Raw genomic sequence first — 57671 nt, forward strand, 5'->3', positions numbered from 1 at the left:
GTTCACCGCCACACAGGCGGCTTAGAAAAACAGAACTGCCTTTCTCCGGGCGCTTTCGGAGTTCACCGCCACACAGGCGGCTTAGAAATCCATGGTTTTTGTCTGCATTTGTTGCGACAAGTTCACCGCCACACAGGCGGCTTAGAAAGATAAAAATTAGGCCCGCAACAAATGGCCCCTGTTCACCGCCACACAGGCGGCTTAGAAAATTCGGAGAGCAGCAGCCATCCGGCCTGTTCAGTTCACCGCCACACAGGCGGCTTAGAAACTTACGTTGCCTTTCACATATCCTTTGCTGGGGTTCACCGCCACACAGGCGGCTTAGAAAGGATTAAATGCAGATACGCCACCGATAAAATTGTTCACCGCCACACAGGCGGCTTAGAAATACCATTATTCTGTAAGTCTCTGATACATCCTGTTCACCGCCACACAGGCGGCTTAGAAAAGCAGTGTAAATGAGTCTTTAAAGGTTACAGGGTTCACCGCCACACAGGCGGCTTAGAAATGTGTAAGTCTCCTTGTAAGGTTCTCTTATAGGTTCACCGCCACACAGGCGGCTTAGAAAATCCATCTCTCCGATTTCTTCATACCAATCTAGTTCACCGCCACACAGGCGGCTTAGAAACGCATCAACAAAAATGTCAGGGGTTTTAGCGCGTTCACCGCCACACAGGCGGCTTAGAAAGATAATCACCACCATTTGGGAAATGTCTTTCAGTTCACCGCCACACAGGCGGCTTAGAAAGCCGAATCTGGCGACCACACCCGAACCGCTGCGTTCACCGCCACACAGGCGGCTTAGAAATCCATCACTGACACATCAACCGCCGAATCTGGGTTCACCGCCACACAGGCGGCTTAGAAATTCACCCGCCTTGATACCGTCTCCAGCCTTGAGTTCACCGCCACACAGGCGGCTTAGAAATACACCGCTGCGCTCAGCCCTGAACCCGACGCGTTCACCGCCACACAGGCGGCTTAGAAAAGCCACGGCAGCAGATGCGCGGGGCAGGTGGCGTTCACCGCCACACAGGCGGCTTAGAAAACTACGCTATAAATCTCATTGGAGTTTTTCATGTTCACCGCCACACAGGCGGCTTAGAAAAATTCAATAATTTTATCTAGTTTCATGCCTCCGTTCACCGCCACACAGGCGGCTTAGAAAGGTGCCTTCGATTAGCGGCCATGCTTTGCCTTGTTCACCGCCACACAGGCGGCTTAGAAACGGCACCTGGTCGGATGTTGCAGGCCGTTTAAGTTCACCGCCACACAGGCGGCTTAGAAAAGTGCTGCGGTGGCAGCATCGGTGGCGGTGGCGTTCACCGCCACACAGGCGGCTTAGAAAGCAATGATATTGCATTTCAGGCGATAAATAACGTTCACCGCCACACAGGCGGCTTAGAAAGTCGCGTGCTCGATGATTAAATTAATATTTGAGTTCACCGCCACACAGGCGGCTTAGAAAAGCCCCACCGGCAGCAAAAATATAATTATTGTGTTCACCGCCACACAGGCGGCTTAGAAAATTGCTCGCGCGTTGGCTAACATACGCTGGGCGTTCACCGCCACACAGGCGGCTTAGAAAAGCAGCAGCGAGTTTAAAAAACGTCTGATGGGGTTCACCGCCACACAGGCGGCTTAGAAACGTTCGCTGACTTTTACACCGGGGAAATCAGCGTTCACCGCCACACAGGCGGCTTAGAAAGACCATACCACGGGCTGGGTTTACCTTGAGTAGTTCACCGCCACACAGGCGGCTTAGAAATGATACGGTCGCTGGAAGTGACTCACGGAGATGTTCACCGCCACACAGGCGGCTTAGAAATGTCCATGGCGGCATCGTTGCGGCCCCGAGGCGTTCACCGCCACACAGGCGGCTTAGAAATGTTGGCCCCTGATATGCTCTAACAATTGGGGGTTCACCGCCACACAGGCGGCTTAGAAATGATACGGTCGCTGGAAGTGACTCACGGAGATGTTCACCGCCACACAGGCGGCTTAGAAATGTCCATGGCGGCATCGTTGCGGCCCCGAGGCGTTCACCGCCACACAGGCGGCTTAGAAATGTTGGCCCCTGATATGCTCTAACAATTGGGGGTTCACCGCCACACAGGCGGCTTAGAAATTTAACCTGCAGGCATAGGGCGACCGTTTACCGTTCACCGCCACACAGGCGGCTTAGAAAGTGCGCGTCGTACAGCTCAACAGCCGCCGCGCGTTCACCGCCACACAGGCGGCTTAGAAATGTTTTATACAGCGCCTCCGATTTTGTGACTTGTTCACCGCCACACAGGCGGCTTAGAAAAAGCGTTCCAGCGCCTCGATGACTTTAATTCCGTTCACCGCCACACAGGCGGCTTAGAAGCGACAGCCTGTCGCCCTAAAGGTTGACCTACAGTTCAGCGGTGTAGTGCCATTGGTGCATGACGCTTCGCTTATGACACCTTACGATTGTGGTCTATAGGAAAGGACTGTATCAGGTTTAATTGCTGTTTGAAGCTTCGCTTATGACACCTTACGATTGTGGTCTATAGGCAAGGACTGTATGAGGTTTAATTGCTGTTTGAAGCTTCGTTTATGACATCTTACGACTGTGGTCTATAAGCAATGACTGTATCGGGTTCAACTGCTGTTTGAGGCTTTGCTTATGCTCTTTGCGATTAGGGAATAACTCGGAGGGGGGGAGGGTGTCATAAGATGCGAGGTACGAGCAGCGTCACGCACCATCTGTTTTTGCAGTGAGGTTTGGTTTAAAGCGGTAGGGCATGATGGACGTGCCCGTTATAAGGGATTCGCCCATCATTTTGTGCGAGGATTAGCCGATGGTGATTGGCGGTAGTTCTGGTGCTTTTAGTTCTGCTTTTTCTGTTGGAGCCATAACGGTTGCGGTGCCGACGACGACTTTTTCATCATTTTGGTTGGTCACTAGGGTGTCGATGATGACGCGGTTTTTGCTCAGTTTCTCTGTTACGGTTAGGGTTACGGTTAGGGTGTCAGAGAGTTTAACTGGGCGGCGGAAGCTTAACTCTTGGCCTAGGTAGATGGTGCCTGGCCCAGGTAAAACCGTTGCCAGTGCTGCGGAAATTAGAGAGCCTGACCACATGCCGTGGGCGATTTGTTCACCAAACATGGTGGTTTTGGCAAATTCTGGATCAAGGTGTACGGGATTAACATCACCTGAAACCGCAGCAAATAGTACCAGTTCCTTCTCTGTTAGAGCACGTTCCAATGTAGCGGTATCGCCAACCTGAATGTCATCATAGATTTTGTTAATCAGTACGGTCATTTCTTATCTCCAGATAAAACACTTAACGTTAAGTAAAATATTTCTAATATCAGATTATTACAACGGATGTTACGTGATAATGACGCTGCTTGTAATCGCCTAATATTTAACGGTACAAGCTTAGCCCTGATTGTTGTGCGTCGCAATAAAATGGCTGACTAATGGGTTTACTAAGTCTGAGTGGGTGATTGGCCCCATGTGGCCGCAGGGTAAGGCGTGATGTTCCGCCTGCGGAAATTGCTGTTGTAGAACCCGCATCACCGCATGGGTGGTGGCTGGGCTTTCGGCGCCTTCAAGTAGTAAAACGGGGCATTGGATTGATGCGAGGTTTTTCGGCGGGCAATCTTCGTTTAGCAAGGCGGCAAAATCATAGGCGACTTTGATGATGCCGTGGCAAAACAGTGCCTGCATCTTTTCATTTAAGCGTTCAAATGTGCCGTCACCGTTCCAGTAATCAATAAAGCTGGCGGCGGCTTTCGCGGGTTGCTCTGCATCAAGGTAATGATCAATTTGGGCGCTTAGTATCATAATAGCTTGGCGCTGGGGGTGTTCAGGGTCAAGCAGGTGAAATGCAACGGGTTCGAATAACGTTAGGCTGAGTATTTTCTCAGGCTGAGTGCGTGCTAGGCGAATGGCGGTGGCGGCACCGTAGGAGTGCCCCACAAGATGGAACGCCTGCTCAGGTAGCTGATCCGCGAGATGATCCACTTCAAAGCTGAGTTGATGGTCGGCTCGTGGGTTTGTTGGTCTATTTTTTTTGCCATAGCCGAGCAGGTCTGGCGCTAAACTTTGGCCTTTTAATAACGGCTGTAGAGCCTGCCATTGTAGGCCGCTGCTCATTGAGCTGTGCAATAAAACGGTGGCAGCTTTTGCGTGTTGTTTTTGTTCGTTTTGCGGTTTCAAAAGCGTAGATCCTCTTTGGAATGGATAGGTGAGCTTAAGGGCATACTGATAGGTTTTAAACGTAAAACGGAAATGTGTGTCATGAAACGCAGTATTAAGCAATAAAAATGGCCTTAAATCAGTGGTTTTTTACTAAATACTAAGAGTTATGACTAATGAGTCGCAAATTATTAGCAAAATCAGCTATTGACTCCACTAAAGTCTGATTCTTTTGCTATGCAGCGTAATGCTTAATCCCACTATAGCTAAATTATTATCGATAGAATGGATGGCGGTATAGGCTTTCTTGAAGATTTTCTCGACTAGCGGTGCTGAATATCCGTGATTGAAAACAACTAAAAACTCTAAGAACGCTCAGAACAATAACAGGGCTTGGAAAAAAGGTATCTCCAATGCAACAGAATATATATGACATGGGGCTAGAACAAACCCCCGCAAACTATGAAGCATTGTCTCCGTTAAGTTATTTGAAGCGTGCGGCTTCTATTTATCCGAATTATACCGCCCAAATTCATCACGGAGAGATTATTACTTGGAAAGAGACGTATACGCGAGCGGTACGTCTTGCGTCTGCACTGAACAAAGCGGGGATTAAAAAAGGTGATACCGTTGCGTTCATGTCACCTAATATTCCTGCGCTTTTTGAAGCGCATTTTGGCGTGCCTATGTCGGGTGCTGTACTTAACGCCATGAATACGCGTTTAGATGCGGAAGCTATCTCTTTTATTTTGCAGCACGCAGAGGCAAAAATTGTCTTTGTTGATCGTGAGTTTTCAGAAGTGATTACCCGTGCGATAAAAATGTTGCAAAACAAGCCGCGTATTATCGATATTGATGATCCTTACTATGAAGGCGGTTCTTTAATTGGTGATACCAATTATGAAGATTTTATCGCGGAGGGCGATGAAGACTTCTCTTGGGAGATGCCTGCAAATGAGTGGGATGCGATCACTCTAAATTACACGTCGGGTACAACCGGTAATCCAAAAGGTGTGGTTTATCATCACCGTGGTGCTTACCTAAATGCGGCCAGTAATGTGATCTCTTGGGATATGGGGCATCACCCTGTGTACCTATGGACATTGCCGATGTTCCATTGCAATGGCTGGTGTTTCCCGTGGAGTGTGGCAGCGGCCAGTGGTGTTAGCGTAAGTTTACGCCATGTTCGTGTTGAGCCTATCTATGAAGCGATTAAAGAGTTTGGTGTTAACCACTTCTGCGGTGCTCCTATCGTTCTGAATATGCTGAATAATGCTGGCGAAGAGATGAAAGCCGGTATTAATCATGAAGTTAAAGTGATGACGGCGGGCGCAGCGCCACCGGCTTCTGTGATTGAAGGCATGGAAGCGATGGGCTTTAAAGTGACCCACGTTTATGGCCTAACTGAAACCTACGGCCCTTGTGTGCTATGTGAATGGCATAGTGAATGGGATGAGCTGCCAGCGGGTGAGCGTGCTAAGTTAAAAGCTCGCCAGGGTGTTCGTGCTCCGATGCAGGAAGGTCTAATGGTGGGGCATCCTGAAACGATGGAGCCTGTACCACAAGATGGCAAAACCATGGGTGAGATCTTTATTCGCGGAAATCTTGTGATGAAAGGTTATCTGAAGAACCCGAACACCACGGATGAGTCTTTCCAAGGTGGCTGGTTCCATTCTGGTGATTTGGCTGTATGGCACGAAGATGGCTATATCGAGATTAAAGATCGCTCGAAAGATGTGATTATCTCCGGTGGTGAAAATATCTCCTCTATTGAAGTGGAAGATATTCTGTATCGTCACCCTAAAATTATGGAAGCGGCAGTGGTTGCCAGACCGGATGAGAAATGGGGCGAAACACCCTGTGCCTTTGTGACGGTTAATCCGGGCGAAGAGATGACAGAAGAAGATGTTATCCAGTTCTGCCGTGATGGCATGGCGCACTTTAAAACCCCTAAAACCGTTGTTTTTGGTGATCTGCCAAAAACCTCTACCGGCAAGATTCAGAAGTTTATGCTTCGTGATCGTGCCAAAGAACTTTGAGGCTTATCTGTCTCAAGGTTTAGGTAAGCATGATATAACATATTGATCTGCTTGCCTTTTCTGTCTGACTATTATGTCCGTTTTGGGCAATCTGGGGAGCGAATTTTCGCTCCCTTTTTTATTGGCAAATTTTCGGGTTTATTCGCAGCTTTTATTCAATCGCTTTAGGGCTATATTTAAATGAGGTAATGGAGCTTATAAGAGATAGCGAGGTCTATAAAAGCAAGGGGCTTACTTATATTGCTAATAGCGCAGTCAAAGGGGAAAAAGCGAGCTAAAAGATTAACGTGATGTTTGTATGAATAATAAAACAAACGTGCGTTTCAATCGTTTGTTTTACTTTTGCCGGCGTCTAGTTTATGTTGTGAATAATAATAAAGCGGGCTAACGCCTGTAAAAAATAACAACCCTGTTTAGCTCCCTTGCGAAGTGAGCCAATAAAAATAATGAGACGGGAGAAAGCTATGATCAGTCCGTTCTTCAAAGAACGTTACCCTGAAGGTATATCCACAGAGATAGACCTATCAGCGTACTCTTCTATTTTAGAAGTACTTGACGAAGCCTGTAAGCGTTTTGCGGGTCGTCCAGCCTTTTCAAATATGGGCAAAACTATTACTTTTGGTGAGCTAGATCTGCTCGCGCGTGATTTTGCAGCTTATCTGCAAAACCAGCTTGGCTTGAAGCCCGGTGAGCGTATTGCGATTCAGCTGCCGAACACTCTGCAGTATCCAATTGCACTGTTTGGTGCTTTAAGGGCGGGTTTGGTGGTGGTTAACACCAATCCACTGTATACCGAACGTGAAATGCGCCATCAATTTCAAGACTCTGAAGTTAAAGCCCTTGTCGTATTAGCGAATATGGCCCATTTAGCAGAAAAAGTACTGCCCGATACGGGGATTGAGCATGTAATTGTGACTGAGCTGGGTGATATGCACGGTTTGGTGAAGCGAACACTGATCAACAGTGTCGTGCGCTATGTTAAAAAAATGGTGCCAGCCTATAGTCTTCCCCGTGCCATTGCCTATCGTGATGTTTTAAGTGAAGGTAAAAGTTTACCTTTGCAAAAGCATCAAGCTAAAGCTGAAGACCTTGCGGTATTGCAGTATACCGGTGGTACCACCGGTGTGGCTAAAGGCGCGATGCTAAGCCATAAAAACTTGGTGGCCAATATGCTGCAGGCTCGCATCATTTTGAATACCATTTTGGAAGAGGGGCAAGAAACCATTATTTTGCCTTTGCCGATGTACCATATTTACAGCTTCACCGTTAGTTTAGTGCTAATGGAGTCCGGTAATCATTCGGTGCTTATTACCAACCCACGGGATCTACCAGGCTTTGTTAAAGAGCTAGCCAAAACCGAGTTTACTGGTTTTGTGGGCTTAAATACGCTGTTTGTAGCCTTGGCGAATCGTGATGATTTCAAGCAGTTGGATTTTTCTAAGCTCAAGCTGACTATTTCTGGTGGTATGGCGTTAACCCATGCTGCGGAGGAAGAATGGCATGAGGTTACGGGTTGTCATATTAATGAAGGTTACGGTATGACGGAAACGTCGCCGATTGTAACGTTTAATATTCCCTGTAAATCTCAATTAGGCTCCATTGGTTTGCCAGTTCCATCGACAGATCTAAAAACGATCGATGAAAACGGTAACGATTTGCCCCACGGTGAAGTCGGCGAGCTGTGTGCTAAAGGCCCGCAAGTGATGATGGGCTATTGGAAAAATGAAGCGGCCACCCGTGAAATGATCGATAGCGATGATTGGCTGCACACTGGGGATATCGGGCTTATTCAGGAAGATGGCTTTGTCCGTATTGTTGACCGTAAAAAAGATATGATTAATGTCTCAGGCTTTAATGTGTACCCCAATGAAGTGGAAGATGTGATTGTGTCGCATACCGGTATCATTGAAGCGGCGGCTATTGGTGTGCCTGATGATAAAACCGGCGAAGCGATTAAAGTTTTCTTGGTGCGTCGTGATGAAAACCTAACAGTAAAAGAAGTGCAGGAATACTGCCGTAGCCATCTAACCGGCTATAAAGTACCTAAACAGGTTGAGTTTCGTGATGAACTGCCAAAAACTAACGTCGGTAAAGTGTTGCGCCGACAACTTCGGGATGAAGAGTTAGGGAAAATCCAGCAACGAGCCAATGCCGTTGTCTAATACAGGGTGATATAAAAAAGTTTTTAAAATCAAATTCTTATAGATAAAGAAAAGAGGCTTCGGCCTCTTTTTTTATGCCCTTACCCGACAGATATTGGAAATCCTCTGCGTTTTGATTGCAAACAGGTTAAAATGCCGCCCTTTGGCTGTTTTACCCTTTCATGCATGTCGCTTATCGGTCAGAGGTTCTATCTTTCATGGTTTCAGACAACACCCCCAATACCGACGTTTTAGTTCAGTCTTATAGCCCTGAACAGATCAAGGCGTTGTTGGATAAAACCCTGCTGAAAGACCGCTTTCGCCTGCAACAAGGTTTGCGGCAGTTGGCAAGAAAGCCTGATGCCGACAAAGAACAAAAGCTGGTACAGCAGATCGCCCGTTCGGTGGAAAAAGCAGATCAACGCATCAAGCTGATCCCTAAAGTGGTATACCCTGAGAATCTGCCGGTTAGTCAGAAAAAGGCGGATATTGCCGAGGCGATAAAAAATAACCAAGTGGTGGTTATTGCCGGTGAAACCGGTTCTGGTAAAACCACTCAGATCCCTAAAATTTGCTTAGAGCTAGGTCTAGGTGCCCGTGGGTTAATTGGCCATACTCAGCCCCGTCGTTTAGCCGCTAGAACCGTAGCCGACCGTGTGGCGGAAGAATTAAACGTCCCCCTTGGTGAGCAAGTGGGTTATCAGGTGCGTTTTACGGATCAAGTCACCGAGAACACCCTTGTTAAGCTTATGACGGACGGTATTTTACTGGCGGAGACCCAGAATGACCGTTTTCTAAACCGTTATGAAGTGATCATTATTGATGAGGCCCACGAGCGCAGTCTTAATATTGATTTCCTCTTAGGCTTTTTAAGGCAGCTATTACCCAAACGACCTGATTTAAAGCTGATTATCACCTCGGCAACCATTGATGTTGACCGTTTTTCTAAGCACTTTAACAATGCCCCCGTGATTGAAGTCTCAGGCCGTACCTTTCCGGCGGATGTGATCTACCGGCCCTTGATGGAGCTGGAAGATGACGATGATCGGGATTTTGATCAGTATTTGCATCAGGGTATATTAGAAGCGGTTGAAGAGATTGAGCAGATAGAGCGCGAGCGCAAATGGGCCACCGGCCCACGGGATATTTTGATCTTTTTACCCGGCGAGCGTGAGATTCGTGAAACGGCTGAAGTGCTGCGTAAAGCAAATTTACGGGGCACTGATATTTTGCCACTTTATGCCCGACTGAGTGCGAAGGAGCAAAACCGAGTTTTTCAGACACATTCAGGCCGCCGTATTGTACTGTCAACCAACGTGGCAGAAACCTCGCTAACGGTGCCCGGTATCCGTTATGTGATTGACCCCGGTACCGCTCGTATCAGTCGCTACAGTTACCGATCTAAAGTCCAGCGTCTTCCTGTGGAAGCTATTTCTCAAGCCAGTGCTAACCAACGTAAAGGTCGTTGTGGGCGTATTGCTGAAGGTTGTTGTATTCGACTGTACAGCGAAGAAGATTTCCAAGGCCGTCCAGAATTTACCGACCCTGAGATTCGTCGTACCAACTTAGCCTCGGTGATCTTGCAGATGTTGAATCTGCGCCTAGGCAAGATCGAATCCTTCCCTTTTGTCGATCAACCGGATAACCGATTTGTACGGGATGGCTTTCGTTTACTTCATGAATTAGGCGCGGTGGATAATCAAGAGCGGCTAACCAAAGTCGGTCGGCAGCTGGCGCGATTACCGATTGATCCTCGTATTGGCCGTATGGTGCTTTCCGGCGCAGAACACGGTGCATTAAATGAGCTGCTGATTATCGCCAGTGCCCTGAGCGCGCAAGATCCGAGAGAGCGTCCCCACGATAAGCAACAGGCTGCAGATGAGAAGCATCGCCAGTGGAAAGATGATAACTCTGACTTTTTAGCCTACGTGAACCTCTGGAATGGCTACGAAGAACAGCGACAAGAGCTGAGCAACAGTCAATTCCGGCGCTGGTGCCAAAAGAACTTTCTTAATTACTTGAGAATGCGTGAATGGCGTGATGTTCACCATCAACTCAAGCTGATGAGCAAAGAGCTGAAACTAGAACTTAATAGCAAACCAGCCGGTACGGCTAACCTGCATAAATCCCTGCTACCGGGCTTATTAAGCCATCTGGGGATGAAGCTGGAAGATCGAGAGTACCTCGGTGCCCGTAACCGAAAATTCCATATTTTCCCAGGTTCTGCGCTATTTAAGAAAAGCCCAAAATGGATTATGGCCGCCGAATTGGTTGAAACCAGCCGTCTTTATGCGCGCCAAGTGGCTAAGATTGAGCCTGAGTGGGTGGAGCGTTACGCCAAACACCTCACCAAGCGCAGCTATAGCGAACCCCACTGGGAGAAAAAACGTGCCCAAGTGGTTGCCGATGAGAAAGTGACGCTGTACGGACTGCCGGTGGTGCCAAATCGACGGGTACACTACGGCCCGATTGACCCTGTTATTTCCCGTGAAATTTTTATCCGTAATGGTCTGGTTGAAGGCGAGTACGACAGCAAAGCGCCATTTTTCGATTATAACCAACAGGCCATTGCGGAGGTTGAACAGCTAGAATCTAAGGTACGTCGTCGAGATATTCTCGTTGATGATGAAACCTTATTTCGTTTCTATGAAGAGCGTATACCAGAAGGGATTTATAACGGGGCCAGTTTTGAGAAGTGGCGTAAAACCTCAGAGAAAGACAATCCTAAGATTCTGTTCTTTGATCCTAATGCGCTAAAGCAGCGTGATCCTGATGAGCTTGAACTGGAAACGCAATACCCTGACCAGTTGGGCCTGCAAGGTATGAAGTTGGCACTGGATTATCAATTTGATCCAGGGAAAAAGCATGACGGCCTTAACCTTAAAGTACCCGTAGCGGGTTTACAGCAGGTGAGCGAACACCGCCTTGAATGGCTGGTGCCTGGTATGTTACGGGATAAGTGCATCGCCTTAATTAAAAATCTACCCAAGCAAGTCCGAAAAAACTTTGTACCGATTCCTGATTATGTCGATCAGATTTTACCGTTTTTGGAACCCTGTGATGAGCCACTAACGGAACATCTGGGCGAACGTTTACGTCGTAAGACGGGGCAGCGTATTGCACCGGAATTATGGCAAACCGAGACACTGGAAGCCCACCATCGAATGTTAATACAGGTAGTGGATGCTAAAGGTAACATTATTGGCGAATCCCGTGATTTAGCCGAGTTGTTAGAGATGTTCTCAGGACACTCTGTCGAGCAAGTGCGTATCAGCGGTGATGATCATTTTAAACAGCAAGGATTAACAGCTTGGCCTGACAGATTGGCCTTGCCCAATGTGCTTGAGCAAGAACAGCAAGGCATTGTGCTAAAAGCTTATCCCGCACTAGTTGATAAAAACAGTAGCGTTGATGTCAGCCTGTTCGATCTACAGGGGCAGGCGGATGCGGAGCACTGGCCTGGGGTTCGTCGGTTGTTGATGCTGGCGCTACCGCAACAGGTCAAATGGATTGAAAAGTCTTTACCGCAGTTGAATCAAACGGCGCTGTTGTTCAATAGTCTCGGGAAAAAAGAGCAGTTTGTGCAAGACCTACAGTTGGCCGTTTTTGATCGTGTCTTTAAAACTCCAACGCCCCCAAGAAATACCGAAGATTTTAATGCACTGCTTAATAACAACAAAGCGCGTATCGGCAAAGAAGCTGAGGCGTTATTAAAAGATTGTCATGAAATACTTAAATTAAACCATGAGATTCATAAGCGCTTAAAGGGTAAAATTCCTCTGGCACTGGCGTTTATTTATAGTGATATCCGTTTTCAATTGGAGCACTTGGTGTACCCCGGATTCTTACACCAGACTGGCCCTGAATGGTTAGAGGCTGTGCCTCGCTATTTGCAGGGTATTTTGATTCGTTTAGACAAGGCCGCCACCAATCGTGGAAGGGATCAGCTTTGGAGCCAAGAGCTTAATCAGTTGTGGGAAAAATACCACGCCAAAGCAGAACAGCTTAAGCAACGTGAAGGCAGTGGCCAGCGCTTATTACCTTTCAGATGGATGTTGGAAGAGTATCGAGTATCGCTGTTTGCACAGCAATTAGGAACCGCATTGCCTGTATCGGCAAAACGGCTTAATAAACTATGGAGTGAGTTAACCTGATGGCTATCGACCGTCAAATTATCGAAGAGCGCATCTCTTTACCGGTTACACCAATGATGACTGCTGGGTTGCATCGCTTTACCTTACGAAGTGGTGAGACAAAGGGCACGGTGCTGATGCTGCATGGGTTAATGCAAGGCAGTGATGTGTTTTTTGATCAGGTTCGAGGTGGTGGCTTAGCCTATTATCTGGCAGAGAGAGGTTACGATGTTTTTGTCTGCCAAATACGTGGGCGGGATGCAACGGGCGAACAACTAAAGCTAGAGCCGTTTGGTTTGCAGCAAGTATTAGAAGAAGATCTTCCTTTGATTTGGAGTTCTATAAAAAAGCGCTGCCGTCATCAAGATTTTTACCTTGTGGGCTATCAGTTTGGCAGTTTGCTTTGGAGCGCGATGATGGCGCGCCAGCCTGAATACTTGGAGCAAGTGAAAGGCCTGATTCATTTTTGTCCGCAGCGAGCTTTAATTGCTGGTGGCCGACGTAAGAATTTTTGGTATGAATTTCTAGAGCGCAGCATGATGCCAAAGCTGGGTAAACTATTGGGTTTTGTACCATCTCGACGCTTTAACTTAGGGGCCTCGAATGAATCTGTGCCACTTTTTAATGATGCATTACAGTGGCGAACCAATGAGTGGAAAGATCAATGGGATGGCTTTGATTACCTTGCCGCAATGGAACATATCGCTTTGCCGCCTAGCCTATATTTTGTCACGTTAAAGCAGGCATGGCGCGGTTTAGAACATGACTGTCGTGCCTTTATGTTTGAACTGGGTCATCACAACGGTCGTATGATTAAGCTAGGGGCCAAAGTGGGGAATAAAGCAAACTACTCCCGCAATGAGCTGTGTACACATCTTAAGGCTGAAGAGGATTATTTTCCGCTGATTCTTGATTGGCTGCATGAAATTCAGCTTGAGCAGAATGAAGCGCTACCCGTATAGGGCAGCTGAGCTTCAGGTTATTACCGCGCGTGCCGTTGCTGTTGATATCGTTCTATTTATTATTGCTACTAGGGTGTTAAAGCTTGAAAAAAGTTGTGCTATTGATCGTTCTATTGCTGCCATTTTTGCCATTAAAGGTGGTTGCATCTGATGATAATAAAGACCCGTGGGAAGGTTTGAACCGAAATATTCATGGGTTTAATGATGTTATGGACACCTATCTTGCTCGGCCTGTGGCTAAAGCATATCGTGCGGTATTACCACGTTTTGTCCGTACTGGCGTGGGTAACTTTTTTAGCAACTTGGGCGAAGTGCCCACTACTATCAATGATTTATTGCAGGCAAAGCCGGGGGATGCGTTAACATCCTCAGGGCGCTTTGTTATCAATTCAACAGTAGGTGTTTTAGGCTTATTTGATGTAGCTAGCTGGGCAGGTATCAAAGAGCACCGTGAAGACTTAGGGCAAACGCTAGCCGTATGGGGGGTTAGTAGTGGCCCTTATCTTGTGATTCCGTTTTTAGGCCCTAGTACGTTACGGGATTCCCTTAGTATCTATCCTAATTATCAATTTAGCCTAGTTAATTATGCGCCAATCACCACTGAAGAAAGTTACGGTATCTTGGCGTTAGATCTTATTCATCGACGGCATAACTTGTTAAGCCAAGAAGCCTTGATACAAGGTGATAAATATATTTTCTATCGCGATGTTTATCTGCAAAATCGTCAATATGAGATTAACGATGGTGTTGTTGAAGATAGCTTTGATGCAGGATTTGGTGATGATTTCGACGATCTAGATTTTGATGATGATTTTTAGATAAAAAAGTTTAGATAAACTGCACTTTTTCTTTTTCTGCATTTTCGTTACTAAGCGAACATGCTAACTCTCCGCGCAGATCAGTTCTGTGATTTTTAATCCTATCTCATGGCGCATCACCGTACTTTTTGAATTCAAAATATTTTCAGTATCGGGCAAGGATGATAATGAATCGTCAGGCAAGGGCTCAGCTGGCATAACTCGTGTGACTTCGGCTATCGCCTGAAAAGGCTCCATCCCTAAATGCTCGGTGAGCCGAAGCTTTATTTGAGCACCCAGTTCAACCTTATGGTTTAGTACAACTTTTGCACCAGTAGTACTAAGATTAATACACAGCCCGTGCAAGACCTCTTGAGATGAAAGCACAACAAGTTGGCAAGATAAACTGAGCCGAGTTCGAGGGAAGGCCCGATTTTCGCCGCTGGGTAAAAAGAATTCCATAGCCTGCACCTTAAATTAAATAGCCTGTCTCTAGAATTAAAAAGTATAATGAATGTTGCATTAGCTTGCTATCCTATCCTATAAGTGAATTATAGGCTGGTACTCACTATTTATTATCGCCTGAGGTTGATTTATTTCACTGTTGATAGGGTTTACACTGTCAAGCTTAGGCATTTTCTAAATGCTGGATATTTCTAGGTGCTATTTCATCTAGGTGCTATTTTACTTTTACTTTCTAAGTGTTCTATCCAGATGGTTTTAAGCACTCTATGCTAGATAATCAGGTATCGCTCACAGGGATTTGGTGTGGCTCACAGGAAGAGGACAAACAGCGTATATGCTTACAATATTGATGGACTCTGTCTATATTTCCGGCTCGCAGCCTTCAGTGGCGCTGTCCTCTGAACTGTGTAAGACGCTAGAAATAGACCCTTTACCCGCAACGTATCCTGTTGCATATCTTCCAAAAGAAACCGAACTCGTTATCTATGAACTGACGCATCTTGATGATCTATTTCGACTCGAAAGCTGGTTAGTTGAACCAAGAAATTATGCGCTTGTGGTCGTTGTCAGCATAGCCCTATCGGAGCTTTTGATCAAAGCGATGGAGGCTGGAGCCGATGATTATATTGTCGACCCTAATCAAAATATTCAACTGGCCGACTTAGTCTTGCGTAGGGCGATTACCCGTAAGCAGGCGTTAGTACAAAGCGTATTGAACACGCTTGAACTAGAACAGCGTAATGTAGCGCTTGGGGCTCGCCTAGAGCTACTTAAACAAGACCAGAAGGCTGGACGTTATGTTCAGCAAAAAATACTGCCAGAAACCCCTTGGGTTTATAACAATCAAGTGCTGACGCATTACATCTGTCCCTCGCTCTATTTAAGCGGTGATGTGGTCGATTATTTTCCCGTGAGTGACGACCAAGTCATGTTTTATTTGGCCGATGTATCCGGTCATGGCGCATCCTCTGCTTTTATTACTATTTTGCTTAAAGTTTATATTCGACGTTATGCAAAAAAGGCCTTGGAACGGAATAGCGCAATTAATCCTGCGGATGTTTTATCCTATATAAACAATGAGTTACTGGAAACAGGTTTAGGTAAGCACCTCACTATTTTTCTAGGCTTGCTGGACACGAAAAACAATAAGCTACGCTATTGTAATGGTGCACATTTTCCTTATCCTGTGTTGTTCGATGAGCAGGATGGTGCCCGCTATTTAGAAGGAAAAAGTATGCCTGTTGGACTTTTTTCTGATGCGGCTTACGAGGAGTTTGAGTTATTGTTGCACCCGCGATACCATCTGACCCTCTTTTCGGATGGTATATTTGAAGTGATCAATGAAACCTCTCTCGCAGATAAAGAGAAACGTTTGCTTGAAATAGCAGTTCAATTTGCAGGACAGCATGATGCTATGGTCGAGTACTTTACCCAGTTAGGCATGCATGATGCGCCTGACGATGTCAGCCTATTGGCGGTATCAGGTTCTTAATATGCAAGAAGGTAAAATCCTGATTGCGGAAAACCGAGGCGTGTACGTCCTGAAATTTATTGGGGATGTGCGTTTAACTCTGTGTTCCACAATTGATGCGTTACTGAAAAAAATATTCGGTGGCGAAGACTTTAAGTCTGTTGTAATTGATCTTACTGAAACAGAAGGTATCGACAGTACCGCGCTTGGTTTTCTAGCTAAAATTGCGGTGAATACCCAAGAAGTTTCATCTCGAAAGCCAACGATTGTAAGCACTCGTGAAGACATTACGCGTGTGCTTTCTAGTATGGGATTCGAACATTATTTTTGCCTTCGAGACTGGCCTTTGGCTCTAGATTACTCCCTAGAAGAAGCGCCTGTGCTGGATGATGAGTGCGCTGATAGCATTCGACAGAAAGTCATTGATGCTCACCGAACCTTGATGGGGTTGAATCCGCAGAACCAAGAGGAATTTGAACCGGTTGTATTCGCTCTTGAAAACTGTACGTTATCTCGCGAGGTTAAAGGCGTGCATTAAAAGCGCATAACGACCCATTGAAAACCCTGAATAGATTATTTTATTCAGGGTTTTTGGGTTTCAGAGGCGAGGCTTTGGATAAATAAAGCTCGGCTTATCTTGTTTTTAAACGAAATGAGGCGCAAGCAGTGCTTCTAGTTTAGCCTGATCCGCAGCAAACAATCGGATACCTTCTGAGATCTTCTCAGAGGCCATCGCATCTTGGTTCATCTGCCAGCGAAAGGCCGTTTCAGATAAAGGTGCTGGACGTGGCATTAAAGGCTTATTGGCCGTTAGCTGACGGCTCAATGTCCCGTTGTCATCAGCCAACTGCTGAATAAGCGCTGGGCTGATGGTTAAACGGTCACATCCCGCTAGATGCTCAATCTCGCCTGTATTACGAAAGCTAGCCCCCATCACAATGGTGTCGTAGCCGTGCTGTTTGTAATAGCTGTAAATACTCTGTACTGAGATTACTCCAGGGTCATTTGCCCCAGTAAAATCCTGTTCAGGGTAAGCGGCTTTGTGCCAGTCTAAAATCCGGCCTACAAAAGGCGAGACCAGCGTTATTTTTGATTCCGCACAGGCAATGGCTTGGGCTTGGGAAAAAAGTAGCGTCAGGTTGCATGTGATGCCTTCCTGTTCAAGTAGCTCTGCGGCTTTAATACCTTCCCAGGTTGATGCGATTTTAATCAATACACGGTCACGACCGACCCCCAGTTCTTTATAAAGGTTGATCAGGCGGCGAGCTTTTTCTACTGTTGCTCGGGTATCAAAGGACAGGCGCGCACTAACCTCTGTCGAGATATAGCCGGGGATCAACTGACTTATTTTTGCACCAATCGCCACAGCGATACGGTCAACGGCATAGTCTTTCTGACATTCAAAATCTGAGCTTTCTTGTTGCGCTTTTTGAACCGCTTGTTGAATAAGCTCTTGGTACTCAGGTTTATCGGCAACTTTTAGCACTAACGAAGGGTTCGTGGTGGCATCCTGAGGCTTTAGTTGTGATATGGCATCAATATCGCCGGTGTCAGCAACGACAACCGTCATCTGACGCAGTTGTTCTAGCTTGCTATTGTTAGCCATAGAGAAATTTCCTACAGTTCATTAACTTATTGGTTTACTAAGGTTTTAAAGGCAAATCAATAGAATCACAATAGCACTATGGTGGGGCAAGAGTGGATAAAAGGCGAGGAAGGTCGCATTATGCGACCTAGTTCTCTTAATTGAATGAGGTGTTTTCTATCCGCCTGTTTGGCGTATTGGATCTATGGCGGTGTTTCCATCGACAAAGCCGCCTCTAAAATAGCCTGTTCAGAAACCAATGCCATAGCTTGCTCTAGTACTTCTGCACCAGCGCCATTTTTATACGCATTCTCACTAATGTGACGACGGAATTTACGGCCACCTGGACAAGCCTGAAAAATACCCAATAGATGGCGAGTGATATGACCTAAATAGCAGCCTTTGGATAACTCCTGCTCAATATAAGGCAGCATTTGGCGCAAAGCCTCGTGACGGCTAATAATGGGCGATGACTTACCAAAGATTTTCTGATCCACCTCGGCCAACAGGTACGGATTTTGGTAGGCTTCTCGGCCAATCATAACGCCATCGACATGCTCTAGATGGGCGTTCATTTGGTCAAAGGTTGAGATACCACCGTTAATCACAATTTCCAGCTCTGGGTAGGCCTGTTTTATGCGATAAACCAAATCGTAATCTAGCGGTGGCACTTCACGATTCTCTTTAGGGCTTAAGCCCTTAAGCCATGCTTTACGCGCGTGTAACGTAAAGCTTTTGCAGCCCGCCGCCGCAACTGTTTCAATAAAAGCGGGTAACGTTTCCTCTGGGTTTTGATCATCAATACCGATCCGGCACTTAACGGTTACCTCTACCGCTGTTGCCGCTTGCATCGCGGATACGCACTCCGCTACCAGCTCTTTATGGGCCATCAGGCACGCGCCCATCAGGTTGTTTTGTACCCGATCACTGGGACAACCCACATTAAGGTTGATCTCATCGTAACCAAAATCCGTAGCAATACCGCTGCACTTCGCTAGTTGCTCTGGATCACTTCCCCCTAATTGCAGCGCCAACGGATGCTCTTCATCGTTGTAGGCTAAAAAGCGATCAGGGTCTTTACCAAAAAGAATCGCCCCAGTGGTGACCATCTCGGTATAGAGTAGGGCCTCCTTAGAAAGTAGACGGGCAAAATAACGAAAGGCTGGCGTAGTCCATTCCATCATCGGAGCAACGGAAAAGCGTCTATCCACCGCAGGGCGCGTAGTTTCTGGGTTTGATCTGTTTTTTTGCGGGTTTTGCATAGGTCTATTTATACCAATATTTATCGGTTTTCTCTGGTTTTACCAATGAAGTGGTGCAAGTTATGGTACATAAAAGTGGTGTACCACGGTTCACGGATAATCAGCGAAGGCTTGTACCACATGGCAAGGGTACAATCTCGAAAACTACGTGATGGATCAACACGCTACATTGTACCTTAAATCAACGCCTGCTGGGGTAGGCTGCTCTCGGGAACAAACGGTTACGGCGATGGGCCGTCATCCTTTTTTAAAGCCCCGCTAACGCTACGGACCAACGACAGCGCGCGGGGAAGTTAGCTCTGAAAAGGTGTAGCAAAGCCACCCCGGATACATTCTGAATAACATGCTATCCGTCTCACCCGAGGCGGGGTTTTTTATTGCCTAAAAACTCAATGACGGTTTGCGATCACCGCTGGTAGCCAGTCGGCTAAGCTCTATGGTCTTCTTTCTGCCTATCAGCAACTACACTGACTTGTGATGCGTCTTGGCGCTTGTCGTGCCAATTGCCATCATCGCTGTGAGAAACGTTATGATCGAAATGAACTCAGCTGTTAATTTAGCTGCTAGCTGCGCATTTTCGATAATTCTTGGTCCGCCCGGCTTCTACGAGTTGCATCCGCTACTTCATTGCTAACAACGGTCTGGCCTACAGGGGCCAATGAAACGACGGCCAGTTTGATATGTTGAATAGCGAACGGAATACCAATAATGGTGAGCGCGCAGGCCACTGCAGATAAAATATGACCGATGGCTAGCCAGATCCCTGCCACTAGAATCCAAATAATATTGCCGATCAATCCCAGAGTACCCGTGCCTATATCAGACTTGCCCAATAGCTCTTTGCGGCTGATGGTTTGTTTACCGAAGGGGAAGAATGAAAACTGGCCAATAACGAAGCAGGATCGCCCCCAAGGAATCCCCACTATTGTACAGAAAGCAATAATGCCAAACCCCCACCAGATCAGTCCCATGATAAAACCGCCCAGTAAAAACCAGATAATATTTCCTATTAATCGCATAGCGCACTCCTTGAATGTAGAGGCGTAATATACCAGAAGGGAATCTGAGTGGGCGGGATATTGATCGGTTAAATCGACCCTAAACTTGCATTGGACAGAATCTTTACGATAAATATACATAAATGATAGTAATTCCTATTTGCATAAGTAATGGTTTCTCAATATCATTCAAGGGTTGGTACTTTAAACTCAGCGTACATACGGATCTGTCTATGTCTCTTTCCAGATATCTTCTCAGTATTGTCGTCCAGCCTGTTTTGTTGGCGACAGTCGTTTTCTTCTCTCTGTTATTTAGCTTGCCCAAAGCTTATGCCTCTGAAGGATTGAATAAAAACCTTCAGACCGTCGAGCAGGCTCATCGGGCTGGCGCTAAGACCCAGCGGCAAGTTGATGACCTATCGGTGGATAGCCGGTTACTTTACGGCGAATACCAGCAGGTGCTACGTCATGCAGAAACAACTGAGGCCTATAATCGTCAATTAAGTCGTTTGATTTTTAGCCAAGAGACAGAGCTGGGCAGTTTAGATGGACAGATTCAATCCCTAGAAAATACAGATCGATCCCTACTACCTATGCTGGTTCGTATGGTTGATCGTTTGAATCAATTTGTGGGTCAAGACCAACCGTTTCTGCTGGATGAGCGTCAAAAAAGAGTCAGTCGTTTGCAGGGTTTGTTGGATCGTGCAGATGTGAGTTTAGCTGAAAAGTATCGTCAGATTTTACAGGCCTATCAAATTGAAGTGGATTATGGCCGTAGCCTTGAAGCTTACGAAGGTGAAGTGACGACTCTGGAGGGAAAACGGCAGGTCACTTTTTTACGACTGGGTCGCGTTGCGCTGTATTACCAATCGGCGAATGGGCAGGCCGGAGGTCTTTGGCAGCCTCAAAGCCAAAGCTGGTTGACATTAACCGCAGAAGACAATCGTGTTCTGAAAAATGCGATCCAGATGGCTCGTCAGCAAGTAGTGCCAGAGCTTTTGGACTTGCCGTTACCCATGCCTGAATCATCATCTTCATTAGAGGCTGACGCTTAATTATGTCTGTTTTAAATCGTATATCTATGGCTTTATTGCTGGTTCCTATTTTAGCGCTACCGTTGACGGCGAAGGCTGATACAGCGGCCTCCAGTGTAGCGGCGTCATCTCAGCAAGATCAACAGTTGCAGCAGGCTAAACACCAGCAACAGGAAAAACAGCTACGGCAGGAAAAACAACTGCAACAAGAGATTCGTCAATTTGTTAATGAAGACCGCGCAGAACAGCGGGCGCGTTTGCAGGCTTTTCTGCAGGATAAAAATCAGCAGGAAAGTTTATTAGCTACTGCAAAGCAACGCTTGGCTAAAGCCGATGCCGAGCAGGCACGCTTGAAGGCGCTGTTTGATAACAATGAAGAGCAGCTTGCGGAACTGGAAACCTTACTAAAACAGCGTACGGGGCAACTAGGGGAAGTTTTTGGGGTTGCCAAGGAGCAGTCTGCAGAGCTTAAACAGCAACTGCAAGCCTCATTGGTTAGCGCGCAATATCCGCAGCGGGCCGAGTCACTTAACTTTGCCAGTGAAAAATCGGTACCCACAATGGCGCAGCTGGAAACCCTATGGTTTCAGTTACAACATGAGATCACTCATTCAGGAAAAATCAGTCGTTTTCAAGCGGATGTGGCGGATACCGATGGACGTATTCAACGCCAGCCAGTGTTACGTGTCGGTACGTTTAACAGTATTACAGAGAAGGGCGAATTCTTAAGTTGGCAGCCCGACCGCCAGCAGCTTAGTGTGCTGGCTGGTCAGCCCGCTGATAAGTTCCAGTCTCAGGCTGCGGGGTTCTTTGAAGGCCAAGAGCAGCATCTTTTAGTGGATGTTAGCGCAGGGCAGCTATTGGGTTTGATCGGCCAAAAACCGACGTTAATGGATCAGGTGCGCCAAGGTGGCTCCGTTGGTTATATCATTCTTGCGCTGGGTGTTTTGGGCTTAGCGACAGCGATTTATAAACTGATTCGATTGAATATGATTCGTCATAAAATTAAGCAACAGCTTAAGTCTGATCAACCAAAAACCGACAATCCTCTAGGCCGTGTGCTACTGGCTTGTTTACAGCCGATAGAACAGGCTCGGGCGAAACAGCAAACACCAGATTTGGAGCAGTTAAACAGCCATCTGGATGAGGCTTTGCTGAAAGAACTGCCAGCGTTAGAGTCTGGGCAATCACTGCTAAAACTGCTGGCTGCTTCTGCGCCTCTGCTTGGCTTACTGGGGACTGTAACGGGCATGATCGGTACATTTCAGAGCATTACCCTGTTCGGCACCAGTGACCCTAAATTGATGGCCGGAGGTATCTCCCAAGCTTTGATTACGACGGTGTTTGGTTTAGTCGTAGCGATTCCTATGTTGTTCAGCCACGGGCTATTAAGCAGCCAAAGCCGAAGCCTATTGCTGATTCTGCAAGAGAAAAGCTTAGCTCAGCTTAATCAGTTAACACCGTGGTTATTATCGTCTAACGCCCATGCTGCTGATGTTGCCTCACCGAAGGCAGAGTCAAGTTCGCCGCAGGCTCTGTCAACAAAAGAGGCCGCCGATGCCTTGGCTTGATGATGTGCTCTTTTATCTGCCAGAAGCGTTTCAGGGCTATCAGCTGACACTGGATCAGTTTTTATCCGCAGGTGGTTGGGTGATGCAGATTATCGCCTTGCTTTGCCTGTTGCTGTTTAGCTTGCTGGTGGAACGTTACTGGTATCGCTATCGGGTGTATCGGCAAGATCGGCAGGCGGTGGTTGAAGCGCTTAAACAGCAGCTTCAGGTACAGCCAAGATTAGAGCCAAGGTTAGACAAACATCCGGTGCTAAAAAGTTTGCTCTGTGATTTACAGCTATCCCTGAATCAGCGTTTGTCCTTGATTCGTAGCCTTATCAGTCTGTGCCCTTTATTGGGTTTGCTTGGTACGGTCTCCGGCATGATTCAAGTCTTTGATGTTTTGGCTATCAGTGGCACAGGTAATCCTCGGTTAATGGCTGCGGGTATTGCCAGTGCGACTCTGCCGACTTTAGCCGGAATGGCGGTCTCTGTGATGGGGTTGTTGCTTTACAGCAGCCTAAAAAACTGGAGTGATCGCCAAAGCGAGCAACTTAATAGCACCATTCGTCACCAATTTGATGTCATGGATACCCCCTTATGAGCCGTCTATCCCTTACTCGATCGCAGGATGATGCCGCCATTGATATGACCCCAATGTTAGATGTGGTCTTTATCATGCTGATCTTTTTTATTGTTTCGACCTCTTTTGTGCGAGAGGCCGGTATTGATGTCAATCGTCCTTCAGCTAAAACGAGCGAAGGCCAAACCCAAAGCGCGGTGATGGTGGCGTTATCTCCTGATGGAGAGGTATGGTTGGATCGTAAAGCCACGGATATGCGCATGGTACGGCCTACGCTTGAGCGCTTACGCAGCGAGCAGCCGGGCTTAAGTGTGGTCGTTCAGGCGGATACGAAAAGCACGACCGGTGATCTGGTGCGCTTAATTGATCAGCTGCGTTTGGCTGGCGTGCAATATACGGTGGCAACCCGCGATGCCCCATAACGTTCAAAACTTTAGCTTAGGCAAAGGTCGACGCTTGAGAGCTTTTGCCGTTGTGCCGATTGGCGTGCTGCTCACATTAGTGTTTTTTGTTTTGCTGGCGCAGATGGTGCAAATGGATCAAATGCGGGAGCTGCCAGAGGATAACAGCAGCGCTCTTAGTCTATTTATGCTGCAGGATGAAACCGAGCTGGAGCTAAGGTCCCGTGCGCGACCAGAGCCACCGGAACCACCAGAGCCTCAGCCTGAAATGCCGACGATGAGTCAGCCTGTATCCAATCCAGAAGCGATGACGGCTATGGCAACACCTGATGTAGCCTTGCCGGATGTGGCATTAGAAAGCTCATTCCAACTGGATGTGGATATTAGCCAGTTTCAGCCCGGTGATACTGGGTTGGAGATCGCCGAAAACCCTATGCCCTTGAGCCGAGTTAACCCTCGTTATCCTCGAAAAGCGATTCGACGAGGACTGGAGGGCGAAGTGCTTTTAGAGTTTACGGTGGATGCTAACGGTGATGTGGTTACGGATTCAATCAAGATTATCAGCGCCACACCAGAAGGTGTCTTTGATCGTGCCAGCGTTAGAGCTTTAGCTCGATGGCGTTTTCAGCCCCGTAAACAAGGGGGCAAAGCCTTACCTTTTAGAGCAAGACAAACATTGGTCTTTAAGCTGTCAAATTAGAGGATGGATCTTATGAATTTTTTTCAGGCTATGGGGCAATGCCGCCTAACGTCCCGCTATCACTCAGGCATTATGCTTTTGCTGGTGCTTAGCGCAGGGTTAGCGCTTAATACCGCCCATGCTGACAGTTTAACGCCCTTAGAATTTAAGCAACTGCAAGAGGTACAGGCCCTGCAAACAGAGGCTCGTTGGCTTGAAGCTAAAGAGCTGCTGCAAGAGCAACTAAAAGAAAAACCTAGCGCTCTAATGCAAGCTATGCTGTGGCGATCTTTAGCCCAAACAGAGCTGCAGCAAGGGGATTATCCTAAAGCATTGCTTGCTATTAAAAAGGCTTGGCAGCTACAGCAACTTCCAGAGCAAGATCAATTAAATCTGCAAGGGCTTATGGCTCAGCTTATGCTACAGGAAGACCAGTTAGAAGAGGGTATACCGCTCTTTATCGACTGGTTGGCTAAAACTCCTGAAGAACAGCATCAACCGCGCTATTACCTCACTCTAGCTCAAGCCTATAGCCAGCAAGAAGCTTGGGCTAAAGCGTTGCCTTATGCCAAAGAAGCCATCAAGCGCCATGAATCAGCCCCTGTGCCTTGGCTGCATCTTTTAGTTGCGCTGCATAGTCGGTTGGAGCAGTGGCCGCAAGCGGTTAACATTCAAAAACATATCTTGATCCAAGAACCTAGAGAGATGCGTCATTGGCGACAACTGGCCATGTTACAGTATCGCCTGCCTATAACGGCTAAAAATGATACGGTGAATGCTGAAAGTGTTGCTAGCTTGCGTATCGCTTGGGAGCAGGGATTATTTGATACCGCCAGCGATTATCAGCTGCTTAGCCAATGGCTAAACGCCAACGGCCAACCATTGAAAGCGGCTCAGGTATTGGTTGATGCTCAGCAGCAGCCAACATTTGCCCAGTTACCAGAAGACCAACAGTTGATAATGAAGGAGCAACTTTCTGGCTTATGGCTACGGGCTAAATCATGGGATAAAGCAGAACAAAGCCTACAGCAAATCGCCACCCATTATGCTCGACTAGAAAAAGCAGGCCAGCCAGACCTTGCCGAACGCAGTGCGAACCTATACAAACAGATCGCACGCCTGCAGATGCAGCAGAAGAACTGGCAGGCAGCTGAGAAAACCCTCAACATCTTACTGGCAGAGTTCCCCGCTGATCCTGCGGAAGTCTTGCTCTTACAAGGTATTGTTCTACTGCAACAACAGCAAGTAGAGGCCGCCGAAGGTAAATTCCAAATGGCGGAACAGAAAGTTGACCTTGCCGCAGATAGCTATGTCGGCAAAAACGTCGGCAAAAACGCCCGCCAGTGGTTAAGGTATATCGAACAGATTCGGAGTTAGGGGTAGGCGTAGCACACTACTTGCTGGCTTTTTTGATACGCCCGAGCACTATCGCTCGGGCTTTTTCATGGCTTACGCCAAGGCTTCTGGCGAATTGTTTCTCAGCCAAAATAACGTCTTGTTTCAGTGGAACTTGACTGCTTACATCTTGCATATCTGATTCTGGGTAGGTTGGGTTGAACAGCTCTCATCCAGGCTTACAGAAGAGGAGGAAATCAGGCCATCGCCAGATTGTAGGGTGATACCTGCAAAGAGCCCTGATGTTGTCTTGCCTGCCAGAGATCGTAGGCATTTTGTAGTCTTAGCCAGTGGTCTGCCGAGGGCTTACCGAATACCAGTTCTAGTCTTAATGCCATCTCAGGGGTGATCGCCCCTTTGCCATTCAGCACTTTCGACAGTGTTTTCCGGCTGACATCCAGATGCTCGGCAACATCTGTGATGGTCAGTTCCAGCGTTTCAATCACCAGCTCCTTGAGTATTTCACCGGGGTGGGCGGGATTGTGCATGCTCATCAGTGATAATCCTCGTAATTTACAATTTCAACATCGCGGCCAATAAAGTGATAAGTAATACGTCAGTTGCCGCTGACGCGCACCGACCAGCTCTTTTCGATGTCTCTCATGAAAGTTATGAGCTTGTGAGAACTGATGTTTATCGGCAGAGAGGTCAGATTCACTTAATAGAAATGGAAAATAGCGTCCCTTGCTATCCTGAGACAGAAAAAAACAATTAATGCTTCTCGGGCTACCACGCGGAGCGTGGGAGCCAGTCTGTTGTTTCTCAGCCAGAGAGCATAGGAGTCAGTCTGTTGTTTCTCAGCCAGAGGGCGTGGGAGCCAGTCTGCTTCCCGAAGATTGAACACCTTCAACCCTCCGGAAACACCACCACTTCATCCCCTTCCTGCCAGGGTTCAAATTTAGTCATGGCCTGTAGAAATACTGGGTGTTCTAGCCAGTTCTTTAGCCATTGTTGCAACTTTGGATAGGGAAGTGCGTAAAACGTCTGGCGGTCGACGTGGGCGAATTGGCGCACAAAGGGCATGATGCCGATATCGGCGATGCTGATTTTGTTTCCTAGCAAGTAGGGGGTGTCCGCCAGTCGTTCTTCTAGCATTTGTAAGAATACCTCGCCGTTTTGGCGGTATTCCTGCTGGCTCATCTCAGGATGGAGATCGGCGTATTTATAGCGGTCTAACCAGTGTTTGAACTCGTTATCGTTCCGGTCGATTAATCGTCCTGCCTGTGCGGTATCTACCGTTAATAAACCTGAGGGGTCTTGCTGATTAAGCGCCCATTCTAAAATCTCCCGACTCTCTTCAATGACCTGTCCATCGGGCAGTTTCAGCACAGGAACGGTGCCTTTGGGGCTGATGGCAAGCATGTGTGGCGGTTTGCTTTTTAGAGTGATCTCCCGTAGTTCTACCTGCAGCTCAGCAAATAATAGCCCGAGACGGGCGCGCATGGCGTAGGGACATCGACGAAAGGAGTAGAGCATGGGATGAAGGCTCATAAAGTACCTTTTTATATCAGGTTATAGCGAAATAAATATTAGGCTTTTAAATTAAAATACTTTTAAAACAATGGATTATAATTATATGGTTACGATGCCTTCTATTTTATCTGAAAATAGCCTACTGTGCTGATCAACTTTTATCTCCGTATTATTACGGAGTCTTCTGCGTAGTTTTTACCGTGGGGCTACGTACTCACCCGAATAGTGAGACATCCTTGTTTTTGCAACTATCTCAGCCGTAAAAGAATCCTGCATTTTAGAGACAAGCCAGACGCAACAATGGCTGGCTTAGTTTCATGATAAAAAACGCAGGAGATTCCGATAAACGCTGAGGATGATAAAAACAATGTTTAGCGCCCTGAAAAAGATTTCTTTCGGTAAGAAGGCTCTAGTGGCAGCAGCCTGCTTGAGTGTCCTTGCTGCACCGGCAATGGCCGCAGAAAAAGTATATAAACTGAAAATGGCTGAAGGCTGGCCGACCAACTTCCCAATTTTTGGTGATTCTCCGCGTAACATGGCGAAGATGGCGGAAGAGATGTCTAATGGCCGTCTTAAGATTACGATTGATTCTGCGAACAAACATAAAGCGCCTTTAGCCATTTTCGATATGGTTAAAGGTGGTCAGTACGATATGGGTCACACGGCTTCTTATTACTGGAAGGGTAAAGATCCTAATACGCTATTTTTCACGACCATGCCTTTCGGTATGACCGCTCCTGAGCAATATGCTTGGTTCTATTTTGGCGGTGGTATGGAGTTGATGGAAAAGGTGTATAAGCGCCACCGTATGCTGTCATTCCCTGGTGGTAACACAGGCGTTCAGATGGGCGGTTGGTTCCGCAAAGAGATCAACTCCGTTGATGATCTTAAAGGTCTGAAAATGCGTATTCCGGGCTTCGCTGGTGAAGTTCTAGCAGAACTCGGCGCTAAACCTACCAATATTGCTACTGGCGAGCTGTACACCTCCCTTGAGCGTAACACTATTGACGCACTGGAGTGGGTTGGCCCTTCTTTAGATCTACGTATGGGCTTCCACAAAATTGCACCTTACTACTACACCGGCTGGCATGAACCTGCGACCGAGCTGCAGTTTTTGATCAATGAGCGTAGCTGGAAAAAACTACCGAAGGATCTACAAGAGATCTTGCGTGTTGCGATGCGTACAGCGGCATACGATATGTACATTCAATCGACCCACGCTTCTGGTGAAAACTGGGCAACGATGACCCAGGAATACCCAAATATTCAGGTAAAACGCTTCCCAACAGAAGTAATTGAAGCGATGCGTACTGCGAATGACAAATTGCTGAAAGAGAAAGCCGAGGCTAACCCTGTTGCAAAAGAGATTATCGAATCTCAAGCGCAGTATCTAAAACAGGTTCGCGCTTGGACCAATATTGCGGATAAGCAGTATTTAGACTCTATCGCTGGGGAATAAGCGCCAAGCCCCAAGCGTTAGGCTTCTTGCCTAATGTTTGGGGTTCCTGATGCCCATCGTCTACCTTAAGCCAATAACCCTGCCCGAAAGGAATAGCTATGTCCTCGACATCTGCGCCCCTGCTTATGCGACTGGAGAACGGCCTTAATTGGATCTCTGATCGCTTGGGTTCTATTTCTGCCCTGATCTTTCTGTTGTTACTGATTAACGTCTTTTATGACGTCTTTGCCCGTTATCTATTAAACGATGTGTCTATCGGACTTCAAGAGATGGAGTGGCATCTGTTTGCGGCTATGTTTCTATTAGGGGTGCCTTTCACTCTACGGGTCGATGGCCATGTTCGTGTTGACCTTATTTATGAGCGTTTATCTCCGAATGGTCGGGCATGGATTGATCTTGCAGGAACCCTTATTTTCTTATTGCCGTTTTGTTTGTTAGTGGCTTGGTTCGGTCTGGATTTTGCCAAAGAAGCCTACGAGTTAGGTGAAGGTAGTGGTGATCCGGGTGGTTTATCGAACCGCTGGATTATTAAAGCTGCCATTCCGGTTTCCTTTGGTTTTATGGCTGTTAGCGGAATGGGGCTACTGCTTAATTCTGTGAATACCCTGCTGGGTTATCACAAACCTATTTATCATAAAACAGAGCTGTAGGAGGCTGGCATGATTGGTGTATTAATGTTTGCAGCTGCCCTAGTGCTGCTGTTATTTGGTTTCCCTGTGGCGTTCACTTTTGGTGGCGTTGCGCTTATCTTCGGGGTGTTCTCCGAAGGTATGGATATGTTTGCTTTTATGCCATTCCGTATCATGAGTATCATGCAAAATACGGTAATGATGGCGATTCCTCTGTTTATCTTTATGGGATTGGTACTGCAAAAGACCCGCCTTGCAGAGCAGTTACTTGAATCTATGGGAACCCTGTTTGGCCGAGTACGTGGCGGTATCGCTATCTCGACTATTTTAGTGGGTGCATTACTAGCGGCATCAACTGGCGTTGTTGGGGCTTCTGTTGTTGCTATGGGCTTAATCTCGCTGCCAGTTATGCTGAAATACAAGTATGACAAGCGTTTAGCCTGCGGCACTATTTGTGCTTCTGGTACTTTGGGGCAAATTATTCCACCGTCGATCATCTTGATTATTCTCGGTGATGTGATGGGTATCCCAGTTGGGGATCTGTTCCAAGCGGCTGTTGGCCCTGGTTTTATCCTAATCGCGGTCTATATTATTTATATCTTGGTTTACACATGGCTTAACCCTGATGCGGCACCGGCTATGCCTGTTGATGACAGCATTGATCGTAAAGCTCTTTACTTTAAAGCGATTAAGGCGATTGTTCCGCCTTTGGCACTTATTTTGGTGGTGCTAGGGTCTATTTTTGCAGGTATTGCGACACCGACAGAATCCGCGGCATTGGGCGGTGTAGGCGCGGTTTTTCTTGCGCTTTTTTATGGCCAGTTTAGTTTTAAAATGGTCTACGATAGTGGTATCGAAACGGTAAAAGTTACCGCGATGGTTTTTGCTATTCTGCTAGGTGCAACGGCGTTCTCTATGGCGTTCTCTTACACCGGTGGTGAAGAGGTGGTCGAAGAAGTGCTGTTAAGCCTACCCGGTGAGAAATGGGGCTTCTTGTTCCTTTCTATGCTGGTGATTTTGGTATTGGGTTTCTTTATCGACTTTGTAGAAATTTCTTTTATCATTGTGCCGATTTTAGTACCTATTGCGGAGATCCTAGGCATCAATATGACATGGTTTGCCATTTTGATTGCAATGAATCTACAAACATCATTCCTGACGCCACCGTTTGGTTTCAGTCTCTTTTACTTAAAAGGGGTCGCACCAGAAGGGGTTTCCACTATGGACATCTATAAAGGCGTGATGCCGTTCATCGTGCTGCAAGTATTGGTGCTGATGTTGCTGTTGTTCTTCCCTGAATTTATGGGGTTTGAGAGCTAGACTTTGTTCCGTCAAAGTTTGTTAGACTGCTCATTAGACTAAAACTTAGTCAGCTCGGTATTATTGAGAAGCCATGCCCTTTTTAAATTTTTTTTTAAAGAGCATGGCTTTTTTATTTCGCTGGTGTTGATGTGTTAGCAACTGGTGTTCGTGTTCTTACTACAGCAGGTGCTAGTGCTGATAACAGGTTGCCTTTATGAGTTTAAAAACAAAGATCCTATTACTTGCGCTTGTACCTTTGGTTCTGGTAACGACCAGTATTACGCTGATCAGCGCCCAGCAAGTTAAAAGCTTAAGTGAGACGGAGATCGCTATTTTCGAACACAATCTACGGGAATCTAAGCGTACAGAGCTACAGCACTATGTCAGCTTGGCCCTCAGTAGTATTTCCCCTATTTTGCATCGTACAGATCTTGACGATGCTTCTGCAAAAAAAGAGGTAAAAGCCGTTTTAGATGCGATTACTTATGGCTCCGACGGTTATTTCTTTGTCTATGATCAGTACGGTGTCAACTTGGTGCATCCCGCTCAACCTGAGTTGGTTGGGCGTAATTTGCTGGATATGCAGGACACTCGCTCCAATTATGTGATTCGAGGTTTACTGGATTTAGCGAAACAAGGTGGCGGTTTTCACAGCTATATATGGAATAAGCCTTCTAACGGGCAAGAATCAGAAAAAATCAGTTATGTGATTGAGCTGCCGCGCTGGAATTGGATGTTGGGCACGGGGCTTTATATTGATGATATTGCGGTTGAAGTAGCTAAAATTCGTCAGGAAGTTAAACGCAATATTCGCAATACATTCTTCACGGTGCTGGCGATCACGACGATGACCGTTGGGTTGATCGTTGTGTTTGTTATTCTCTTTAATGTCCATGAACATAGGTTGGCGGATTCCCGTCTAAAAGAGCTGGTTTATAAGACGGTATTGCTTCAGGAATCAGAGCGACGACGTTTATCGCGGGAGCTGCATGATGGCATTAATCAGCTCTTGGTATCGGCCAAATTTCGTATGGAGCTGGCCGCCGATAAACTAGGAGACAGCAACCCTAAAGTGCAATCAAATCTGGCGAAAGCTTCGATGGTGATGAATGACGCGATCCAAGAAATTTGGCGTATATCCCATGACTTACGCCCCAGTGCACTGGATGATTTAGGCCTGATACCTGCGATGACGATGGTGTTGGATGAGTTTCAAGAACGCACGGGGATTCGTGTGATACAAAATACACCGTCGTGTCGTGTGCGACTTCCTGAAGAGATCGAGACAACGCTTTATAGAATTACTCAGGAAGCATTAACGAATATTGAGCGTCACTCGTCTGCCCGTGAGGTGAAAGTCGGGACAGGCTGGGATGGGAATACTTTTCACCTGTACCTTGCGGATGATGGTGTTGGCTTTAATGTCCGTGCCATATTGGGTGGCGGTGGCATCGGCTTACGAAATATGCGCGAGCGGATAGAATTCTTATCTGGTATCTTTATCTTGGATTCAGCGCCACGGCAGGGAACCTTAGTTCGTGCAGAATTTCCTATGCACAGCTGGCAGCCTTTGTTAACTGAAAACGCAGGCTCTTAACACAATGATTAAACTTTTATTGGTCGATGACCACCCTTTGGTGCGAGATGGCATTCGTGCTCGTCTTGAAACGGAAGAAAGTATTCAGGTTATTGGCGAAGCTCAAAATGGAGAGGAAGCCTTGGCATTTGTGCAGCAACAGATGCCAGATGTGATTTTAATGGACGTTAGTATGCCGGTAATGAATGGCTTAGAAGCAACTAAGCTATTTAGGGTGCGGTACCCTCTTATCCGAGTTTTGATTCTTAGTATGCACGATAGTCGAGAATATATGATGCAACTGGTTCAGACGGGAGCTTCTGGTTATGTTCTCAAGGATGTCAGTTCTGACGAGTTGATTAGGGCTATTCTTACGGTAAACCAAGGCGGTACTTATTTTAGTGCTGGGGCGTCAAACACGTTGTTCCGTGGCGAAGTTGAGCAAGTCTCTCAAATTCAATCATTGACCCCCCGAGAAGCAACCGTCCTAAAGTATTTGGCGGAAGGCCATAGCAATAAGGAGATTGCCCGTGAGTTAGATATTAGCGTGCGTACGGTGGAAACTCACCGCCAAAATGTGAAACAAAAGTTAGATATTCATACGGCAGCGGGGCTAGCCCGCTATGCTATCGAACAAGGTTTGTTGGACTAGCCGATTACGCCTAATATTGACCACTTAACGAGTTTTAAAACGACTAATCAACTGGTCAAGCTCACCTACTTCACGCTGAATGTCGTTAGTTGCCTGTACCACTAAATGAGAATCTGCCCGGGTTTGTTCTGCCACATTGGAAATGCTCACAATACGTTGATCAATATCGTCGGCAACTTGGCTCTGCTCTTCTGCTGCTGTTGCGATAAGGGTGTTCATCGAGCTGATATTATCCACCGCTGTTGCGATATGTCCTAGAGCTTCAGATGCTTGCTCTGCTTGGGTAACACTGTTTTCTGCCCGTTGAGAGCTTTGTTGCATGGACATTACGGCGTTGCGGGATTCATTCTGTAAGCGCTCGATAATGGTTCGAATCTCACCGGTCGATTTTTGAGTACGTTGGGCAAGGGTGCGTACTTCATCCGCGACAACAGCAAAACCACGGCCTTGTTCTCCGGCACGGGCGGCTTCAATAGCGGCGTTTAGTGCTAATAAATTAGTTTGTTCGGCAATGCCGGTAATAACTTCAAGTACCTTGCCAATCTCTTCTGATTCTTGCTCTAGGCGATCAAGTATATCTGATGTATCACGTAGCTGTTGTGCCATGCTATTAATTTGATCGGCTGCCGCTTGTACAACGGATATTCCGTTACGAGCTTCTTGATCAGCCGTTTGTGCTGATTCAGCTGCTTGAGCTGCATTTTGAGCAACTTCATGCACGGTGGCACTCATTTCATTCATGGCGGTGGCGACTTGGTCGATATCATTGTATTGGCGTGTGACACCCGCTTCTGCATCTGATGTTGCCTTGGCAACACTTGCGCTGTGCTCTGTGGTGCGTGTTATGGCATTGCGGGCATTATCGACTAATTCGCTTACTTGGCTGATCATATTGTTGTAGGCATCAAACATTTTACCTACTTCATTATCCGTATGATCTACTTTAAAGCGGTGGGTAAAATCACCACCTCCCACCACGTGAGATAGGCGCTTCTGTAAACGTGTAATATTATCCATCAAAAGACGTAAACCAAAGATGCGGCCCATCACCACCATGAATACAATGAAAATGACGCAGGTAAAAGCGATTATTAGCTGTGTTCTGGTTTGTTGGCTGGATGCTTCGGTCATCATGATAACGGCTTGATTCATTGCCACAAGAATAGCAGGAGATTCCTGATGAATTCTTTGCTGTAGGGTATCGTCAGGACGTTCGGCATATTCCAATAAGGTTATGCTGTAGCTACGCCATAGATCCTGTACCCGCTGCATTTGGGCGACAATTTCAGGATCTTCAATTGGGTTCATGCTTAGGCTTTTATTGCCATTTAGGATGTGGTCATGGGATTGCTCAAACAGCTGCATTGTTTTTTGTAGGGTGGTTTTATTCTCGACTTGGGCGGCGACCAGTAATGCCTCCTTTGCCATTTTTTGACTCAGCATTCGTTGTCGCCCCGCGATATTAATGGTTTGCGGGTCGATCGCCATACTTAAATAAAGGGACACACCGGAGGCTACCGCTAAAAGAAAAATCAGAGTATACGATAGTAAAAACTGAGCATTTAAGCTTTTTACGCCAATAGCATTCATCGCATAATCAATCAGTTTCGCAAGGAAGTTAAACATGTGCTTGCTGTCCTTATTTTTTTTATATGACCACAGCGGCTTCATTCGCCTACTCGCAATGGCCTATTATGACCAAGTGAGGCCTATTGTGACGGGGTAAATAGAAAAGTTAAAAGGTTTTTATGTCAATGAGTATTTTAATGATAGTTTTTAATTACTAAAATGGGAGAATAAAAAATTGTTTTTAATAAATGTAATTAGCTTGATATAAATGTAATTATTTTGATGCAAGTGTAATTAGGTCGGTATCGGTGTTATTAGATTAGTATAAATATTAGGATTTTTTTAAGTTAGATTTTTTTAATGTAGTTTATTTAGATGTTAACCGGCTATCCATAGGCTCAGGATACTCAGACGTTCTTCCGCATTTTTGCACTCTAGCAACAACTGTTTATCTTTATCGGAGAAAGGCAGGTGATGAGCTAAAGCTAGGCTCACCGTATTGGCGCTGTGTAGGTTGAAGTTAAAATGACAGTCTTTAGCGAGTGGGTGGTGGGCGATCTGCTGAAGTAAGTCTGCAAGAGGCTTATATTCTTCTGGCACCGGCATATCCAACGGCTCTGGTAGCCACCGCACCTTTGCTTTTAATAAGCCGTCTTCTTCTTGGGTCAGCTCGATAATCTGAAATCTCTCTAAACCGTCGATACTTAAACTCAATGTCTGATCCTGTTGTGCATACCAGTCTGATATAGCCCCGTAAGTACCCACATGATTAATTAGATGGGAAAGCTCTTTGGTGCCAGTATCGGCAGGAAACGTTTGTTCGCTGTAGATAATTCCGACACCGACTTGCAGTGCTAAGCACTCTTTCACCATGCGACTATAACGTGGTTCAAAAATATTAAGCGGCATAAACGTTGAAGGGAAAAGCACACGGGGCATGGCGACTAATGCAATCGTAGTATCTGGTCGTGTGCTTGCCGGTTCTGTCTCAAGAACATCTTGTTTATCAAGAATGCCCGTTTGTTGCATTAAGCTGCGTTGTGCCGATGCCATTCACTGTACTCCCTTCGCTTATCACTGATATCAACGCTGGTATTAACATTGGTATTAACACTGAACACGGTATTAACAACGTTTAAAGCGTAACCGACAGAGGGTAATCTAATCTAGTTTAGTTGCACGTAAATCTTAAACCTTAAACCGGTGTATCAGATGCTTTAACTCACCGGCAAGGTTGTTGAGCTCTACGCTGGCTTGACTCGTTTGTTCGGCGGCTTGGGTACTATCGGATGAAAGATCAACAATACTGACGACGCTAGCGCTAATCTGTTCGGCAACGGATGATTGTTGTTCGGCAGCGCTGGCGATTTGATTAATCATATCGTTAACTTGAGTCATTCCTTGGGCAATAGTTTCGAGGGTTGTTTGGGTTAAATCCGCTTTTTCCATAGTCATTTGAGTATTGTAGACGCTGGTTTCCATCACGGTGACGGCTTGTTTTGCACCGGCTTGGAGTGCTTCAATCATTGACTCGATTTCATGAGTACTTGCCTGGGTACGGCTGGCAAGCGTGCGTACTTCATCAGCGACCACTGCGAACCCTCGGCCCTGTTCGCCTGCTCGGGCGGCTTCGATGGCAGCGTTAAGTGCGAGTAGGTTTGTTTGTTCTGCAATTTCACCAATAACATCCAGCACGGAGGCGATAGTATTGGCTTGAGCATCCAGTTGCTTGATCACATCTGTTGCGCAGCCAATCTCCGTTGAAAGGGAGGCGATGGTCTCCGTCGTTTCATTAATATTGCTTTTACCGTTATTGGTTTGTATGTAAGCCTTATGGGTTGTATTGGCCGCTTGGACAGCATTCTGAGCAACTTCATGGATCGTGGCAGCCATTTCGTTAACCGCGATAGCCACTTGATCGGTTTCTGAGGTTTGGCGATGAATAACTTGAGAGCTTTGATTGGTGGCGTGGGTCAATTGCTCCGCTGCGGAAGCGACGCGCCCAGTTGAGCTGTCGACTTCACGTATCACAGATTGAATTTGGTCAACAAACAGGTTGAATGAACGGGCCAGCTGGCTCATTTCATCATTACCGGATGCATCAAGGCGCAAGGTCAAATCACCGTCACCATGGCTGATATTCTGCATGGCTCTATTGGTACTATCCATCGGGCCAATAATGCTGTTAGAGATTAAAAACAAGACGGCAATGGTGATGGCTAAACCTAGCGCGGCAATAGATAACTGACTGCTTGCGGCCTCCCAGAATGCAGCTTCAACATCATCAATATAAACCCCTGTGCCGATCACCCAACCCCAAGGTTTAAAACCTGAGACATAAGATATTTTTTCAACGGGTTCATCAAACCCAGGCTTCGGCCAGAGGTAATTCTCATTACCTTGGTTGGTCGCTTTTACGGTATCAACAAAGCTCTGGAAAAGGCGTTTACCATTTGGATCTTGCAGTTTTGAAAGATCCTTTCCGTTCAATTCAGGTTTGATTGGATGCATCACCACAACGGCCCGCATATCATTGATCCAAAAATAATCGTTATCACCATAGCGTAGGCTTTCTAGGGATTTTATAGCGGCAGCTTTGGCATCAGCTTCAGTATTCTGGCCAGATTTAAACATTTGGTATTCGTGTTGAACTAAGGCTACAGCTGTTTGCACAAGGTGCTGCGTTTTTATTCGTTTTTCTTGAACCTGCATGGCGTAAGTTTTATTCAGTGAAAAGCTCACCAAGGCAATAATACTGAGCACCGTGACAATAACGACCAGTACCATTCGGGATTTAATGCCAATAGCGCGTAGAAGTTGAGACATATAGATTCCAGCTCTTTTAATCAAGTTAATGCTTTTATAGCTAATATTGACAATGCTAATAAAAGGTACCAGTAAACCCTACCGAATCGATAGCCTAAATTATTGCTACTAGGATTTCTGGGGTAGTACTTAGCACGATTTTTATTTTGTATTATCGTTTTATTGTCGTTGTTTTATTTATTGCTTTGGATTGGCATTATTTGGAGTATCTGGATTATTCAGATATTGACCTGACTAGGGCATCCATTCCTTCTTGCCTTAACCTATTGAAATAGGTTTCTCACTTATGGGTAATAACGCTCCGTTGGATTAGAGGGCAAGTTTAATTGAGTTAAGTTGCCCTATTGTATCCAGCCTTTATGTTTTTACTACTGAGCCTTGGTCGAATAGGCGGAGTCTAGAAAATCCTTCTAAATACCTATTGATAAAGGTGGAGTGGAACGCAAGGTCTGGCAAAATAAATGTGGGATGTGATCCCGTCTATTGTGTTGCATAATGTGTTGATACAGCTTGCTTTTTAGGGAGAACTCAATGCAGGCACCAAAGCCCTTGGCGCTATCCCGCCTGAAAAAACGTTGCGTGAAGAAACGCCTACCGGCGAACACTGCGCGCATCAAACCTCTGGATCGTTTTATTGGCCAACAAAGGGCTGAACAGGCGGTTCGTTTTGCTATTGCCGTACCTGATAAAGGCTATAACCTTTTTGCCGTAGGTGATAACGGCTTGGGTAAGCGCACCATGCTTAAGCGCTTTTTAACCCAGCATGCCAGCAGTCAGCCAGTGCCTGATGATTGGTGCTATGTCAACAATTTTGAATCTCCTCGTCAGCCTTGGGCGCTTCGTTTACCCGGTGGTATGGCGGTGCAGTTGAAAAAAGATATGGAAGCGCTAACCAAAGAGTTGCGCCATGCCATTCCTGCAGCGTTTGAGCAAGAAAGCTTTGTCGAAAAAGCGGAATCGATTCGAGAGGACTTTTCTGAACAACAAGACACCATGCTCAAAGAGGTTGCGGCTAAAGCGGCTGAACATCGCTTAAAGCTTATTTTACAAAACCCCGGTGGTTACTCCTTTATCCCCATTGATACTGAGGGGGAAGCCTACGGTGTTAAAGAATTTAACAGCCTGTCAGATGAAGAGCGTGACGTATTTCGTGACGGTATAGAGCTGATGGAAAAAGAATTGCGGCTGGCTCTGCGTGAACTGGCGCACATGGAGAAAGATATCCGTGAGAAGCAGCAGCAGCTCAATGAAAATATTACGCTGACCGCCATTCAGCATTGGTTGGCTGAGTTGCATGATAAATACGCTGAACATGGGCGTGTGATCGAATATCTGAATGCTTTGCAAAAAGATTTGGTTGAGAATGTCGAAATTTTCTTAGAAGAAGATGAAAACGCAGATGCCGTAACCCGTGCCTCACCCGATCATAAAATTCCCGCTCGTTATCAGATCAATGTAATGACCAGCAATAAAGCCGATGCTGGCGCGCCCTTGGTTTTTGAGGATATGCCGACCCACAACAACTTGGTCGGTCATCTTGAAAATGTCACTTACATGGGCACCGTTGCAACAGACTTTTCCCTTATTCGCCCGGGAGCACTGCACAAAGCTAACGGCGGATTCTTGATTCTGGATGCGGGTAAGTTGCTACAACAACCTTATGCGTGGGATGGCTTAAAGCTGGCCCTGCGTACCGGTTGCCTACGGATTGATACCTTAGAAAAGCAATTAACCCTATCGGGCAATGTTAGCCTAGAACCTGAACCGATGGCGTTAAATGTCACCATCGCTTTGCTTGGTGATGCAGAACAATATTATTTACTGCAGCAGTACGATCCTGATTTTAGTGAGCTGTTTAAGGTACTGGCCGAATTTGAAAGTGATATGCCGCGTACAGAGGAAAATGAAGGCCTTTATGCTCGGTTGGTTAGCTCTATGGTGAGCGATGATAATTTATTGCCGCTCAATCGTGATGCGTTAATGAAGGTTATTGAGATAGGCGCTCGTCAGGCAGAGCATCAAAATCGATTGTCACTGAATGCTGCGGACCTAAAGCACCTGCTGAGAGAATCTCACTACTGTGCTGAGGCGGAGCAAAAAAAGCAGGTTGATGCTCAAGCCGTTGACCAAGCTCTTGCTGGCCGAGAGCACCGTTCTGGGCATATTCGTGAGCGGATGTTTAATAATATCCATACCGGCACTATTTTGATTGATGTTACCGGTGAAAAAGTCGGGCAAGTTAATGGTTTAACGGTACTGCGAATAGGTGAAAGCGAATTTGGTCAGCCAAGCCGTATCACCGGGCGTGTGCGCTATGGCAATGGCGAAGTCTTGGATATCGAGCGTAGTGTGCAGCTTGGTGGTGCTTTGCATTCTAAAGGCATCATGATATTAAGTGCTTTTCTGAATGCTCAATTCGGACAAGATGATAGCTTACCATTGGCGGCCAGTTTAGCCTTTGAACAGTCCTATCATGGTGTAGATGGAGATAGCGCTTCTCTTGGCGAGCTTGTTTGTTTGCTTTCTGCCATGTCTGAAGTACCGGTTAAACAATCGATTGCCGTAACGGGGTCGATTAACCAGTTTGGTGAAGTCCAGCCGATTGGTGGTGTGAATGAAAAAATTGAAGGCTTTTTTGCCACCTGCGAAAACCGAGGCTTAACGGGGGATCAAGGTGTGATCATCCCTATTCAAAACATTGATAACCTGATGCTCAACGATAATGTTATTGAAGCTTGTGCCGCAGGCCAATTTACCATTTACGCCGTAGAGCATGTGGACCAAGCGGTTAAATTGATGCTGGGATTTACCGCTGGCTCGCCTAATAAAAAAGGTCGTTTTGCGAAGAATACCCTGTATCGAATCATACAGGCACGCTTAGACTCTTTGCGTCACAATGGTCAAAAGAAACGAAAAAAGCCTGCTAAAAACTCGGCGGCTAAGGTCTCCATTGTTAATAAAAAAGCTATGAATAAAAAAGAGATAAATAAAAAAGAGATAAATAAGAAGGTGACTAAAAAATGACTTATCCGTTAGCTCTGCTACTGGTCATTATCGCAGTAGCTATTATTGTGGCTCTAGGTGTCTATGCGCAAAGGCTGCGTAAGCAAGTGCAAGCGCGAGAGCAAGCCTTGCAGGATGTTGTGGATCAAGCCCGCGTTAAAACCTTAGAAAATGTATATATTATCGCCCAAGCCTTGCTCGATGAGCAGGTTGATGTCATGGAAGCGAGTTTACGCATTCGTACTCTAATTGATATTATTGAGCCTGACTGGTTTGAGCTTGAGCCAATGAAAGTTTTTGCTGAAATCACCTTGAGAGGAGGGCATCTAGCCACCCATCAAGCCCGTAAAGATTTATCAAAGCAAGAGCGAATGAAACAGGACATGGAGCGTATCTCCCTAGAGGGCGAGTATTACGATGCGGCTCTTGAAGGGGCACGTTGGTTGCTAAAACAAAAGACTTAAGCTGCAAAACCGGAATCAGCCATGATTAATATTAACGACAAATTAAAAGCCCTGCGTACTGGCGATGGTACAAAGCGCGCCCGAACCAAAGAAACCAGCCGTATTGGAAAGACCCGCTCTTTTACCGATCATTTAGTACAGCAGGTTGATGAAGTTAGTCGTCCTTCTTTAAATGAAGAGCTTAACTTTATTCGGCAGGCGCTAGAAGATGCGGGTAATACGCTAGAGCGCAACCCTACTATTGGTAACTTAGAAATTTATCGGGTACTGCTGAGCAATCTTGTCGGTAAGGCGACCCAAGGCGCCTATGAGGTTGAAGGCGTTGGCCCAGGTTGGAGCTTAACGGATAAACACCATGTCATTCGAAGAATTGATGAAGAAGTAGAGGGGCTTTTACTGTTGGTATTAGATGAGCAAAAAGATGCGCTGAAAATTGCCGCCAAGTTAACCCATCTAAAAGGTTTGGTGGTTGATTTACTGTATTAAGTCGTAGCGGTGTTAAATGTAAAATTTATAAATTAGATTAAGCGGCTGTTAAACAGGTCGCTTTTTTTTGACTTAAAATAAGATGCAAAAAAAAGCCCCCACCAAAGATGGCGGGGGCGGAAGTCATATGCAAGAGCTAACAGAGGATTCTCTCAAAAAAGAGAACTTTCTATCAACGACTACCCTAGACGTCGATAAGAAAGCGTACAGAGAAAATAGCGATCTCAAAGAGATTACTAAACGCTGAACAAATCCGTTTGCAAATTTATTACGCGCCTTCAAACACAAGAAAATGCAGCGCGACCCTATGGCGCGCAATACTAAAGGCGAAGCCTCTTGCGGTCAATCCAATTAGGTTGGTTTTAATGTAAATAAAGGTTTACGCATTGTGATTATTCTATTGGTCTATTTAATTTTGGAATAATCAACTAGAAATGATGGATTGCTAAGAATGGCTGTTTTATCAGAGTTGACGGTTGTTTTTATTGCTACGACAGGGCTCTATCCACAGAAAAAGCACTAAATCTGAACGATAAGATAGTAATTGCCCACCTTAAAGCATTGTCTACCCTTTCCGTCAGCTTGTATTATAAGAGTCTCTATTCACGCATAATAATAACGAAATTTGATAAGCGATAACTCATACAAAAGGTTGCTAAGCGATGACCCATCAAGTCGAATTTTTTTACGATATTGTTAGCCCTTATAGCTACTTAGCTGCTGTGCAGCTTGAAGAGCTAGCGCAGCAGACTGATTCTGAAATACTCTGGCAGCCGATGTTTCTGCCTGGTCTTTTTAAGTTAATTGGTAATCAGCCGCCTCAAACATTGCCCGAGCGTAAACATTATTTGTTCGAGCAAGATCTACCGCGTATGGCGCGCTTTTTACAAGTGCCTTACAACAAGCCCGAGAGCTTTCCTTCTAATACGGTTTATCTCATGCGCGCCCTGATGAGCATTAAAGACAACCGCCAGCGTATGGAAAAGAGCTTAGCCCTTTATGAGCTTTATTGGGGGGAAGGCCAAGACGTTGCAACGGATCAGGTGATTTTATCGGTTCTGGGTGAAGAGGCGCTTGAGTTTGCTAAAAGCGATCAAGGTAAGGCGGTATTAATGGACAATACTCAGCGTGCGGCTGATAAAGGTGCTTTTGGTGCCCCAACACTGTTTGTTGGTGATGAAATGTTTTTTGGCTGTGACCGTATTCCTCAGCTAAAGCATCATTTACAGCGGCTTTAGATAGGTATTTTGCCTGCATTAATACAGATACTTACATGACCTAGCACAGGAAACTCTATGTTTACCGGCATTGTTCAAGGCACTGCGATACTGATCAATTTAGTTGAGAAAGAAGATTTTCGTACTCACGTTATGGCTATGACAGGCCGCTTGACTCAAAATTTAGTAGTAGGGGCTAGCGTTGCCCATAATGGTTGCTGCTTAACAGTAACGAACATTAGAGGCAACAAGGTCAGCTTTGATCTGATGGAAGAAACCTTACGTCTGACGAATCTTGGTGATTTGCAAGTGGGTGATTCGGTGAATATCGAACGGGCTGCCCGTTTTGGTGATGAAATTGGTGGTCACGCCATGTCAGGCCATATTATGTGTACTACAGATGTGGTGAGTGTTCTTGAATCTGATAATAACTATCGTATTTGGTTTGGTCTGCCCAAGGGTTATGAGAAGTATGTGTTTGAAAAGGGTTATATCGGTATTGATGGCATAAGCCTTACCGTTGGTGAGATCGAAAACGGTTGTTTCTGTGTCAATTTGATACCAGAAACCCTAGAGCGAACCGTTATTGGTCAGCGCATGATTGGCAGCCGCATCAATATTGAAATTGACCCACAGACCCAAGCAATTGTGGATACGGTTGAGCGAGTGATGGCGCAAAATACAGCACTTAAAAGCTAAAACAGTACACGCCCAAGGCTAAAGTGATAAAAGCACCGAAAAAGGGTTAATAAAAAAAGAGCATTAAAATTGCTCTTTTTTTGTGCAAATTATTTTTACGTGTGTAAAATTTGTTGCATTGCCGTGCAACAGCGACTGTTAGCCGAAAATCGCTAGAGTTTCTGCTCTGTTTGCTCGATTTTTGCCTTACGGTTGGCTAGTATTGTTGCCATTGCAGCCGATGTTGCGGCGCCATATAGTGAAACCTGGAAATTCCCATTTCCAGGTTTTGTCGTTTTTGGACTGGTTTAGGGCTCAACCCATGCTGGAAAAACTGTTTAAGCTTAGTGAACACAAGACCAACGTAAAAACCGAAGTTGTTGCAGGTATCACGACTTACCTAACGATGGCTTATATTATCTTTGTTAACCCATCGATTCTGGCATTAGCTGGTATGGATTACGGAGCCGTGTTCGTTGCGACCTGTCTGGCAGCGGCTATTGGCTCGCTCATTATGGGTCTTTGGGCTAATTACCCTATTGCGCTGGCTCCGGGTATGGGGCTTAACGCCTTCTTTACCTTTACCGTTGTTATGGAGATGGGTTATAGCTGGGAATCGGCCTTAGGGGCGGTCTTTTTCTCTGGTCTGATTTTCACGGTGCTGAGCATCTTTAAAATCCGTGAATGGATCATCAACAGTATCCCTCTATCATTACGATTAGGTATTGCTGCCGGTATTGGCCTTTTTCTAGCATTAATCGCCCTGAAAAGTGCTGGTATTGTCGTTGCCAGCTCTGCGACGCTAGTGACTATGGGCGACCTGTCCGATCCAAAAGTGATTCTGGCGATTGTAGGTTTCTTTATTATCGTTTCTCTGTCTTACCGTCGTGTGCTGGGCTCTGTCATGATTGGTATTTTAGTGGTGACAGTTCTTTCTATGCTGCCGTTCTATGAGGGAGGCTCGTTGAATGAGCTTCAAGGCATTATGGCGATGCCGCCAAGCTTAGCTCCAACCTTTATGGCAATGGATCTAGCTGGTGCTCTAGAAGTTGGTATGCTGAGTATTATCTTTGCCTTCCTATTCGTCGATCTGTTTGATACCTCGGGTACGTTAGTGGCCGTGGCGCAACAGGGTGGCTTGCTGGATAAAGATAAACGTTTGCCTCGCTTGGGCCGTGCACTGATGTCCGATAGTACCGCTACTATGGCCGGTGCGGCTTTGGGTACTTCGACTACGACCAGTTACATTGAAAGTACCGCAGGTATCTCTGCCGGTGGTCGTACGGGCTTAACGGCTGTGGTTGTCGCGGGACTGTTTTTACTGTCGCTATTTTTTGCTCCGTTAGCAGGGTCTGTTCCGGCCTATGCAACGGCTGGCGCGCTCTTCTACGTAGCGGTATTGATGACCGGTGGTTTAGCGGAAGTGGACTGGAAGGACTTAACAGAAGCGGCCCCCGTCTTTGTTGCTGCGATTGCTATGCCGCTGACATTCTCTATTGCTAATGGTATCGCATTTGGTTTTATCACTTACGCGGGTATCAAGCTGTTGTCTGGTCGCCGTGAAGATGTATCGTTGAGTGTTATGATTTTAGCGGCTTTGTTTGTGGCTAAATTTGTCTTTATGTAGCGTTTAATGCGGTTGTAGCATCGATAGGGCTGCACATTGAATCGCGTTAAGCAAAAATAAATGCCGGCCTAAGGGCCGGCATTTTTTTGTCTGGCGGTTAATTTTTTAGTGGCGTTAAGCGGCTTGGGTCTTTTGCTCGATATAGAGAACAATATCTTCAATGGTCAGTACCGGCATCTGGTGCCTGTCGGCAAAGGTAACCACCTCGGGTAAGCGAGCCATAGTGCCATCTTCATTGGTTAGTTCACATAACACACCGAAGGGTTTGAGACCGGCCAGTTTCATCATATCAACAGAGGCTTCTGTATGGCCTCTGCGCCCTAGAACCCCTGCTTTATTTGATTTTAACGGAAAGACATGGCCCGGTTTTTTTAGATCAGAAGCCGTTGCATTATCCGCAATAGCGGCCTGAATAGTCGTGACGCGATCCGCCGCCGACACCCCTGTTGTTACGCCGGTAGCAGCTTCAATGCTAACGGTAAAATTGGTGTGGTTGGTGCTGGTGTTATGGCCGATCATCATTGGAAGCTGTAGCTGCTCAATCCGCTCTTCAGGTAGGCAGAGGCAGATAATGCCGGAGCACTCACGGATCATTAGAGCCATCTGAGCTGCGGTCATACTTTCCGCTGCGTAGATAAGATCGCCTTCGTTTTCCCGATGTTCATCGTCCAGCACTAGAATACCTTGCCCTTTTTGTAGCGCCGCAATTCCGCGCTCGACACGCTGAATTGGTGTACCAAAAAAGGAAAGATTATGATTTTTTGATGGGTTTTGCTGATTCATGGTAACGCTCTTTTGAGTGAATAATAACCAGAATCAGGGCGGCAAGAGGCATATCTGCTTGACGTTAGGCATTCGTATCTTATTAAGATACGCGTACCTTTTGGCAGGTATAGCAAAACGGGCAGCCATGAAAGGCCACCTGTAATTCTCTTTTATCCGGACTATAACCGTCGGCTCTGGAGTTACACCAGATCTGCTTGACCCTATTTTTGTCATCCGTGCTTTTTTATTAAAAACATTTATGAAAAAACAGGCGCTCGTGGGCTTTCTGTAAATCAGATTTACCACCGGTGGGGAGTTTCACCCCGCCCTGAGAATGCAGCGCTATATTAATCAAACGGTCATGTTTACCCAAGTGAATAAATTGATCCAAAAAAGAGATTTATTCTATTTGCCGGATTCAGAGTCCAGTCTCCTTCGCCAACTGGATAAAGTGCCGGATATGCGGGTTATCTTCATCCAAATATCTGAAAACAGACTTGAGTCGTGTTGGATTGGTTAGAATGAACCGTATTAACGCTTGGGAAATACATTTTGTCATGCTTGGCGCTGAGTTAAGTTCATAGAAATTAAAGTCGTTTTTGTAGCTCATAGTTATTCAAAAGATGTCTCAATATCTTCTGATTCTAGAAAAGAGGGCATAATGGACTTGGAAAAATTCATCAAATTTCAAGGAGATAATTGTAGGATTTTCCAGAGGGAGCTGTGAAGAACGGAGGTGCATGCTTTTTAAGGAGGTAAGGCTTTTTGAGTGATTTTGAGTTTTTTAAAAAGTTAGTCTCCAATACATTGAAACGTTCGTATTTTAGGGTAAAAGCCTTGAATTTTTCATTATGTTGATATTTTTGCTAATGTTATTTGTTGAGTAAATGCTAGATAATTTTAATATCTTTAAGATTCAATCTGTCCTTAAATATAGGGGCAAAGTCTCACAGGCTGATTATTGGTAGCAATCACGAATTTTAGGAGTCATTTTCATAGTGTCGAGTATTAATTCAGGTGACGGTGAACGCACTGCAATGCTGGGGTATGTTCCGCAGTATGAAATAGCAGCAGGCTTAATATATGAAGCTTTGCTTGATGGAAGTCTTGAATGGTTTCGAGTGGCCGATCCTGATGCTGGAAGCTTGGATGACATACTTATAGCTACTACAGGTAGGCTTGATGCGTATCAAGTAAAGTGGGCGGAATATACTGACGCAATAAGTTATGCAGATTTTGTGAGAGATAGCACGACTAAAAAGGGAGAAGAAAAACTCAGTCTTTTTAGGCAGCTTACAGAAGGCTGGGAGCACTTAAATGAGCATTACAAGGAAAGAACGGTAAGGGTTCATTTGCTCCACAAACTAGTACCTAGTTCAAATCCTAAAGCCCAAATTCCTCTTGGTGATACAACCCCTCAACATGCTCACTTTCAGTCTTTTTTAAAAGAATGTTGGTTCGATAGAACATGGTGTGAAACAGGCCTTGATAAATCAGCCGTATGTTGGAAAGAGGTACTGTTGGATCTACAGCAACGGTCAAATTTTAACGATGACCAATTTCTGAATTTCATTCGGTGTTGTGAGCTTGAATTCAATTATAAGCGGCCAGCTGATATTCCTGTAACCAATCAGGGACAAGCAAGAAAACAAGAGGATATTGAAAAAATATATAATCTCCTGACGAAAATGGCGGGAGGTGAACGTCGAATTATTGAGCTGTCCAAAGATGATATGTTGGATAGGATGGCGTGGAGTCATAGGTTTAAGCATAAGTTTGTTCACGAATTTCCTATAGATCGAACCTATCAAGAAATTGAGGATACTGTCGGTTCTATATTTGATGTTTTATCACATACCAAGCAGGGTTATGTCGCATTGCTTGGAACTCCTGGCTCGGGAAAATCAACAACGCTTACTCATGCTTTGAAGTATAAAGCAGGATATAAATTAGTTAGATATTACGCGTATGTTCCCGATAGTACTTATCAAGGGCGTGGTGAAGCGACTACTTTTCTTCATGACATCACCTTATCGCTTAGGAATCATGGCTTTCGTGGTGAAAGTTCCGGGCAGCCAGGTTCAAGAGAAGAATACCTATCGCTGTTAGGAGAGCAGCTTCAGCAAGCCCATGAGAAATGGAAAAATGATGGCGTAACTACCGTCATCATGGTCGATGGGTTAGACCATATTCAGCGAGAGCAAAATCCTCTACAGAGTTTGTTGTCAGATTTGCCATCCCCTAACACCGTGCCTGATGGGGTGATATTTGTTCTAGGTAGTCAAACACTGGAGTTGAATGATCTTTCTGACAGGATAAAGGAGCATGTCAGCCATGAAAGTCGAACCATTGCTATATCTCCTCTTACTCGGACAAATGTCTACGCAGCTATAAACCAATGGCCAGGTTGTTCCGAACTAACAGATAGTAATAAGAAGAAAATTTTTGAAAAGTCATTGGGGCACCCACTATCTTTGGTTTATTTACTGCAATTTATTAATAGCAGCTCAGATGTGGATTATGATGAAGCTATAGATGATTTTCCTATTTATAAAGGACATATTGAACAAAGCTATTCAGTTTATTGGCGACAAATAGAGAGTAATCAGAAGTTTGTTGACTTGCTTGCGTTATTATCAAGGCTGAGAGTGCCGATAAATACTAATGTGCTTGAAAAATGGTCTGATCATTCAACTATTCGCGATTTTATTTCAAGTGCAGCTCACTATTTTAAGAAGGATAGTGATGTAAGTTGGCGTTTTTTTCATAACAGTTTTCGACAGTTTATTTTAGATAAAACGAGTCGAAACCTATTTGGTAATTTTGATGATTCAAAAAGTATCGAATACCATAAGGTATTAGCTAAACACTGTATTCAATCGTCTGAGGATAATGACCCAATGCGGTGGGAGGCGGTTTACCATCTTTTTAATGCCCGGGAGATGGAGGCTGTAATTGATACAGGGACTCAAGGTTACTTTAGAGACCAGTTCTTTAATCTTCGAAATACTTCGAGTTTAACAGATGATATTGACGCTGTTCTATTGTCGGCTAAGGAACTGAATGATCCGCTTGCCGTAGTGAGAAGTCTCTTAATTGAAATTGAGCTTAGGGAGCGAATAGATGCCCTTAATGAGGTTGATGAACTTGATCTCATATTTTCAACGGAGGGGGTAAGTTCTGCGCTTAGCTACATATTCGATGGTGAGCTGCTAAGGGTAAGTGATTTAGAAGCACTCAAATTTTCTAAAGTTCTAGCTGAGAACAAATTCTTTAATGAAGCTAAAAGGGTCTTTGAATCTGCTGAGCCGCTAAGTTACTTGTCAGGTGGGGACGCTGTTGATCCGCATCATGGTGGAGCTGAAGATTTGAAACGATGGGTTGATGTGGCTCATTATTTCATGCCGCTAAGTGAGGTTGTCTCAACCATACACCAAACGAAGTATGAAGTTGATGATGTGGGAGCATGGAGTGGAAATGACGAAGATCTGCATGCTAGCTTGATGAGACGGTTGGTCAATGGTATTGATGAAACAAAAGACGAAGGAAAGATAGGTGAGCTTTTCTCTTTCTTATCAAATGAAAAAGAGCACTTTGATAGTCTTATAACTTTATGTTTCTCCATATGCATTAACCAATATCCATCGGCTCTGATAGGCACCGCATTCGAGGCAGTTTTTGACTGGTCTGAAAGCGATGACTTGGATTTTTCAGAAAAGTTGTTGGTTGCTGAACTGGATTACAGAGCTAATGGAAGTATAGAAAAAACTAAAGAATGGTTTGTGAGTTTTGAGCAGCCAGAACTGTATAAACATGGCATCCATGGTCAATGGAAGAACTTAAGTCCATTCGCAGATAGTATTCGTCTTAATAGACTAAGAGCAGCGCTGGGCCAAGGTGTTGATCCTGTTAAGGTAGTTCCAAAAGCTGGTGAAGAAAAGTATACAGGAAGCGTCTTATTTGAACGTGCTTTAGTTCGGTTTTCAAGCATTTGGGGACGAGGTTGGGCTGGAGAGAAGCTGCTACCAAGTTTTATTGTTAAAGAAATAAAGTCATCATTTGACTTGTTACGTAAGCCTTATAATCAAACAAGGGATTGGATAGGCTGGTATGAGTTCGAATCAGCCGCTGTTGATTACTTTAACTTCGCAATAAGGGCTACTGCTCAACATGGACATGATTGTATTTTGGCTCTAGCCGATGCGTTTAGAAAAGATTGGGATAACCGGTATTGGCCGACTGGCTGGCGCAGAGAAATTGCTTTCACTCTGTATAAGGAAGGATATGGCAGGGATCGTTTAGTTGACGTACTGGATCAAATCGAAAAAGAGATCCCCGGTTTTGACGACATTCACTCCAAAATCTCTGAGTACTATGAACTTTCTATAATGTGGTCAAAGATTGGTAAACCAGATCGAGCTGCTAGCCTGTTACCAAAAATCTTCAAGAATTCTTTTGGAATATATCATAGGAAAGACCGGCAATTTTCCCATTGGGTATCGTGGTTAGGTAAGTTGATCAAACAATACCCTGATTTGGCTTACGATGAAATATGTCGATTTTCTTTGGCGTTAGTAAATTTGGAACAGTCTGGAAATGGTCGTGGCACACAAGAAGCCGGGCTTGATCTCATTACTATTGTCACTGGTTGGAATCCGCAATATGGTTTAAAGCTTTTAAGATGGTTATTCGATCATAAAGGGCTTGATTATGCACCGGGTCTAACAGGATTGCTGTCTGGAATGCTTGATAGCTCTAGCCCGCCACTTAAAGAAATATCAGTGATGTCGAGAAAGCTATTGATTCCTTTCGAAGAGTATAATCCCTCGGATCTGGCCAAAAAATTAGTGTCTCGTTGCTGCCAATCTTCTGATAATGACGTGTCCGATGAGGTGGAAGAACTTATTACATCTATCAAGACACATCTATTACCTTCAAATCGGTACTCGTGGTTAGAAGGATTAGCGCTTGGTGTCAGGGAGGCAGGATTAGACAATAGTTTTTATGCATCAATGGCAATTTCTACACCTCAAGAAAAGCATGTTACTCATGAACCTTCTCTGACATTGAAATCTGGGGAGAAACTTACAGATGAAGAGGCGCAGCTGAAAGTAAATTCTTCAGAAAACCTTTTTCAGCTTCTTCGAACTGTGGAATCCGCCGATTATTTTCGCTGGATGAATTTGATTCAACCATTTTTAAAAGGTATGAGTGTCTCTCAATTGGAGGAGCTTCATAAGCTATTAAAGCTATTCAATCCTGATAATAATGTTATTTCTTGCATTGCTAGCGCTTTTTATTCACATGGTGAAGCTGATAAAGCGAATAGCTTATTTGAAGATTTGTTCGATAACTCAGATGCTAAAGGCTGGGATCTGAATTGGGATGGGGGGTCTCGGCATTTAGTATTTAAGGCCCTTGTTGAAATAGATGCTAAACAGTGGCGACCTAAAGCGCTCGCTTCTTTAGTTGATGATTATATTGGTGAATATAGATATCCAAGTAATTTAATTTGGAACTTAAAAGAAATTGTCGAAATTCTCTTTGAGGATGAAGATGTCCTGCCTATTTGGAAGGAAATCAAAGAACATGCATACCAGCTAGATGCTTTTGAACAAAATGCTGAGAAATCACCGGCACTGTTAGATGATATTGGCGAGAAGGAAGACGCTAGCTTACTCATTTTGTTTGCATTCGATATGCTTGATGTCGCCATTCCTGAATTAGGGGTTATGGCTCATCAGGCAATCGTAGATTTGGCTAAAATTGAAGTGAATTGGCTAGGAATTCGTAGGCAAATATCTAATAGAATAGATAAAATTGGATTGACGCAAGTAAAAATAATGTCTTTGTTAAGTAGCTTGACGAAGGATTTCAAAGAATTTGTTCTACAGTTTAAGGGGGAAATATCTTCACTCTGTGCATCGGAAGACTTTAGTGTAAGGATGACTGCTTTAGACTTGGCTAGTAGGTTAGAAATAGAAGGTAAACCGCCTTCAGAAGAGCGCTCAAAACTGCCATTGGCATATGAACTAGAGTTACCAGAAATAAATAATATAAAGGAAGCTATTCCTTTTTCTGCCATCCGACTCGGGGAAACATTTCCTGATGTTGATGATCCGATTGAGCTGCTTAGGCCTTTATTAACTGAAGCGAAGCTGGTGGCCAAAATGTCAAGCGTGCCATTTGAGAATTTGATCTACAGAGCTTCCGATTTTATGAAAACTCTAGTTCCAAAAAATGAATGGGATAAGCAGGCAGAAGAAGATTATAGGAATTGGTTGGAAGGGATTGGACTCAAGCTGACTTATCATAGATTACGACCTAAAGTGGCCAAGCTGGCACTCTCTTATGTGGTATGCGAATTGTTGGATGCAGGGCGAATTCCTCCCCAAGGAATAGAACTTCTGCGAGATATTTTCAAACGTAGTGATGAATTGTTATTAGCGCTTGAGCCCGGTATTCGACCTGAGTGTATTGTTGTACCGAAGGCAAAAGATCGAGAGATATCCCATAAGCGCGATGAATGGTTAGAAGATACTGAACAAGGCATTACACAATTTGTTGATCGTTTAGACACTGGAAAACAAATTATTGGTGAACTTACAACCTGGAGCTGGTTAGATTGGGATTTGCCGACGGAGGTTCGTATGTCTACAGTCTGCCATCCTGAATGGAATGACGATGTAGAAGTTACCTCACCTTATGCTTTCTTCCCAAGTATGAAGTATTGGTCTGCAAGCCATTACCCCAAAATAACTTTTACTGATGAACCATCGTTGGTGATTTATGGTACAGGTGCTTACATTGATCATGGTGGCCTTGAATGGTTAGCACTAAATCCATCTATTGGCTTTCATCTAGGTTGGTCTGTTTCTGATGAAGGATTGTTTCGCTGGATTAATGAGAACGGCGATGTAATGGTTGAAAGTATCTCCTGGAAAGATGGTCCTATTTCTCGACAACCACCCAAAATGGATGATCTTTGTTCGAATGGATGGTTAGTGGTTGCATCTGTAGAAGCTGTTAAGAAACTTCGAGAATTTATCGGTGAGGCTTCAAGGGTAAATGCCATTGTGCGTAGTTATGGTCGAGGGACATACGACCCCATTACTAGCTCCAGTCAACAAAGAGGTAATTGGTAGTAATGCTATCAAAGTGTTGCATGCTTGCATAAATATACTCTTTGTAAGTTATTGGTTTTTAAGAAATATGGTTGCATGAATAGTAAGCTTTTCTGGTGGTTTTTTAATTGTTTTAACAATTAAATTTTTTTTGTTTAATAGGCGGTAAATAAATTATCTTTATTTGATTTGTATTCTTTCGAATGTGAAAAATTCGTAATATATGGCATCGGGTTAATATCGCACGGTAGACTTGATAATCTTAAAGCCCTGTCTCTTTCGCCAGTTGGATAAAGCGCCCGATATGCGGGTTGTCTTCATCCTGCTGGCGCACCCCAAGAAAGATCTGTTTCTGAATCCCCTCTTTTCCCAGCCGAACCAGTGCGATGGGCAGGTTCTCGGCGTACTCCCGTCCCAGCCAAGCCGGTAAAGTCGCAACGCCTCTGTTTGCTGCGACCATCTGCAGGATGATCTCTGTGGCTTCAAGGGTTTTGTGTTTTTGCGGTCGGCAATGTGCGGGCAGCAGAAATTGCTGAAAAATATCCAGTCGTTCAATCTCCACCGGATAGGTAAATAACGTCTCGCCCGTTAGCTGATCCGGGGATAGCCACTGTTCTGCTGCCAGCGGGTTATCCTGGTATACCACCAGAACCTGCTCGTAAGGGAAAACCGGCTCAAACACGATACCTTCACGCCAGATAGGATCTGGTGTTACCAGAATATCAATATCATGGTTAAACAGCGCTGCTATTCCCCCAAACTGAAAACGCTGTTTGACATCCAGATCAACCCCAGGGAAATGTTCCAGAAACGGGGCGACCACTTTTAATAACCATTGGTAGCAAGGGTGGCACTCCATACCGATATGCAGGCTACCTTGTTCCTTATTCGCAAAGCGGCTGAGGGTTTCGTCGATGCGCTCTAGCTGGGGCAGCACCCGTTTTGCTTCTTTTAGTAGATACTCACCGGCTTGGGTTAGCCTGATATTGCGGCCATCTTTAACCCATAATTCACTGCGGATCTGACCCTCTAGCTTCTTAATAGTGTGGCTTAGGGCTGACTGAGTTAGATAAAGGCTCTCGGCCGCCGCCGTTAGAGAACCTTGACGATCTATCGCCTGTAGAATTTTCAGATGGGTACGTTCAATCATTACCTTTGCCTTTGCTTGCTTAACCTATGAATAAATCTAATAGATTGATGAGAAAGTACCATTATTTTTCATGGATTGCATGATTTAGGCTACAGCCATTGTTTGAATTGCGTTGAAAAGAGACGTGAACAAAGACGCAAACTGAGATTCGTAAGGAATTAAAATGGCTTTAGTACATAATTTAGGTTTCCCCCGTATCGGCGCGCAGCGCGAACTAAAATTTGCTCAGGAACGTTTCTGGAAAGGCGACGTCTCGACGGAGCAACTACTGAGTACCGCACGACAGATCCGTGAGATCAATTGGCAGCAACAGGCGGAATTGGATCTGGTGCCCGTAGGAGATTTCTCCCTCTACGATCAGGTTTTAGATATGAGTTTCACCTTAGGCAATCTGCCAGAACGGGTTCAGGGGTTGGAAGGCAGTGAGCTGGATAATTACTTCCGTGTTGCCCGTGGTCGCTCGGCGCAAGACAGTGATTGCAACTGTGTACACGCCGGAGAGATGACCAAGTGGTTTGATACCAACTACCACTATATTGTGCCTGAAGTAACGGCCAATACCGTTTTTAGCCTTAACCCTGAACGTATTCTCAGCCAACTGGCGGAAGCTCAAATTCAGCTCGGATTAGCCAAGGTTAAGCCCGTTATTATCGGCCCTGTCACTTACCTTTGGCTTAGCAAAGCAAAAGATGGTTCTGATCCTCTGGCGTTGTTGGATCAGTTGCTGCCTCTATACAGTACCCTATTGGAACAGTTGTCTGATGCTGGGGCTGAGTGGGTGCAGATTGATGAGCCCGTACTGGTAACGGAGCTGGATGCGGAGTGGAAATTGGCTTTTGAACATGCTTATCACACCCTAAAAGCCAATCGACCTAACCTACTGTTAGCCACCTATTTTGGCACACTGGAAGATAATTTACAGTTAGTCTGTAATCTGCCGGTGGCGGGGCTACATATTGATGGCGTCCGTGGCCGTAAAGAGGTCACCAAAGTGGTTGATTGGCTACCGGCCCATAAGGTGCTGTCTATTGGTGTGGTTGATGGCCGTAATATCTGGAAAACAGACTTAAATCGAGTGTTGGATTGGCTGGAACCGATTGCAGTAAAACTAGGGGAGCGCCTCTGGCTAGCACCCTCTTGTTCTCTGTTACATGTACCGGTGGATCTGGATAGTGAACGAGAGCAGGGCAGCACTAAGCCCGCGACTTTGGACTCAGAGCTGATTAACTGGTTGGCCTTTGCCAAACAGAAGCTGGCAGAGATTCAGCTACTGGGTCGTGCTATTAATGAAGGCCGTGGGGCGGTTGCTGATCAATTGGCTGATAATCAGGCCGATATCTCCAGCCGTCGATTATCTGAGCGGGTGCATAACCGTGAGGTTAAAGCCAATGTTGGCGGTATAACCTCCGGCTTTGGTCAGCGTCAAAGCGCTTATGTCCAACGGGCTGCCAAACAGGCTGAACGGTTAAAGCTGCCGCTTTATCCTACTTCCACTATTGGCTCCTTTCCGCAAACGGCAGAGATACGAAAAGCCCGACTGGCTTACAAAAAACAGGAGCTGACAGAGGCGCAGTATCAGGCGCAGATGAAAGCCGAAATTGAGCGCGCGGTACTGGAACAGGAAAAATTGGGGCTGGATGTGCTGGTGCACGGTGAAGCTGAGCGTAACGACATGGTGGAGTACTTTGGTGAGCAGCTAGAAGGTTATGGCTTTAGTCGTTTCGGCTGGGTGCAGTCCTATGGTTCCCGCTGTGTGAAGCCACCTATTCTGTTTGGTGATATTAGCCGTCCGGCACCGATGACCGTCGCTTGGACGCAATATGCGCAATCCCTCACCGATAAGCCGATGAAGGGAATGTTGACCGGGCCGGTGACGATTCTTAACTGGTCGTTCGTGCGTGACGATCAGCCCCGTAAAGAGAGTTGCCTACAGCTGGCGCTGGCGATCCGTCAAGAGGTACAGGATCTGGAAGCAACGGGTGTCAACGTGATTCAGATTGATGAAGCCGCTCTACGGGAAGGCCTGCCCCTGCGTCGCAGCGAATGGCAGCATTATCTGGATTGGGCGGTGAACTGTTTCCGTATCAGCGCCAACGGTGTCTCTGATGAAACTCAGATCCACACTCATATGTGCTATTCGGAGTTTAACGATATTATCGAATCCATCGCCCGTATGGACGCGGATGTGATCACCATAGAAACCTCCCGCTCTGATATGGAACTACTGGATGTGTTTGAAGCCTTTGAATACCCGAACGAGATCGGCCCCGGCGTCTATGATATTCACTCACCGAATATTCCGACAGTCGAGCAGATCGTCAACCTGATGAGCAAAGCGGCAGAGCGTATTCCCGCAGAACGTCTTTGGGTGAACCCAGACTGCGGCCTGAAAACCCGCCAGTGGACGGAGGCCATCCCCGCGCTGGAGAACATGGTAGCCGCAGCACGGACTTTACGGGAACAGCTTGCCCACGGTCAGAACGACATTAAACAACCGACCGCTGAACCGGCGTAAGTCACGAATCCGTCGGCTAAAAACACAAAATCAATTGGCTAAAAATATAAGCCTCCGTTATCAGCGATAGCGGAGGCTTTCGTTCGTCAATCACTCTTCGAGCTTATTTCGTTCAATCACCTCTGGCAGCCAGATAAGATCTGTTGGCCCGATATCAATACCGCGCTGATTCAAAAGCGTGGTTACTTGGCCACGGTGGTGGGTTTGATGATTAAAAAAATGGGTCACAGCTAGCCACATTTCATACTTACGGGGTGCTGGGTTAACAATACTGATGTACTTGAGTTCTCCACGTAAGGCTTCATCGGTGAGTTGGTTCGCCCAGTCTAAGATCTGCTTGTCTGTGGCGGAACGGTCTTCTTGCAAGGCTTCAAAGTGAGTATGTAGTTCTTGATCAAGGCTTGTCATCTGGAATGGATGATCAAGAAAGCGACCAAGCCATATTTTATCGCCAAGTAGCAGGTGGTTAAGCGTGCCGTGAATCGACTTGAAAAAAGCACCGCTATCCTTTTTACGAACAGGGTCGGGCAGCTGAGAGCAAGCGGCATAGAGATGCTGATTCATCCAGCTATTGTATGATGCTAAATCCCTTGCTTGTACGGCTAGCATTTAAACGCTCCTTTTTATTTTATTCGTAAGATATTATCACCAAATGGATCGATAGTTCTGCCACGGATTGTTTTTCGATCTGCTAAAATTGCTAAATTTTTTTAACCCGTGGGGTAGAAGATTATGGGGATAGATAATTATGGCGATTGATCTGCCGGATGATTGGTTGGCGGTACTGGGCGGTGAGTTCGAACAACCTTATATGCAGAACCTGAAAGCCTTTTTGGCCGAGGAGAAGGCGCAAGGTAAGGTGGTTTATCCCCATTCGTCCGACTGGTTTAATGCGTTTAAGTACACGCCGCTGAATCAGGTTAAGGTGGTGATTCTGGGACAAGACCCTTACCACGGGCCAAATCAGGCACACGGGCTTTGTTTTTCGGTGCGTCCTGGGGTTAAAACACCACCGTCTCTGGTGAATATCTATAAGGAGCTGCAAAGCGACTTGGGTATACAGCCGGTCAATCACGGTTATCTGACCAGTTGGGCAAAACAGGGTGTATTGATGATCAATGCAGTGCTGACAGTGGAGCAGGCCAATGCAGGTTCCCATCAGAAAAAAGGCTGGGAGCAGTTCACCGATAAGGTGATTCACGTGATTAATGAACAACTCGACGGTGTGGTGTTTCTGCTGTGGGGCAGTTATGCTCAAAAGAAAGCGGCTTTTGTGGATCAGAACAAACATCTGGTACTGAAGTCGGTACACCCATCACCGCTGTCGGCGCACCGCGGCTTCTTTGGTAATCATCAGTTTAGTCAGGTAAATAATTTTCTGATTCAGCACGGTAAACAGCCGATTAACTGGCAACTGCCGGAGCAACCGGAAGACTAATAGCTTGAGGCAAGAAGATTGGTAGTTTGAGGTAAAAAATGAAAAAAGCGCA

Annotated in this window: 42 protein-coding genes, 1 CRISPR repeat array and 1 riboswitch; of the genes, 27 read left to right on the forward strand and 15 right to left on the reverse strand. The window is 45.7% G+C overall.

Annotated features, from left to right (window positions below):
* Positions 1 to 2368: direct repeats of the CRISPR family, unit length 28 nt; unit sequence GTTCACCGCCACACAGGCGGCTTAGAAA.
* Positions 2369 to 2818: 450 nt separating this feature from the next.
* Positions 2819 to 3289: a MaoC/PaaZ C-terminal domain-containing protein gene (locus tag G517_RS0115475; RefSeq protein ID WP_028305157.1), complete on the reverse strand. Its 471-nt coding sequence runs from the start codon at positions 3287 to 3289 to the stop codon at positions 2819 to 2821.
* A gap of 120 nt (positions 3290 to 3409) precedes the next feature.
* Positions 3410 to 4192, reverse strand: a complete 783-nt coding sequence (locus G517_RS0115480) for an alpha/beta fold hydrolase (RefSeq protein WP_051206480.1) — start codon at positions 4190 to 4192, stop codon at positions 3410 to 3412.
* A gap of 392 nt (positions 4193 to 4584) precedes the next feature.
* Here G517_RS0115480 and G517_RS0115485 point away from each other — a divergent pair, with 392 nt between their 5' ends.
* The 5 genes from G517_RS0115485 (at position 4585) to G517_RS0115505 (ending at position 14264) form a co-directional block, all read left to right on the forward strand.
* On the forward strand, positions 4585 to 6210 hold the full coding sequence (locus G517_RS0115485) for an acyl-CoA synthetase (protein ID WP_028305159.1): 1626 nt from the start codon (positions 4585 to 4587) through the stop codon (positions 6208 to 6210).
* 464 nt (positions 6211 to 6674) lie between these two features.
* Complete coding sequence (locus tag G517_RS0115490; protein ID WP_028305160.1) at positions 6675 to 8372, forward strand: AMP-binding protein; 1698 nt, start codon at positions 6675 to 6677, stop codon at positions 8370 to 8372.
* Between the two features lie 197 nt (positions 8373 to 8569).
* On the forward strand, positions 8570 to 12505 hold the full coding sequence (gene hrpA, locus G517_RS0115495; protein ID WP_051206481.1) for an ATP-dependent RNA helicase HrpA: 3936 nt from the start codon (positions 8570 to 8572) through the stop codon (positions 12503 to 12505).
* On the forward strand, positions 12505 to 13446 hold the full coding sequence (locus tag G517_RS0115500) for a serine aminopeptidase domain-containing protein (protein ID WP_028305162.1): 942 nt from the start codon (positions 12505 to 12507) through the stop codon (positions 13444 to 13446). Before hrpA ends, G517_RS0115500 begins: the two co-directional genes overlap by 1 nt.
* A gap of 83 nt (positions 13447 to 13529) precedes the next feature.
* Positions 13530 to 14264: an MlaA family lipoprotein gene (locus tag G517_RS0115505; RefSeq protein ID WP_028305163.1), complete on the forward strand. Its 735-nt coding sequence runs from the start codon at positions 13530 to 13532 to the stop codon at positions 14262 to 14264.
* A gap of 63 nt (positions 14265 to 14327) precedes the next feature.
* On the opposite strand, the gene G517_RS0115510 is transcribed toward G517_RS0115505, so the two are convergent.
* Positions 14328 to 14705, reverse strand: coding sequence for a PilZ domain-containing protein (locus G517_RS0115510; protein WP_028305164.1), 378 nt, complete (start codon positions 14703 to 14705; stop codon positions 14328 to 14330).
* A 337-nt stretch (positions 14706 to 15042) separates the two neighbouring features.
* On the opposite strand from G517_RS0115510, the gene G517_RS19530 reads away from it, so the two are divergent.
* Positions 15043 to 16200: a PP2C family protein-serine/threonine phosphatase gene (locus G517_RS19530; RefSeq protein ID WP_084632321.1), complete on the forward strand. Its 1158-nt coding sequence runs from the start codon at positions 15043 to 15045 to the stop codon at positions 16198 to 16200.
* Position 16201: 1 nt separating this feature from the next.
* A complete protein-coding gene (locus tag G517_RS0115520; RefSeq protein WP_028305165.1) occupies positions 16202 to 16717 on the forward strand; it encodes an STAS domain-containing protein in 516 nt (171 codons plus the stop codon).
* Between the two features lie 105 nt (positions 16718 to 16822).
* Here G517_RS0115520 and tal read toward each other — a convergent pair whose 3' ends face one another.
* The 3 genes from tal to G517_RS0115535 all read right to left on the reverse strand — a co-directional run bounded on the left by tal (position 16823) and on the right by G517_RS0115535 (position 20045).
* Positions 16823 to 17785, reverse strand: a complete 963-nt coding sequence (tal, locus tag G517_RS0115525) for a transaldolase (RefSeq protein WP_028305166.1) — start codon at positions 17783 to 17785, stop codon at positions 16823 to 16825.
* A gap of 182 nt (positions 17786 to 17967) precedes the next feature.
* On the reverse strand, positions 17968 to 19026 hold the full coding sequence (dusA, locus tag G517_RS0115530) for a tRNA dihydrouridine(20/20a) synthase DusA (RefSeq protein ID WP_028305167.1): 1059 nt from the start codon (positions 19024 to 19026) through the stop codon (positions 17968 to 17970).
* A 563-nt stretch (positions 19027 to 19589) separates the two neighbouring features.
* Positions 19590 to 20045, reverse strand: coding sequence for a YccF domain-containing protein (locus tag G517_RS0115535; RefSeq protein WP_028305168.1), 456 nt, complete (start codon positions 20043 to 20045; stop codon positions 19590 to 19592).
* 212 nt (positions 20046 to 20257) lie between these two features.
* Between G517_RS0115535 and G517_RS0115540 the strand changes: the two genes are divergently transcribed.
* Genes G517_RS0115540 through G517_RS0115565 form a run of 6 tightly spaced genes read left to right on the forward strand, consistent with a single transcriptional unit; the run spans position 20258 to position 25648 of the window.
* The gene (locus G517_RS0115540; RefSeq protein WP_036591809.1) at positions 20258 to 21079 is read left to right on the forward strand and encodes a DUF3450 domain-containing protein; all 822 of its coding nucleotides are present in this window, start codon (positions 20258 to 20260) and stop codon (positions 21077 to 21079) included.
* A gap of 2 nt (positions 21080 to 21081) precedes the next feature.
* Positions 21082 to 22629 (forward strand): MotA/TolQ/ExbB proton channel family protein, encoded by a 1548-nt coding sequence (locus tag G517_RS19535; protein WP_051206483.1) that lies wholly within the window; start codon positions 21082 to 21084, stop codon positions 22627 to 22629.
* Positions 22616 to 23212: a MotA/TolQ/ExbB proton channel family protein gene (locus G517_RS0115550; RefSeq protein ID WP_051206484.1), complete on the forward strand. Its 597-nt coding sequence runs from the start codon at positions 22616 to 22618 to the stop codon at positions 23210 to 23212. Before G517_RS19535 ends, G517_RS0115550 begins: the two co-directional genes overlap by 14 nt.
* Entirely contained in the window at positions 23209 to 23613 is a 405-nt protein-coding gene (locus tag G517_RS0115555; RefSeq protein ID WP_028305171.1) for an ExbD/TolR family protein, read from the forward strand. Before G517_RS0115550 ends, G517_RS0115555 begins: the two co-directional genes overlap by 4 nt.
* On the forward strand, positions 23603 to 24292 hold the full coding sequence (locus tag G517_RS19540; RefSeq protein WP_036591812.1) for an energy transducer TonB: 690 nt from the start codon (positions 23603 to 23605) through the stop codon (positions 24290 to 24292). The genes G517_RS0115555 and G517_RS19540 overlap by 11 nt, the downstream gene beginning before the upstream one ends.
* Before the next feature lie 12 nt (positions 24293 to 24304).
* On the forward strand, positions 24305 to 25648 hold the full coding sequence (locus tag G517_RS0115565) for a tetratricopeptide repeat protein (RefSeq protein WP_028305172.1): 1344 nt from the start codon (positions 24305 to 24307) through the stop codon (positions 25646 to 25648).
* Positions 25649 to 25664: 16 nt separating this feature from the next.
* On the opposite strand, the gene G517_RS20780 is transcribed toward G517_RS0115565, so the two are convergent.
* The 3 genes from G517_RS20780 to G517_RS0115580 form a co-directional block, all read right to left on the reverse strand.
* Positions 25665 to 25802: a hypothetical protein gene (locus G517_RS20780; protein ID WP_157833208.1), complete on the reverse strand. Its 138-nt coding sequence runs from the start codon at positions 25800 to 25802 to the stop codon at positions 25665 to 25667.
* Positions 25803 to 25863: 61 nt separating this feature from the next.
* A complete protein-coding gene (locus tag G517_RS0115575; protein WP_028305173.1) occupies positions 25864 to 26160 on the reverse strand; it encodes a HigA family addiction module antitoxin in 297 nt (98 codons plus the stop codon).
* A gap of 352 nt (positions 26161 to 26512) precedes the next feature.
* Complete coding sequence (locus tag G517_RS0115580; protein WP_084632330.1) at positions 26513 to 27157, reverse strand: glutathione S-transferase; 645 nt, start codon at positions 27155 to 27157, stop codon at positions 26513 to 26515.
* Between the two features lie 349 nt (positions 27158 to 27506).
* Here G517_RS0115580 and G517_RS0115585 point away from each other — a divergent pair, with 349 nt between their 5' ends.
* The 5 genes from G517_RS0115585 to G517_RS0115605 all read left to right on the forward strand — a co-directional run bounded on the left by G517_RS0115585 (position 27507) and on the right by G517_RS0115605 (position 32757).
* Positions 27507 to 28598 carry a TRAP transporter substrate-binding protein gene (locus G517_RS0115585; RefSeq protein ID WP_051206485.1) on the forward strand — a complete coding sequence of 364 codons (1092 nt, stop codon included), beginning with the start codon at positions 27507 to 27509 and terminating at the stop codon, positions 28596 to 28598.
* Between the two features lie 98 nt (positions 28599 to 28696).
* Positions 28697 to 29248: a TRAP transporter small permease subunit gene (locus G517_RS0115590; protein ID WP_036591816.1), complete on the forward strand. Its 552-nt coding sequence runs from the start codon at positions 28697 to 28699 to the stop codon at positions 29246 to 29248.
* Positions 29249 to 29257: 9 nt separating this feature from the next.
* The gene (locus G517_RS0115595; RefSeq protein WP_028305177.1) at positions 29258 to 30547 is read left to right on the forward strand and encodes a TRAP transporter large permease; all 1290 of its coding nucleotides are present in this window, start codon (positions 29258 to 29260) and stop codon (positions 30545 to 30547) included.
* A gap of 196 nt (positions 30548 to 30743) precedes the next feature.
* Positions 30744 to 32126 carry a cache domain-containing protein gene (locus tag G517_RS19550; protein WP_051206486.1) on the forward strand — a complete coding sequence of 461 codons (1383 nt, stop codon included), beginning with the start codon at positions 30744 to 30746 and terminating at the stop codon, positions 32124 to 32126.
* A gap of 4 nt (positions 32127 to 32130) precedes the next feature.
* Entirely contained in the window at positions 32131 to 32757 is a 627-nt protein-coding gene (locus tag G517_RS0115605; RefSeq protein WP_028305178.1) for a response regulator, read from the forward strand.
* A 24-nt stretch (positions 32758 to 32781) separates the two neighbouring features.
* On the opposite strand, the gene G517_RS0115610 is transcribed toward G517_RS0115605, so the two are convergent.
* The 3 genes from G517_RS0115610 to G517_RS0115620 all read right to left on the reverse strand — a co-directional run bounded on the left by G517_RS0115610 (position 32782) and on the right by G517_RS0115620 (position 37152).
* On the reverse strand, positions 32782 to 34383 hold the full coding sequence (locus G517_RS0115610) for a methyl-accepting chemotaxis protein (RefSeq protein WP_028305179.1): 1602 nt from the start codon (positions 34381 to 34383) through the stop codon (positions 32782 to 32784).
* Positions 34384 to 34704: 321 nt separating this feature from the next.
* The gene (locus tag G517_RS0115615; RefSeq protein WP_028305180.1) at positions 34705 to 35379 is read right to left on the reverse strand and encodes an LON peptidase substrate-binding domain-containing protein; all 675 of its coding nucleotides are present in this window, start codon (positions 35377 to 35379) and stop codon (positions 34705 to 34707) included.
* Between the two features lie 135 nt (positions 35380 to 35514).
* On the reverse strand, positions 35515 to 37152 hold the full coding sequence (locus tag G517_RS0115620; RefSeq protein WP_036591819.1) for a methyl-accepting chemotaxis protein: 1638 nt from the start codon (positions 37150 to 37152) through the stop codon (positions 35515 to 35517).
* A 531-nt stretch (positions 37153 to 37683) separates the two neighbouring features.
* Here G517_RS0115620 and G517_RS19555 point away from each other — a divergent pair.
* The 6 genes from G517_RS19555 to G517_RS0115655 all read left to right on the forward strand — a co-directional run bounded on the left by G517_RS19555 (position 37684) and on the right by G517_RS0115655 (position 44627).
* The gene (locus tag G517_RS19555) at positions 37684 to 40176 is read left to right on the forward strand and encodes a Lon protease family protein (RefSeq protein ID WP_084632332.1); all 2493 of its coding nucleotides are present in this window, start codon (positions 37684 to 37686) and stop codon (positions 40174 to 40176) included.
* Positions 40173 to 40619, forward strand: a complete 447-nt coding sequence (locus tag G517_RS0115630; RefSeq protein ID WP_028305182.1) for a DUF2489 domain-containing protein — start codon at positions 40173 to 40175, stop codon at positions 40617 to 40619. The genes G517_RS19555 and G517_RS0115630 overlap by 4 nt, the downstream gene beginning before the upstream one ends.
* Positions 40620 to 40640: 21 nt before the next feature.
* Positions 40641 to 41105, forward strand: a complete 465-nt coding sequence (locus G517_RS19560) for a DUF327 family protein (RefSeq protein WP_051206487.1) — start codon at positions 40641 to 40643, stop codon at positions 41103 to 41105.
* 662 nt (positions 41106 to 41767) lie between these two features.
* A complete protein-coding gene (locus G517_RS0115645; protein ID WP_028305183.1) occupies positions 41768 to 42343 on the forward strand; it encodes a 2-hydroxychromene-2-carboxylate isomerase in 576 nt (191 codons plus the stop codon).
* A gap of 57 nt (positions 42344 to 42400) precedes the next feature.
* On the forward strand, positions 42401 to 43021 hold the full coding sequence (locus G517_RS0115650; RefSeq protein ID WP_028305184.1) for a riboflavin synthase: 621 nt from the start codon (positions 42401 to 42403) through the stop codon (positions 43019 to 43021).
* Between the two features lie 301 nt (positions 43022 to 43322).
* The gene (locus G517_RS0115655) at positions 43323 to 44627 is read left to right on the forward strand and encodes an NCS2 family permease (RefSeq protein ID WP_028305185.1); all 1305 of its coding nucleotides are present in this window, start codon (positions 43323 to 43325) and stop codon (positions 44625 to 44627) included.
* Positions 44628 to 44741: 114 nt separating this feature from the next.
* Here the strand turns inward: G517_RS0115655 and ribB are convergent, their stop codons facing one another.
* On the reverse strand, positions 44742 to 45410 hold the full coding sequence (ribB, locus tag G517_RS0115660; protein WP_028305186.1) for a 3,4-dihydroxy-2-butanone-4-phosphate synthase: 669 nt from the start codon (positions 45408 to 45410) through the stop codon (positions 44742 to 44744).
* A gap of 140 nt (positions 45411 to 45550) precedes the next feature.
* Positions 45551 to 45732, reverse strand: a riboswitch (FMN riboswitch).
* Between the two features lie 658 nt (positions 45733 to 46390).
* Between ribB and G517_RS0115665 the strand changes: the two genes are divergently transcribed.
* A complete protein-coding gene (locus G517_RS0115665) occupies positions 46391 to 52537 on the forward strand; it encodes an ATP-binding protein (RefSeq protein WP_028305187.1) in 6147 nt (2048 codons plus the stop codon).
* Positions 52538 to 52778: 241 nt separating this feature from the next.
* Here the strand turns inward: G517_RS0115665 and G517_RS0115670 are convergent, their stop codons facing one another.
* Positions 52779 to 53666, reverse strand: a complete 888-nt coding sequence (locus G517_RS0115670) for a LysR family transcriptional regulator (protein ID WP_028305188.1) — start codon at positions 53664 to 53666, stop codon at positions 52779 to 52781.
* A gap of 163 nt (positions 53667 to 53829) precedes the next feature.
* Here G517_RS0115670 and metE point away from each other — a divergent pair, with 163 nt between their 5' ends.
* Positions 53830 to 56181: a 5-methyltetrahydropteroyltriglutamate--homocysteine S-methyltransferase gene (gene metE, locus G517_RS19565; protein ID WP_051206488.1), complete on the forward strand. Its 2352-nt coding sequence runs from the start codon at positions 53830 to 53832 to the stop codon at positions 56179 to 56181.
* A 90-nt stretch (positions 56182 to 56271) separates the two neighbouring features.
* On the opposite strand, the gene G517_RS0115680 is transcribed toward metE, so the two are convergent.
* Positions 56272 to 56790, reverse strand: coding sequence for a DinB family protein (locus G517_RS0115680; protein ID WP_028305189.1), 519 nt, complete (start codon positions 56788 to 56790; stop codon positions 56272 to 56274).
* Between the two features lie 139 nt (positions 56791 to 56929).
* Here G517_RS0115680 and ung point away from each other — a divergent pair, with 139 nt between their 5' ends.
* Positions 56930 to 57619, forward strand: coding sequence for a uracil-DNA glycosylase (ung, locus tag G517_RS0115685; protein ID WP_028305190.1), 690 nt, complete (start codon positions 56930 to 56932; stop codon positions 57617 to 57619).
* Positions 57620 to 57671 lie beyond the last annotated feature (52 nt).

It is taken from the genome of Oceanospirillum maris DSM 6286, from assembly GCF_000422865.1.
GTDB lineage: Bacteria > Pseudomonadota > Gammaproteobacteria > Pseudomonadales > Halomonadaceae > Oceanospirillum > Oceanospirillum maris.

What these genes read in the sequence shown, in the direction of transcription:
- G517_RS0115650 (WP_028305184.1), top strand. Translation starts at nt 42,401, where the DNA reads ATGTTTACCGGCATTGTTCAAGGCACTGCGATACTGATCAATTTAGTT.
- G517_RS0115680 (WP_028305189.1), bottom strand. Translation starts at nt 56,790, where the DNA reads ATGCTAGCCGTACAAGCAAGGGATTTAGCATCATACAATAGCTGGATG.
- G517_RS19555 (WP_084632332.1), top strand. Translation starts at nt 37,684, where the DNA reads ATGCAGGCACCAAAGCCCTTGGCGCTATCCCGCCTGAAAAAACGTTGC.
- G517_RS0115605 (WP_028305178.1), top strand. Translation starts at nt 32,131, where the DNA reads ATGATTAAACTTTTATTGGTCGATGACCACCCTTTGGTGCGAGATGGC.
- G517_RS0115475 (WP_028305157.1), bottom strand. Translation starts at nt 3,289, where the DNA reads ATGACCGTACTGATTAACAAAATCTATGATGACATTCAGGTTGGCGAT.
- G517_RS0115555 (WP_028305171.1), top strand. Translation starts at nt 23,209, where the DNA reads ATGAGCCGTCTATCCCTTACTCGATCGCAGGATGATGCCGCCATTGAT.
- G517_RS0115565 (WP_028305172.1), top strand. Translation starts at nt 24,305, where the DNA reads ATGAATTTTTTTCAGGCTATGGGGCAATGCCGCCTAACGTCCCGCTAT.
- G517_RS0115620 (WP_036591819.1), bottom strand. Translation starts at nt 37,152, where the DNA reads ATGTCTCAACTTCTACGCGCTATTGGCATTAAATCCCGAATGGTACTG.
- G517_RS0115615 (WP_028305180.1), bottom strand. Translation starts at nt 35,379, where the DNA reads ATGGCATCGGCACAACGCAGCTTAATGCAACAAACGGGCATTCTTGAT.
- G517_RS19550 (WP_051206486.1), top strand. Translation starts at nt 30,744, where the DNA reads ATGAGTTTAAAAACAAAGATCCTATTACTTGCGCTTGTACCTTTGGTT.
- G517_RS0115535 (WP_028305168.1), bottom strand. Translation starts at nt 20,045, where the DNA reads ATGCGATTAATAGGAAATATTATCTGGTTTTTACTGGGCGGTTTTATC.
- tal (WP_028305166.1), bottom strand. Translation starts at nt 17,785, where the DNA reads ATGGCTAACAATAGCAAGCTAGAACAACTGCGTCAGATGACGGTTGTC.
- G517_RS0115630 (WP_028305182.1), top strand. Translation starts at nt 40,173, where the DNA reads ATGACTTATCCGTTAGCTCTGCTACTGGTCATTATCGCAGTAGCTATT.
- G517_RS19560 (WP_051206487.1), top strand. Translation starts at nt 40,641, where the DNA reads ATGATTAATATTAACGACAAATTAAAAGCCCTGCGTACTGGCGATGGT.
- G517_RS0115595 (WP_028305177.1), top strand. Translation starts at nt 29,258, where the DNA reads ATGATTGGTGTATTAATGTTTGCAGCTGCCCTAGTGCTGCTGTTATTT.
- G517_RS0115590 (WP_036591816.1), top strand. Translation starts at nt 28,697, where the DNA reads ATGTCCTCGACATCTGCGCCCCTGCTTATGCGACTGGAGAACGGCCTT.
- G517_RS0115645 (WP_028305183.1), top strand. Translation starts at nt 41,768, where the DNA reads ATGACCCATCAAGTCGAATTTTTTTACGATATTGTTAGCCCTTATAGC.
- G517_RS0115610 (WP_028305179.1), bottom strand. Translation starts at nt 34,383, where the DNA reads ATGTTTAACTTCCTTGCGAAACTGATTGATTATGCGATGAATGCTATT.
- G517_RS0115520 (WP_028305165.1), top strand. Translation starts at nt 16,202, where the DNA reads ATGCAAGAAGGTAAAATCCTGATTGCGGAAAACCGAGGCGTGTACGTC.
- ung (WP_028305190.1), top strand. Translation starts at nt 56,930, where the DNA reads ATGGCGATTGATCTGCCGGATGATTGGTTGGCGGTACTGGGCGGTGAG.
- G517_RS19540 (WP_036591812.1), top strand. Translation starts at nt 23,603, where the DNA reads ATGCCCCATAACGTTCAAAACTTTAGCTTAGGCAAAGGTCGACGCTTG.
- G517_RS20780 (WP_157833208.1), bottom strand. Translation starts at nt 25,802, where the DNA reads ATGCAAGATGTAAGCAGTCAAGTTCCACTGAAACAAGACGTTATTTTG.
- G517_RS0115500 (WP_028305162.1), top strand. Translation starts at nt 12,505, where the DNA reads ATGGCTATCGACCGTCAAATTATCGAAGAGCGCATCTCTTTACCGGTT.
- G517_RS0115510 (WP_028305164.1), bottom strand. Translation starts at nt 14,705, where the DNA reads ATGGAATTCTTTTTACCCAGCGGCGAAAATCGGGCCTTCCCTCGAACT.
- G517_RS0115580 (WP_084632330.1), bottom strand. Translation starts at nt 27,157, where the DNA reads ATGAGCCTTCATCCCATGCTCTACTCCTTTCGTCGATGTCCCTACGCC.
- metE (WP_051206488.1), top strand. Translation starts at nt 53,830, where the DNA reads ATGGCTTTAGTACATAATTTAGGTTTCCCCCGTATCGGCGCGCAGCGC.
- G517_RS0115540 (WP_036591809.1), top strand. Translation starts at nt 20,258, where the DNA reads ATGTCTCTTTCCAGATATCTTCTCAGTATTGTCGTCCAGCCTGTTTTG.
- G517_RS19530 (WP_084632321.1), top strand. Translation starts at nt 15,043, where the DNA reads ATGCTTACAATATTGATGGACTCTGTCTATATTTCCGGCTCGCAGCCT.
- dusA (WP_028305167.1), bottom strand. Translation starts at nt 19,026, where the DNA reads ATGCAAAACCCGCAAAAAAACAGATCAAACCCAGAAACTACGCGCCCT.
- G517_RS0115485 (WP_028305159.1), top strand. Translation starts at nt 4,585, where the DNA reads ATGCAACAGAATATATATGACATGGGGCTAGAACAAACCCCCGCAAAC.
- G517_RS0115575 (WP_028305173.1), bottom strand. Translation starts at nt 26,160, where the DNA reads ATGAGCATGCACAATCCCGCCCACCCCGGTGAAATACTCAAGGAGCTG.
- G517_RS0115550 (WP_051206484.1), top strand. Translation starts at nt 22,616, where the DNA reads ATGCCTTGGCTTGATGATGTGCTCTTTTATCTGCCAGAAGCGTTTCAG.
- ribB (WP_028305186.1), bottom strand. Translation starts at nt 45,410, where the DNA reads ATGAATCAGCAAAACCCATCAAAAAATCATAATCTTTCCTTTTTTGGT.
- G517_RS0115655 (WP_028305185.1), top strand. Translation starts at nt 43,323, where the DNA reads ATGCTGGAAAAACTGTTTAAGCTTAGTGAACACAAGACCAACGTAAAA.
- G517_RS0115490 (WP_028305160.1), top strand. Translation starts at nt 6,675, where the DNA reads ATGATCAGTCCGTTCTTCAAAGAACGTTACCCTGAAGGTATATCCACA.
- G517_RS19535 (WP_051206483.1), top strand. Translation starts at nt 21,082, where the DNA reads ATGTCTGTTTTAAATCGTATATCTATGGCTTTATTGCTGGTTCCTATT.
- G517_RS0115670 (WP_028305188.1), bottom strand. Translation starts at nt 53,666, where the DNA reads ATGATTGAACGTACCCATCTGAAAATTCTACAGGCGATAGATCGTCAA.
- hrpA (WP_051206481.1), top strand. Translation starts at nt 8,570, where the DNA reads ATGGTTTCAGACAACACCCCCAATACCGACGTTTTAGTTCAGTCTTAT.
- G517_RS0115585 (WP_051206485.1), top strand. Translation starts at nt 27,507, where the DNA reads ATGTTTAGCGCCCTGAAAAAGATTTCTTTCGGTAAGAAGGCTCTAGTG.